Genomic DNA, 57671 nt, shown 5'->3' with positions numbered 1-57671 from the left:
CGCAGGCCGGGTCGGCACCGGGTTCACCGAAAAGGAACTGACGAAACTCAAGGGCATCCTCAAGCCGCTGCAGACCGACGAATCGCCGTTCAATACACGGCTTCCCACTCAGGACGCCAAGAATGTCACGTTCGTCCGCCCCGAATTGGTCGGCGAAGTACGTTACAGCGAACGGACTTCGGATGGCCGGCTGCGTCAGCCGAGTTGGCGCGGCCTGCGCCCGGATAAAGTTCCAGACGAAGTGCGCTGGGAATGATGGAGTAAATCCGGCGTTTATGCAGGTTTTGCTCGGTACCTTTGGAGCAAAGCACCGGCTTTTCTAAAGGGGGCGAGGCACCATGGCGGGCGAGATTGCGTCTGAGCTGGCAGCAGCCGGTTTCGAGGACGCCGTCGAAGTCGGCCGCGGCGGCGGCGGAGTCGTGTACCGCTGTTACCAGAAGTCCCTGGGGCGAATCGTCGCCGTGAAGGTGCTCGCGTCCAATCTCGACGAAGACGGCCGGGAACGTTTCATGCGTGAGGGCTACGCGATGGGGGGCCTTTCCGGCCATCCGAACATCGTGAACCTGTGGCAGGTCGGCGTCACCGAGAGCAGTCGGCCGTACATCGTGATGCCATATCACGCAGCGGGTTCCCTCGCGGCCCGGGTGCACCGCGACGGCAGGATCTCGTGGCCCGAGGCGTTGCGTATCGGCGTGAAATTGTGCGGCGCGTTGGAAACCGCCCATCGGGCAAACACACTGCATCGCGACATCAAGCCGGCCAATATTCTCGTCAACGATTACGGCGAGCCGCAACTGAGCGATTTCGGAACCGCGCGCATCGCCGGTGGATACAAAACGGTGACCGGGTTCTTCACCGGAACGCTCTCCTACACCGCGCCGGAGGTACTCGAGGGCAAGCCGCCGACCGCCGTGGCTGACGTGTACTCACTCGGCGCGACGATCTACGCGCTGATCGCAGGCCACGCCGCGCACGAGCGCAAGACCGACGAGGAACTCGTCGCACACTATCTGCGGATCACCTCGACGCCAGTGCCCGACCTGCGCGGCGAGGGAATCCCGGCCGACGTCTGCGCTGCGATCGAGAAGGCGATGTCGCTCGACCCGACCAAACGCCAGCAGTCGGCGGAGGAATTCGGCCGCGAGTTGCAACTGGCGCAGCGGCACAACGGGTTGGTCGCAGATCCGATGGCACTCAGCGAGCCCGCCGCTCACGTCCCTGAATCCTCGGGCGGCACGCAGTCACTGCCACTCTCGGAGCCGATCTCTGTGGCGCATCCGGCTGAGGCGCCGCCGATCCCACCGGCCGATTCGATAGCGCCCGCGGGGCCGCCGGACCCGAACATGTTCGCGCACACCTCGTCGGTCAGCGCGTCAAGCCTGCCGTGGCAAGCCCTGCGGCCCGGGCCCCCGCCGGACGCCCCACCGCAGCAGCGGAAGGGCAAGAGAATCCTGATCGTCGCAGGCGCCCTTGCGGCCGTGCTGATTTTGGTGATCGGCGGCATCTTCGTCGTCACGTCGCTGCGCAAGCCCGGCGGCGGCCCGCCCGCGCCACCGCCGAGTCAACCGACCGTCGAAGCGCAGGCCGGTTGGCGTCCGATCGCGGACGCGCGCGTCGCGCTCGACGCGGTTACCGCGACCGAGGCCGACGGCACGATCTGGATCTTCGGCGGGATGGCGGCCGACAACCGCGTCACCGGAAGCCACGAAGGCTATGACCCCAGCATCGACAGCTGGAAGGGCGGCGAGGACCTGCCCGTGCCCGTGCAACACGCGATGTCCGCGACGTGGAAGGACACCCCCGTCGTGCTCGGGGGCTGGCGAACCGAAGGCGCCAACCCGAAGGTCGCGACGGATCGGGTGTGGCGGATCGTGAACAGCCAGTGGACGGAGTTGCCTCCGCTGCTGCAACCCCGCGCCGCAGGGGCAGCCGCCGTGGTGGGTGATCGCTTGATCGTCACCGGCGGTGTGGACGCCGCCGGCAAGCTGCTGAACACCACCGAGATATTCGACGGCAATTCATGGAAGCTCGGCGCCCCGATTCCAACTCCGCGGCAGATGCTGGGCGCGGCATCGGACGGCAAGCTGGTCTACGCCATCGGTGGCACCAACGGAACCGTTGACCTCGGGGCGGTCGAAGCCTACGACCCGGCCGCAGACACCTGGACGAGCCTGCCCGAGGTGCCGGGGCGACGCAGTGACTTCGGCACCACGGTCACCGACGGCCGGCTGGTGGTCGTGGGGGGCGTCTCGCAGGGTGAGGTCCTCAGCAGCGTCGTCGCATTCGATCTCGCCACCAAATCGTGGAATGGGTTGCCGGACTTGGGAACTGCGCGCCACGGGTTGGCGGTGGCCAGCGTCAGGAAGAGCGTGTATGCGGTCGGCGGGTCGACTAGCGTAGGCGATGACCAAGTCACATCATCGGCCGAGGCGCTGAAGCTGGCGCCGCGTAAACCTCAGCCTGCGCCGCAATGGCGCGCGCTGCCCGATGCGCCGACCGCGCGGCTGATGACGGCGTGGACCGTGATCGGCGACGAGATCTGGATCGCGGGCGGAATGACCCACGGCGACACCCTGCAAACCGTCGAGAGCTACAACACCCAAACGGGTGAGTGGAAAACGCAGCCGCCCTTGCCCATTCCGCTGAACCATGCGACAGCGGCGACCTATCGCGGGGGGATGGTGGTGATCGGCGGTGCCGAGGACGCCATCGCCGCCGCCTCGAACAAAGTCTTCGCCTTCCGCGACGGTAAGTGGTCAGAGCTTCCGCCGCTGGCCCATGCCCGTGCCGCCGCGGCGGCAGCCGTCGTCAACGACAAGCTCGTGGTCGTCGGCGGACAAAACGAGAAGAAGCTCGTCGCGCAGACTGAGGTGTTCGACGGCAATACCTGGACGCAGGCCGCCGATATGCCCACTCCCCGTGAGCATTTGGCGGCGGTGTCAGACGGCGTCTACGTGTACACCATTGGCGGGCGGTTCTTGAGTGCCGACGAGAACTCGCCGGTGTTCGAGCGATTCGACCCCGTATCCGGGAACTGGGAAAAGCTCGCGAACATGCCGACGCCGCGCGGGAGCTACGGTGCTGCATTCATCGACGGCCGGATCGTCGCCGTCGGCGGCGAAGAGCCGACGCGCGTACTGGCCACCGTCGAGATGTATGACATCGCCAGCGCGAAGTGGCGCTCGGTGGCTCCGATCAACACGCCGGTGCACGGCGAGGCGGTGGCCGCCGTCGGCACGACTGTCTACGTCATCGGAGGCGCCGACCGACCGACACACGAAGGCCCGGTCGCGACCGTCGAGGCCCTCGACTTCATTTAGGGGTGTCGCGCAGCTGGGCGATGGTGACAGCGCCGCGCCGCAGCGCTTCGTTGGCCAGCCGGACTCGCCGGTCTCCCTCAGAGGGGATCGCGAACTTGTCGTACATGTTCTGCAGGTGCTGTTTGACGGCGGCCTCGGTCACGAACAGCTCGGTGGCCATCCGCTTCACCGACGCCGGCTCGGGGAAGGGGTCATCGGAGACCAGGGGGCGGCACAAGACCACGAGCACGTCAAGTTCGCGCCTGGTGAGCTGTGGCGGCTGCTCGACGGGTTTGGCCATCACGGTTTCCTCGTCGAGTTTTCCTGCCCCCGAGTCGCGCACCTCCCAGAAGATCAGCCGTGTCTTGCCGACACGCACCTCGTCTTTGGACCGCAGGACGCGTTCGGCGGTGATCCGTTCGCCGTTGAGATACGTGCCGTTGCGGCTGCCCATGTCCCGGATCGACCACGCAAACCCGAGGTTCTCCAACACGGCGTGCAACCGGGAGACGGTTTCGTCGTGCTCGAGGGGCACCTCGTTGCTCGAGGCCTTACCGATGGTCACTCGCTGACCGGTCAACGGGATCAATTCCCGGCCGGACGGCTTCGACACTTCCAAGTGGCACGACATGGTGGCAATTCTGGCCCAAGCGCCGCGGGTCGTCGGACAATTCCTCGACGACCCGCGGCGGGGTGCGGCCAGGTCATGCGGTCTGGGGCGGACCGATGACCTTCCGGGCGGCCGCGGTGGCACGCTTGACCAGGGCGGTTTCCAGGATCGGGGGCCACGGCCACTCGCTACGCTCCCGTCCGCGCGGCGCCTTCAGGAAGGCGAGCCCGAGGACGAAACCGAAGATCAAGTGCCCGACCAGGGTGATGATGACGGTGGCGGGATTCAGCGGGAACATCATCTCCTCGCCGCGCGGAAGCAGCGCGACGGTTGCCATCAAGCCCGCCCAGGTGGGGAAGACAGCGAAGGCGACCGAGGCCAGCACCGCGTAGACGCTCTTCCACCGATCGATGCCCAGCGCGAACGCGACAACGAAGAAGGCAACACCCAGTCCGCCCGCGTCGCCGATGTAGCGCCAGATGTAGCCGACCGCCGCACTGCCCGTGGTGTCCGGCTCGCCGGTGACAAAGGAGCCCATCACCGGGATGAAGTCGCCCATCAGCCCGAGGACGTGCACGGCGAACAGCCGGGCCCCGTCGTAGACGATGCAGGCCACCATGCCTGCCATCAGGCCACGGCCGACGATCATGTCGGTCCGGTGGGGTGCGAACACGACAAGCGTTCCCAGCAGCGCGGTCAGCACGATCACGACTATCGATGTCGTGCCCTGCGACACCAGGCCGGAAACGTCGACCGAGATCCCGAGGATCGGAATCGACGCCAGCAGGATGACCAGTGCCATGCGAGCGATCTCCCACTTGCTGGGCGGCCGCTTGGCGGTGCCCAGGTCGACGTAGCGCTGTCGCACGGTGTTGGCGACTTTGGCCACGACCGGCAGGTCGAGCGCGCGCATCCGCACTGTCTTGCCGTCCATGCCGCTGACCGCCTTCGGCAGTGCCTTGGTCGGCAACTCGGCAAGGCGCACCCGCGTCGTCTTGGCGTCGATGATGCGCATCCGCACCGTCTTCTCCGTCGTCGTCATGGCATTCATCGTCGCCAGCGCCAAGCGGTTGCGTAATCGCTGAAAAGTTAGATTTCCCCGTTCGAGGGGAAGGTTTCCCTATCCGCCGGGTAAGGCGTCAGCGCTGCCCGCGGGGCTCGAGCGCCGACTTGACATCGACGATCGGTGTCCCGTCGATCGCCTCCAGACCCTGCACGCGAACCAGCAGATCGTCGACAGCCAGGACGGTGACCTGGTGAATGCCGAGCGGATTCGGTCGATGCTGTGACCTGGTCGCGAACACTCCGCGCATCGGCCTGCTGGTGTCCCCGCGGGGGTGCACCTGCAGCACGGTCCGGTCGGCGAGGTGCAGCCACGTGACGACGACGACGTCGTCGCCTGCGGTCAACCCGTCGAGCGCGTCTTGCACACCGGGCTCGAACACCAGCCAGCAGGCGGGGGCGCCTTCGTCTGGCTGGCGCGCGGCCGCCGACGGATCGGTCACCGGTGACTGGACGTGACCGATCGGTCGCAGCGTGAAGTCGTCGGACATCTCAGGTGATCGTGACGCCGCCGTCGACCACGATGGTTTGGCCGGTGACGAATCCGCCTGCATCGGAGGCCAGCCAGACCAGCGTCGCCGCCAACTCGTGCGGATCGCCCATGCGCCCCAACAACACTCGCGGCTTGAGGCTTTCGATGTAGCCGGGCGCGTAGGCGTCGGTCATCTCGGATTCGAAGAAGCCCGGCGCGATCGCGTTGACGCGGATGCCCTTGCGAGAACCCCACTGCTGGGCCAAGTCCCGGGTCAGGCCCGACACGCCGGCCTTGCTCGCGCTGTAGGCGGCCTGCGGCAACCCCGCGGTGGTGATGCCGAGCACGCTGGAGATGTTGACGATGGAACTGCCCGGCTGCATGACCTTCGCGCAAGCCTGTGCGGCCCAATAGGACCCGTTGAGGTTGATGTCGATCACCGCGCGGAACTCGTCGGGTGTCTCCCGGGTTGCGGGCACCGCTGTGCCCACACCTGCGTTGTTGACCAACACGTCGACATGGCCGAACTCGGTCATCGCGGCGTCCACCATCGCCTGGCACTGCGCGGGGTCGGCGACATCCGTCGCAACCGTGACGGCGCGCCGCCCGGCGTCTTCGACGAGACGTGCTGTGGCGTAGAGCTTGTCGACGCGTCTGGCCGCCAGGACCACGTCGGCACCCGCCTCCGCGCATGCCTGAGCGAATGACACACCTAAACCGGAGGACGCACCGGTGACGATGACGACCTTGTCGTCGAGTCGGAACTTGTCTAGTACGGACACCCGGTCAGGCTAATCGACGCCGTCGTACGCCAAGAATCCCGTCAGAGAACCGGTGTATGGTGCGAATACCGGGGGTTGAGCCCCAGCCCCGTTGCTTGTTCCCCCCCATGCGGGAGGTGATCACAATCGACACATTCGCATCGAAAGTCGAACAGCCGGCCCGTTGGCAGGTCAGACTCACCGACGCCGGTGAAGCCGAGCGCTTCCTCGAGGAGGCGTACGGCGTGAGGTTGAGGCTGCGCTGGAACGCTGAACGGCGCCGCGACGACGCACTGCTGACCCATGTTCGCAGGGCGGCGGGGACATTCGCCGTCGACGAGGTGCGGGTGGCCGGCGACGTCGAGGCCGCCCCAGATCCGATGAACAAGGTCATCGGCATATGGACGGCCAGGGGCAGCGTCACCAGCGAGTGCGCAGGGTTGTCCGTCGCAGCCGCCGCGGATCAGGTCGCGCTGCTGAGCCAGCCGGATCTTCCGCACCGTTCCCGTGTCAACGATCTGCGCGCGACAGCGGTCCTGCTCGATCCCGCAGTGGTGGCCAGCGTTGCCGCGGGCGTTCCGACCGGGCAGGCGCCGGCGCCGATACGGTTCACGAGCCTGCAACCGGTGGACGAGGCGGCCGGACGGTTGTGGAAGAACACCGTCGCCTACGTGGTACGGACCGTGTTGTCGGGCGACGTCCCCCTCACGCCGCTGATTGCAGGCCATGCAAGCCGGCTGCTGGCCGCGGTGATGCTCTCGACGTTCCCGAACACCGCCGGGCCGCAGACGACGACAGCTGACCTCACCGACGGCAGGCCGGTGTTATTGCGCCGCGCCATCGAATACATGGACGCCAACGCAACCAACGACATCTCGCTGGCCGACATCGCCGAGACCATTCATGTCACGCCCCGAACGGTGCAGTACATGTTCCGGCGTCATCTGGACTCGACGCCACTGCAGTATCTGCGGCGGATCCGGCTTCACTATGCGCACCTGGAGCTCTCGGCCGCTGACCGCAGACACGACACGGTCACCGAGATCGCCGCGCGCTGGGGATTTGCCCATACCGGACGGTTCGCGGTGCTCTACCGTCAGACGTACGGGCAAAGCCCTCACCAGACCTTGCGGGGGTGAACAACACGGCAATCGGGGACCAGTCGGCGCAATCGCGAGCAGATTGCGCCAGGGGGCGCGCAGACGAATTGCGTACGCGTCTCGACGAGTTGGCTCACGGCTTGCCGGTGACTACTGCGGCGGTGCAACAGGCGAAGGTGCGTGCGGGCGAAGCCCTCGAACGGGCCCGCCTGGCACATCACGCCGCGGCCAACCGGCATGTCGACGCGGAAGAGGCCCATCTGCGAGCGGCCGCGGTCCACGAGCAGGTCGCCATGCAGGCCAGTGATCGCAACGTCGGTGCTCATCAAGACGCCGCCGAGCGTCACCGCGAAGCCGCCGCGTTCCACCGACTGGCCGCGGGCGAGCAACGGATCGCCGAGGAGAACGACGCGCGACAGCAGCTCTAGGCCTGCGCCTCCATCAACAGCACGGCACCGTTGATGGAATTCGCGGAGTCGCGAAAAGCCGTGCAGGACACGCGGATCCGTAGCGACCGCCCACGCCGGTTGATCGCGTCGACGGTCGCCTCGCCGAACGAGTCGAGGTCGACGAACGCCTTACCGATCAGCTGCTTGACCTCGTCCATAGGCAGCCCGAAGTCCAGATCGGGCAGCATCGCCCCGACCGTCTCCTCGGTCCGCAGGCCCCACAACTCTTCGCAGCCGCGATTCCAGATCAGTACCCGCATCTCCTTGTCGACGACCGTCATGCCCAGGTAGATCGAGTCGACCAGCGAGTCGACGAATGTTCGGGCGGTCTCGAGTTCGACGCTGCGGGACCGCAATTCGTCGTTGATCGTGTGCAGCTCGTCGTTGGTCGACTGCAGCTCCTCGTTCATCGTCTCGAGCTCTTCGTTGGTGGATTGTAGTTCTTCGTTGGTGGTTTCGAGTTCCTCGATAGTCGACTGCAATTCTTCGTTGGTGGTCTCGAGCTCTTCGTTGGTGGATTGCAGTTCCTCGTAAGCGGTTTCGAGTTGCTTGTTCGCGTCGACGACCTTGTCGACCAATACCTTGTTGGTGGTCACGTCGAAATAGGCGATGGATATGCCGAGCACACCGTTGTCGGAATCCGTCAGCGGATTGATGTGAACCTCATACCAGCTGGTTTCCCCACTTGCCCGTTGCCACTGCACATCCGGCACCAAGGCGGCCCGCCGATTGTGCTTGACCTGATCGAGGTACGTTCGGAGCTCCAACGGCCGGTAAGACACTTCGAGGTCGCGCAGTAGCCGACCGACATCGCGGGCCGACAGGCCGAAGATCTGCTCTGCACGCTCGTTGACCATCGCCACCGTGTCATCGCCGGTCACCACGATCTGGGGCACCGGGTTGGAACGAAAGGCCAGTTCCCGCACCGCGTTGAGACCAGCCAACTCGCCGTGGCGTAGCAGCGCGGCTGAGGAGTCGTACTTTTCGACAGCCACATGTGAACCCGTCGCCTTCCGGAACACCCTGGCTTCGAGGTTGATCGGGGTGAACCGGTCGGAATGGCTCAGCAGCATCTCAGCGTGGCCAAGGAACAGGATGCCGTGTGGGCCAAGCGCGTAATGCAGGCGGTTCAACACGCCGCGCTGTGTCTCGCCGTTCATGTACATCAGGGTGTTGCGGCACGACAACAGGTCGACCCGCGAGATCGGCGCGTCTCTGACCAGATCGTTGCGGCCGAATATGACGGCGCGGCGCAGGTCCTTGCGGATGTTGAACCGGTCGGCGGTGCGATCGAAGTACTTGTCCAACAACTCTTTTGGAACAGACTCGACCGCTTTGGCTTCGTAACTCGCCGCCCGCGCCTGCGCAAGGGCGTGCTCGTCGATGTCGGTGGCGTAGATCTTGACCCGCCGGCTGAACGCGTCGACGCCGAGCGCCTCGGCAAGCACCATCGCCAGGCTGTACGGCTCCTCGCCGGAAGCACAACCGGCAGTCCACACGCGGACGGGATCGTTCGGTCCGATCCCGGCGAGCAGGCTGGGTATGACGTCGGTCTTGAGAAACTCCCACGCGGACGGATCGCGGAAGAATGTCGTCACATTGATCAAGATCGTGTTGAAGAGCTCGTTGAACTCGTCGGCGCTGGCCTGCAGCGTGTCGAGGTACCGCTCGAAAGAGTCAGCGCCGATTCTCTCCATCCGGTGACGCACCCGACGCATCAGCGACGAGCGCTTGTAACCCGTGAAATCGAAACCCCGGGAATCGCGCATATAGCGCAATAAAGCCTCGAAAGCCTCGTCGCCTACTTGCTCGTCCATCACGTCCCGTCCGCCGAGTGGCCTTCCGTGAACTTACTCGGTTCTGCTACAAGCGGTTCTCAGGACCGAGCACGGCCCAGACGGTTTTTCCGGACGAAGTCGGGGCATTGCCCCAAACCCGTGACAGTGCGGCCACGAAGCGCAGACCCGATGGCATCTGCGTCCCGTCGGACGCTTCGGCCAGTTCGGCCAGATGGTGGCTTTCGTCTTCGACGGCCACCGTGACCGTGACGCCGTCGGTCTCCAGCCGGATGATCGGCGCGCTCGCGGTGTGCTGCAGAACATTTTCGACGAGGCTGGTGGCCACGATCTTGGTCACCGGAATCAGTTCGTCCAGCTTCCACGCCGACAGCCAACCCTCAACCAGCTGACGTGAATGTGCCAAGCTGCTGATATCGGCAGGCAAGGCGCCTCGTGCTCGCCGTCGTCCCTGAATGCCGTGATGAGCAGTGCCGAGGGCCGCGTCTTCTGCGGTGGGGTAGACGGGGACGTACCGGGTCACCCCGTTGCGCCTCAGGGCATCACGCACGGCGGGGCTGGCGGACACCAGCACGATGGGTATCTCGGGCCATGTTCCGACATGCCAGCGTGCGCTCGTGAACACCGCCCACGCCGACGTGGCGGGCACGACCAGATCAGTGACGTCGATGATCACGGCGGCGGGTTCTGCAAGGGCGGCCTTGATGACGGTGTCGCGCAACGTCAGATAGCTGGTGCTGTCGAGGAGGCCGCCGGCCATCAACAGCGTCATGTCGCCGATTCTGTCCGCGGTGACCAGCAGTGGTGCCCCGGCGCCGGAAGACATCAGCCCTTCAACTGTCCCGGCGAGTCCCACAGCCGTTCTCCGAGGACGGTCATCGCCCGTTCGGCCTCGTCGGCCACTTTGTTGTATCGATCGAAGAGTGCCCCCGGGCCGACTCTCTGCGCCAGGCGGCGGGACAGGTTCGCCTTCTCCTTCAGGCTGCGAAGGGCCACCCACACCGCTCCCTCGACTTCGTCGTCCCTGGCCTTGAGCAACGCGTCGGCGGTCCAGGCGTGCCCGACGCGGCAGCGATAGCTGGTGTCGCTCAGCGTCATCAGCGACCCGTTGCAATCGGGGCAGGTGTATCCCGACGGCGGGCCCAATGTGTCGCCCTCGATCGATACCTCGAACCGCTTTCCCATGGCGATGCGGTTCTCCAGTTCCATGTTCATGTCGGGGTCCATCGGGCGCTCCTTGATCTCTCGATCGGCCAGGCGCTTCAGGACCGCGCCGACATCGGCCGCCGCGGCCTGCAGATCGGCCACACCCGCGTGGATCGCGTTCTTAGGCATGGTGGGATACAGCGCGTCGTCGGGTTGTTGCACGATCGTCGTTCCTCCTCGGGCTTGGATGGCGCCAAGCCCGGCGACCCCGTCGTCCAGCACACCGGACATCAGGACACCTATCGTCCGGGGACCGAATTCCAGCGCAGCAGAACGGAACAACGCGTTGATTGCCGGTCGGTAGCCGTTCTCAGTCGGCCCCTCCGACAACATCAATCGGCGATCGTGGACCAGCAGGTGGTGGTCGGGGATCGCCACATAGATGCGCCCCGCCGTCAACGGGGCGCCATTCTTCGCGGATTCGGCGGGCAGCGGGCCGCTGCGGTCGACGATTCGCGCCAAGACACTTGGTGCGCTCGCCGGCACGTGCAACACCATCAGCACCGAGAACGCCAGATCTGCGGGCAGCCCAGCGGCCATTCGCGTCAGGGCCTCGACACCACCCGCAGATGCGCCGACCGCGACTACACCCTGTGGTTGAACGTCCGACGGCGATGAGCTCGCCATGCCGAGGGACTACCCACATCAGGCGGTAGTCAGACCTTGGAGATGACCTTTTCTGCGAACTTTTCGACGTGGCGGATCTTTTTGTCCAGCGGCTCGGTGTCCAGACCCATGATGTAGGGGTACCGGAAGCCGACGATGACATCGGTGACGCCTTTGTCTTCGAGGCGTTTGATGCCGTCGAGGGTGTACGCGTCGCCCGAGATGACGTGGATCTCGAAAGGGCCGGTGCGGCCTTCCTCATCGCGAATCTGATTGAGCCGCTTGATCAATCCGTCGAGTTCCTCGGGCGCACCGCCGCCGTGCATCCACCCGTCACATCGGGCCGCCCGCCGCAGCGCCGCCTCTGCGTGACCGCCGACGAGGATCGGGATCGGCTTTGTTGGCGCGGGCGTCATTTTCGTTTTGGGGATGTCGTAGAACTCGCCGTGGAACTCGAAGTATTCGCCGGAGGTGAGCCCCCTGATGATCTCGATGCACTCGTCCATTCGCTTGCCGCGCTTCGCGAATGGGACGCCCATCAGTTCGTAGTCCTCCGGCCATGGGCTGGTGCCGACGCCGAGCCCGAGCCGGTTGTCGAACAGTGCCGCCACGGACCCGGCTTGCTTGGCGACCAGCGCAGGCGGGCGGATCGGCAGCTTGAGCACGAAGAAGTTGAACTTCAGCGTCGTGGTGACCGCGCACAGCGCGCCCGCCATCACGAAGGCCTCGATGAACGACTTGCCGTCGAGGAATTCGCGGCTGCCGTCGGGGGTGTACGGGTATTTCGAGTCCGACTCCAGCGGGTAGGCGACGCTGTCCGGGATCGTCATCGCGTGATACCCCGCGGCCTCGGCCGCCTTGGCCAGCGGGATGTAGTAGGTGGGATCCGTCATCGCCTCGGCGAAAGTAAAGCGCACATCGCCATACTAGAACGTGTTCTAGTTTAACGTTTAGGGATCGTGTCCACGGGAACGTGGATGTCCATGAGCGCGGCCAAAGCACTGTACAAGCCCCTGTCCATCGTCAGTAGCGTCGCAGGAGGGCTGCTGGCGGGCAAGATCTTCACCGAGATCTGGCAGCGGGTCAGCCCGTCCGACGAGGAACCGCCAGAGCCCCAGGACCTGTCACGCTCTACAAAGGAGGCCTTCATCGCCGCGGCTGTGCAGGGGTTGATCGTCGGCGTCGTGCGCGCAGCGCTGGCCCGCGGCCAAGCGAAGGGGTTTCAGGCGCTGACCAACGAGGATCCGCAGTAACGCCAGGCATCATTGCGTAGGTGCGCGCCTGGCTGACCCGCAATGTGCGGGTACTTTCCGCTGTCTCGTTTCTTCAGGACGCGGCGAGCGAACTGCTGTATCCGCTGCTGCCCATTTACCTGACAGCTGTTCTCGGTGCGCCGCCCTCGGTCGTCGGCGCCGTCGAGGGCGCGGCCGAAGGCGCGGCGTCACTGACCAAGCTGGCGGCCGGACCGTTGGGTGACCGGTTTTCGAAGCGGCCGTTGATCGCAACGGGATACGGCATGGCTGCGCTGGGCAAGGTGATGGTGGCCGCGGCCGCAGGATGGCCGGGCGTGCTGGCGGGCCGCGTTGTCGACCGGCTCGGCAAGGGAATTCGCGGCGCGCCACGTGATGCGCTGCTGGTGGTCGACATCGACGACTCCGCGCGGGGACGGGTGTTCGGGTTTCACCGCGCCATGGACACGCTGGGCGCCGTGGTGGGCCCGCTGCTCGGCCTCGCCGGCTACGAGTTGCTCGACCATCAGATTCCACCGCTGCTGTGGGTTGCCGTCGTGCCCGCGGTGTTGAGCGTCGCGCTGGTGTTTCTGGTGCGCGAGACCCGGCAGGTGCTGCCGCGTGCGCAGCGGCGCGCGATGTTCGCCAGGGTGCGGGACCTGCCTCGTCACTATTGGCGGGTGACGGCCGCGCTGGTCGTGTTCGGTCTGGTGAACTTCCCCGACGCGTTGCTTCTGTTGCGGCTCAACGAAATCGGCTTCTCAGTGGTCGAGGTGATCCTGGCCTACGTCACCTACAACGCGGTGTATGCCATCTGCAGTTATCCCGCAGGCCTGCTGGCTGACCGCGTACCACGGCCTGCCGTATTCGGCATCGGGCTGCTGTTCTTCGCGATCGGCTACACCGGGCTGGGGCTGACCACCGACACGGTGGCTGCCTGGCTGTTGATCGGGGTGTACGGACTGTTCACCGGCTGCACGGATGGCGTTGGCAAGGCGTGGATTTCGTCGCTCGTCGGATCGGATCTGCAAGCCAGCGCACAAGGGGTGTTTCAAGGTGCGAGTGGTTTTGCGGTGCTGGGCGCCGGGCTGTGGGCAGGCTTGCTGTGGGGCACCGACGGCCATGTGCCGCTGCTGGTTTCGGGCATTGTCGGTGGCGTGTTCGCGATGGGCTTGCTGGTCGTCGGCCTGCGCGGCTATCGCACGGCTGTCACTTCGAGCGCGAAGGGAGGCGCCCCCACTCCGACGACCGAGTAACCGCCCTGCGGCGTGCGTTCAGTGATGCGGGCAGCAGCGGATCGGTTGCCGATGGTGACGACGGCCGGCTTGGGTAGTTTGTCGGTGCCGTCCAATGGCTCGAGAATCGTTCCTTGCCAATGGTATTGACCATCGATGGGATCGAAGTGCCCGGTCAGCCGGACACGGGCATCACGACCGTCGTCACCGATGTGCACGGTGGCGCGGCCGTCGTACAGCTCGTCTGCGGTGATGCGCGAGCTGAGATCGAATGCGCGCCGGATGTGTTTGGCGACCCGCCGCCATTGGATCCGCCCCGGCCGTTTCTCGGCGAAGTGGCGCTGAGTGCTGTAGCGCACCTCGATGCGGGTGGCTTCGGTGGCGGCCATCACCTGCAAACACTTTGCGATGTAACTCTTTTGCGCGGCGACATCGGAGCCGGTGATGAGAAAGTAGTTCGGCAAGCCGTGCACCGCCACACCGAGATAAAGGTCCAGACCGAGTGAATCGCGGTCGGCGCCGTCCGGCACCGCGCCATCGGTTGCGATCAGCACCCGTGCGCGCGTTCGCTCGCCCTGCAGCGTCCAGGTATGAGTGCTCTCGTCAAAGACCGGACGCAGGCGTGCGATCCGCTCGGCGTTGACGAACGCGACGTCGTCGATCTCACTCACAGAAATTTACTGCGCTTCCACATCCGCCTGGCAATCGGACCCATCAGCCCGACCTCCTCCAGAAATGCTGCCAGCGGGGCGAACCCGAGTATCTGGGTTTGTTGACGGTGTGCGCTCTCACGGGCCATCCGGCGGGCCTCGCGGGCGTCGAGTCCGACGCGGCGGTACTGCACCTTGTTGGTGAACAGGAAGCGGAAGAACAGGCCGCCGACTCCGTTGATGTTGGCGACGAAGAACTTCGGCAGAGCACGCATGTGCGGGACCCGCTTACGCAGGCCGTCGCGGGCGAACTGAATGTGCCGAGCCTCCTCGGTGACGTGAATGCGCATGAGGCGCTGGATCATTGGCTGTAGGTCATCGTCGTCCATCATCTGGCGCTGCAGCGAGTCGAAGATCTCCTCGCCGATCAGCGCGGCCACCCACAGCATCGGGCCCTGGAACGCGAACGGCAACGCGTTGATGATGACGCGCTGGTAGTACCTGGGCCGCACCGGCTTTGCGCCGACCCGGTCGATGGCCTTGCCGAACATCACCATGTGCCGCGTCTCGTCGCCGAGTTCGGTCAGTTCGTAGTGCGTGGCTTTCGCGGTCGGATCCTGGTGCATCATCTTGCGAAGCAGCGCCTGGTTGAGGATGTTTTCGAACCAGATGCCCGCTGACAGCGTGTTGACGAGTTCCTGCCGCGACAACTCGATCTGCTGTGCGCGGGTCATGTTGTCCCACAACGGGGTTCCGTACAGCGAAACGGTCTTCGGCGGCAGGAAGAACTTGTCGGGATCCAGCGGGGCGTCCCAGTCGATGTCGACGATCGGCGCGTAGGACTTCTTGACCGAACCCTTGAGCAGGCGCTCGGAGAACTCCTCGCGACCGGCGGCGGCGTTCGCGCGTACCGAAGCTGTCATCGCTGACATCCCTTCGTTGCTGTCACCTAGAAGTTAGGTACCCGATGCCGAAGATGTCAATACCCCCGGTACCGCATACCTGGGGTAATCGCTGGTCAATGGCATACTCGCTTGCGTGACGCGGCGGATCCATGTGATCGGCATCGGCGCGGGCGATCCGGACTATGTGACGGCGCAGGCGGTCGATGCGCTGAACGACACCCAGGTGTTCTTCGCAATGGACAAGGGATCGGCCAAGGACGACCTGGTCGCGCTGCGACGGCTGATCTGCGAGCGGTTCATCCGCGAACCCGGATACCGGTTCGTCGAGCTGCCCGATCCGCAGCGGGCCAAGTCCGGTGACTACCGGCAGGCCGTCGCGGATTGGCATGCAGCGCGCGCGCAGGTGTGGGCCGATGCGATCTCCTCAGAACTGAAGCCCGGCGACGTCGGCGCGTTTCTGGCGTGGGGCGACCCGTCGCTGTACGACAGCACGCTGCGGATCCTGGACCTCGTCGCCACCCGCGTCGACATCGAGTACGACGTGATACCGGGCGTCACCGCGATCCAGGCGCTGACGGCGCGACACCGCATCCCGCTCAACGACGTCGGGGAGCCGGTGCTCATCACTACCGGTAGGCAGCTGCGAGAGGCCGGCTTGTCCGGCGCCGCGGTAGTGATGCTCGACGGCGATTGCTCGTTTCAGGCCTGCCCGCCGCAGACCCGCATCTGGTGGGGCGCCTACCTGGGCACGCCGGATGAATTGCTGGTGTCCGGGGCCGTCGGCGACGTCGGCGACAAGATCGTGGAGATGCGGGCCGATGCGCGCGCCCGCCACGGCTGGATCATGGACACCTACCTGCTGCGCCCGGCAGACTAGCGGCCATGGGGAGTTTCCTGCTGCGCGCGGCGCTCACCGGGGTCGCGCTGTGGGTGGTCACCCTCATCGTCCCGGGCATCCGCTTCATCGGCGGGGACACCACCCTGACGAGGGTCGGCATCATCTTCGTCGTCGCGGTGATCTTCGGCCTGGTCAACGCGATCATCAAACCGGTCGTCCAACTCATTTCGATCCCGCTGTACATACTCACGCTGGGTCTGATCCACGTTGTCATCAACGCGCTGATGTTGTGGATCACGTCGTGGATCACCGACAACACCACCCACTGGGGGCTGTACATCGACGATTTCTGGTGGACGGCGATCTGGGCGGCGATCGTGCTGTCGATCGTGAGCTGGCTGCTGTCGCTGCTCACTCGCGACGCGGGACGCCGCGCGCGGGATTGATTGGCACACTGGTCCTATGCCGGAACTACCCGAGATCGAGGCGCTGGCCGATCATCTGCGCCGGCACGCCGTCGGGCTGACCGTCGGGCGCGTCGATGTGTCCGCGCTCTCGGTGCTCAAAACGTTCGATCCGCCCATCAACGTGTTGCACGGCCAAACCGTCACCGGGGCCAACCGGTGGGGGAAGTACCTTGGCCTCGAGGTGGGCGAGTTGCATCTGATCACCCACCTGTCGCGGGCGGGTTGGCTGCGCTGGTCGGACAAGCTTGCCGCTGCGCCGCTGAAGCCGGGCAAGGGGCCGATCGCATTGCGTGTTCATCTCGGAACTCCCGGGGAAGCACCGGGATTCGACCTCACCGAGGCGGGCACGCAGAAGCGGTTGGCGGTGTGGCTGGTTGACGATCCGATGAAGGTGCCGCAGATCGCCGGACTCGGGCCCGACGCGCTGTCGCTGGATCCCGAGGGTCTGGCTGGTGTGCTTTCGGGGCAGAGCGGGCGGATCAAGACCGTGATCACCGACCAGAAGGTGATCGCCGGGATCGGCAACGCGTACAGCGACGAGATCCTGCATGTGGCCAAGCTGTCGCCGTTCGCAACGGCGGGCAAGCTGACCGACGCGCAACTCTCTGCCTTGCACGACGCGATGATCAGCGTGTTGACCGATGCGGTTACGCGGTCGGTCGGGCAGCAGGCGGCCACGTTGAAGGGGGAGAAGCGATCGGGCCTGCGGGTGCATGCGCGGACGGGCCTGCCGTGTCCGGTGTGCGGCGACACGGTGCGTGAAGTCTCGTTCGCGGACAAGTCATTTCAGTACTGCCCGACGTGTCAGACCGGCGGCAAGGTGTTGGCCGATCGACGGCTCTCGCGGCTACTCAAATAACCTCGGCGACCATCCGGCGCGCTTCGGCCAGGCGTCCGCGCGCGTCGAGGCGCTCGACCACCGCCAGGTATTGCGGGGCGAGGTCGGCATATCCGGCGGCGTCGCCTTCCGACTTGGAAACCATGAGCCGGCACTTCAGCCGACACAGGTCGATGGCGGCCACGGGAGCGGGTAGCCGCATGTCTGCGACCGCGGTGGCCACGCTGCGCGCCTCAGCGACGTCCGCTGGTGAGCCGCGCTCCAGAAGTAGTTCGATGAGCGTCTCTGCGGTGCGACCGATCATCGGTGGGCTTCCTGCCCCCAGCGGGCTGCGGTAGGCGCGACGTGCAGTGTCGATGGCGTCGTCTTGCGCACCCTTGCGTGCGTAATCCACAGCGAGGTCGGCGGCGACCGAACACCACAGGAATGTCTGAATCCCGTGCCTCTCTATGCCGGCACGGGCTTCCTCGAGCAGGCCGATGGCTTCTGCGCGTGCGGCGGGGTCCGCGCGCAACAGCACCGTGCCGTGCGCCCACAGTGCCGAAACGATGCCGAAGTTGTCGCCGAACGCGCGTGTCTGCAGCAGCGCTTCCCGAGTCTGGGGCATCAGCTCGTCGGCTTCGTCGAGACCCATTGCGACGAACCAGGACCGGCCGGTCAATACCTGTGCGTAGGTCACCGGATGCAGGATTCGCGCCTGCTCGATCGCTTGCCGAAAGTGTCGACGGCCGTTCTCGTAATCACCGGCATAGATCTCGATGGCACCGCGAACGGACAGCGTCTGCGCTTTCGAGATTGCTGCTGACTCACCGGCCAATCCCTTCTGCCGGTCGATTGCGCTGAGGGCAGATGGGAAGTCGCAGGCGAGGAAATGCGCCCATGTGACGCTGTGCAGGATTTCCAGCTTGGTCGGTTCGGGGCAGTCGAGGTGATCGACCATTGCGCCCAGTTCCGACGCCAGCTGCGCTGCATCCGAGAGGCGGTTGTGGTTGGTTGACAGCGATATGATCTGGCCTGCGGTGCCAAGCGCCAGTGAGAGCAAATCCCCTGCCTGGGTGGTCAATTCGCGAAGCTCGCGATAACGGCCGTCGGTGTCCTCCTCGCCGCCGACGAGATGAGCGGTCGATGCCAGCATCGTGCGCGGGGCAATTCGCATGGATGCAACCGACTCTGCGTCGCCGGGAAGTTGATCGGCGAGTTCGCGGGCCTTCATCCAGCTTGCTCGTGCGGCAGGCAAGTCACGGAATCGCAGCCACTCCGCAGCGCGCATATGCCACACGTAGGCGGCGGCAGCTTCGCCTGCCTGCTCGAGGTGAGCGGCGATCAGCGCCGCGTTCTCCGCTGCGCCTGCCGGATTGCGGGCCTCGATCGCCGCAGCAAGGCGTTTGTGTGCCTCGGCCCGCGTTGCGGTCAGCTGGGACTCATACGCGACTGTGCGCACCAGCGGATGGCGGAAGCAATACTGTTGTCGCGGGACGAATTCCGTCTGGTCGACGAGTTCGGCTGATACGAGTTCGGCGAGGTGACGTGGCTCCGCGTCGGTCAGCAGTGCCCGCACACTATCGAGGTCGAACCGGGTACCGATGACCGCCGCGGCGTTCAGAATCGACTTTGCGCTTGGCGGTAACCGATCGATGCGCGCTGCGAGCACGGACTGAACCGTCGCGGGAACAGCGATCTCATCTAGGTCACCGTTCAGCTTGTAATCACCTCGGCTGCCGGTGAGTACGTCACGGCCGGCCAGATCGCGAACGATCTCCTCGGCGAAGAACGGGTTCCCCGCGGCTCGGTCGGCAATGCGTTGTGCAAGCCCAGCGACGCTCGGATGCTGGCCGACCAAACCGGTTATCAGTTCGACCGTGGTCTCATCTGTCAGTGGCTGCAGTGCAACTGTCGTGTCGAAGATCGCTTCCAGCGCGCCGCTGTATTCGGGTCGGTAGGTGACGACGAGAACCGCGGGAGTGGCACGCAATGTGGCGGCGAACTCGGCGAACGTCGCATCGCTGGTGGCGTCGATCCAATGGGCGTCCTCCAGCACGACCAAAGTCCTTGTGCCACGGGCCAGAACGGCGCTGACCATCATGTCGACCAAGCGACGGCGCTGGGCATCGACGCTGACCTCGCCCGCTGCCGTGGCTGGGTCGCCGATACCGAGCAGATCGAACAGGATTCGAGTGTCGTCAGGGTCCGGTGCAACGCGGCCGAGCTGGTCGAGGACATGTCGGCGTGCCGCGTCGCCGCTGAGCTGGTCGATCCTGAACATCGCGCGCAATGTCCGCGACAGTGCGCGGAACGGGACATCGGCGGTGTGCGCCTCGCAGCGCGCCAAAACGACGTCGACATCTCTTGCCGTGGCCCAGCCGCCGAACTCCCGGATCAGCCGGCTCTTGCCAAGACCGGGTGCACCGACGACGCCGACGACAGCTCCATGCTCGACGGCAAAGGTGTGCGCAAGTGCGGTCATGGCCGGCCCGCGGCCCAGCATGGGGCCGTAATCACGCACCGCGACGGTTCGACCGGATTCGACCGCATGCAGCTCTCGCGCGGGCACAGGCTGCGATTCATTTTTGACCTCGACCGTCATGACGGGTCCCAGCCGGGCCGCCTGCTCGACGAGCTGCGCGGTCGACATCGAGCACAGCACCCCGCCCGGTGGTGCGGCGGCCTCCATCCGTTGCGCCATGCCGACGGGATGGCCCACCGCGGTGTACGGGTTTGGGCCAAGCCCGATTTCACCGGTTATCACCTCACCGGAGTTCAGCCCGACACGGAGTTGCATGTCGACGCCGTCGCGCCGATGTAGTTCGGCGGAAAGGCCTTTCGCGACTGACTGGATCTCCAGTGCGGCGAAGCAGGCGCGCAGCGCGTGGTCCTCCAACGCAACGGGGGCGCCGAACAACGCCATCAGACCGTCGCCGGTGAACTTGTCGACCGTGCCGTGGTAACGCTGCACGACGGCTCCCGCGCGGTTCAACAACTCGTGCATCAGTTCCTGAAGCCGTTCGGGATCGAGTGTGGCCGCAAGTTTCATCGAGCCGACCACGTCGGCGAACAACACCGTGACTTGTTTGCGTTCGCCCGCGGCCCGCTCCGCTGAGACCGGGGATCCGCACGAATCACAGAACCGCGCGTTGACGCGGAGTTCGTTCCCGCACGCCGCGCAGCTCACGGTGGCTCCGCCGACCGGAATGTTCATCCGTTGGCCCCCGGGTTCGTCGCGTTACCCGTGATTATGCCGTCCTACCAGCAATGAGCCGCCAACTTCCGTTGGTTACGCTGACCGCGTGACTCGGCAGAAGATCCTCATCACCGGTGCGTCGTCGGGGCTGGGCGCCGGCATGGCCCGCAAGTTCGCCGCGAAGGGACGCGACTTGGCCCTGTGCGCCCGTCGCACCGACCGGCTCGATGCGTTGCGTGCCGAACTGTTGGAGCGCCATCCCGGCATCACGGTCGCGGTCGCCGCGCTGGACGTCAACGACCACGAACAGGTGCCGAAGGTGTTCGCGGAGTTGTCCGATGAACTCGGCGGCATCGACCGCATCATCGTCAATGCCGGAATCGGCAAGGGTGCGCGGCTGGGGTCGGGCAAGCGGTGGGCGAACAAGGCCACCATCGAGACGAATCTCGTTGCGGCGCTTGTCCAGATCGAGACGGCGATCGAGATGTTCACCGCGGCGGGCGGTGGACATCTGGTGCTGATTTCGTCGGTGCTGGCCAACAAGGGCGTGCCGGGCGTGCGCGCGGCGTATGCCGCCAGCAAGGCAGGTGTTTCGTCATTGGGCGAATCGCTGCGCGCTGAATATGCCAAGGGGCCTATCAAAGTCACGGTCATCGAGCCGGGCTACATCGAATCGGAGATGACCGCCAAGGCCGATACGACGTCGATGATGGTCGACAACGAGACCGGTACGAAGGCCATGGTTGACGCGATCGAACGCGAACCGGGCCGCGCCGCCGTCCCGAGCTGGCCGTGGGCGCCGCTGGTGGCCGTGCTGCGTCTGCTGCCCCCACAGATCGCGGCGAAGTTCGCCTAGTCAGGCCCCCGAACTACCGCGAGCGTGACGGAAATGCACGCAAGTTACGGCGTGTTGGCGGGCAGACACGCACGCTCGCGGTTTGTGTGGTTAGGCGCGCTAGGGGTTTAGTAAGTCGGCGGTCGTGGTAGCCGAACCTCATGATCGTGAAACTGACGAAGATGACCCCCATTTTGTTCGCGGGCGTGGCGGCAGCTTCGATCGCCGCAGCGCCGATCGCCATGGCCGAGCCTGCGCCTCCGCCGCCGTGCGTGAACGCCGACGGCACGCCATGTTCGGACGTCGGCAATGTCGGTCCGGGTGGCGCGGAAGTGAACATCCCTTACGGCCCGTCCGGCGAGGCTGACCGCGGCGGCGCCTCCGGTGCGATTCCGTACGGCCCAGGTGGGTCGGCGGACGGCGGTGGCGCTTCGGGTTCGCTGTCGCCCTATGGTCCTGGCGGCTCCGCAGGCCCCGGCGGTGCCAACGGATGCATCCCGAACGTCGGCTGCATCAACATTCCTGCCGGCTAACCAGCTCGCCCGCGCTCGGTGCGGTAGCGGCGCACAAGTGCGTCGGTCGAGGAGTCCGACTGCTCGGCCGGCGACGCGTCGCTGGTGATCACCGGTAGCAGCGCCTTGGCCTGCGTTTTGCCGAGTTCGACGCCCCACTGGTCGAACGAGTCGATGCCCCAGATGACGCCCTCGGTGAAGACCTGATGCTCGTATAACGCGATCAACTGGCCGACCACCGAGGGCGTCAGCTTGGTGCCGAGGATCGATGTCGTGGGCCGGTTGCCCGGCATCACCTTGTGCGGCACCACTTCTGGCGGCGTGCCCTCGGCCGCGATCTCGTCGGCGGTCTTGCCGAACGCCAGCACCTGCGTCTGGGCGAAGAAGTTACTCATAAGCAGGTCGTGCATGCTGCCGGTGCCGTCCGCGGTCGCCAGGTCGTCGGTGGGCTGAGAGAAACCGATGAAGTCGGCAGGGATCAGTCGCGTGCCCTGGTGGATCAGCTGATAGAACGCGTGCTGGCCGTTGGTTCCCGGTTCGCCCCAGAAGATTTCGCCGGTGCTGGTCGACACCGGTGTGCCATCGGCGCGCACCGACTTGCCGTTGGATTCCATCGTCAACTGCTGCAGATAGGCCGCAAATCGCGACAGGTCGTTGGAATACGGCAGCACCGCGCGCGTCTGCGCGTCGAAGAAGTTGTTGTACCACAAGCCGATAAGGCCGAGCAGTGCTGGCGCGTTGGCCTCCAGCGGTGCGGTGCGGAAGTGTTCGTCGACGATGTGGAAGCCGGCCAGGAAGTCGGCGAAGCGCTCACGGCCGATAGCGGCCATCACGCTCAAACCGATTGCGCTGTCGACAGAATACCGGCCGCCGACCCAGTCCCAGAAGCCGAACATGTTGTCCGTGTTGATGCCGAAGTCGTCGACCAGCTTCTTGTTCGTCGACACCGCGACGAAATGCTTTGCCACCGCGGCATCGCCCAACGCTTCGGTCAGCCAGCGCCGCGCTGCCGTCGCGTTGGTCAACGTCTCCAGCGTCGAGAACGTCTTCGACGCGACGATGAAAAGCGTTGTGGCAGGGTCGAGTCCGTCGAGCTTGGCCACCAGGTCTGCGGGGTCGACGTTCGAGACGAACCGCGCCGAGATGCCCGCGTCGGCATAGTGGCGCAACGCGTTGTACACCATCACCGGCCCCAGATCCGAGCCGCCGATGCCGATGTTGACGACGGTCTTGATGCGCTCGCCGGTGGCGCCGGTCCACTCGCCGCTGCGCAACCGGTCGGTGAAGTCGCCCATCTTGTCCAGCACCGCGTGCACGTCATCGACGACGTTCTGCCCGTCGACCACCAATTCGACGCCGACCGGATCGCGCAGCGCCGTGTGCAGCACCGCGCGGTCTTCGGAGGTGTTGATGTGCACGCCGGAGAACATCGCGTCGCGACGCTGTTCGAGCCCGGCGGTGCGGGCCAGGTCGATCAGCATTTTCAGGGTGTCGCGGGTGACGCGGTGCTTGCTGTAGTCGATGTACAGGTCACCGACCGTCAACGTCAGCGCAGTACCGCGCTCGGGGTCGTCGGCAAAGAACTCGCGCAGCGTCTTGGCACCGATTTCGTCGTGGTGACGCTGAAGGGCTTGCCAGGCGGGAGTGGCTGCAATATCTGGGATCTGCTGCGTCTGGGCCGTCATGTTTTCGACCCTAGTGCGGGCGGTTGAACAAAGGTGTAAATGATGGAGGTATGGACACCACCGCTCTGCTGAAGTCAGTACCCACCGGTCTGTGGATCGGCGGTGAGGAACGCGAAGGGAAGTCGACATTCAACGTTCTCGACCCGTCCGATGACGAGGTCCTGATCGCGGTCGCCGACGGCACGCCTGACGACGCGATCGCCGCACTCGACGCCGCCTGCGCCGTGCAGGAGGACTGGGCGGCCACCGCGCCCCGCGAGCGCGGCGAGATCCTGCGTGCGGTCTTCGAGAAGATCACCGAGAAGGCCGAAGATCTCGCCACCCTGATGACGCTGGAAATGGGCAAGGTGTTGCCCGAGAGCATGGGCGAGGTCAAGTACGGCTCGGAGTTCTTCCGCTGGTTCGCCGAAGAGGCCGTCCGCATCGGCGGCCGCTACACCCCGAAGCCGGCGGGCGACGGCCGCATCATCGTCACCAAGGACCCGGTCGGGCCGTGCTACGCGATCACCCCGTGGAACTTCCCGCTGGCGATGGGCACCCGCAAGATCGGGCCGGCCGTCGCGGCCGGTTGCACGATGATCGTCAAGCCGGCTCAGGAGACCCCGCTGACCATGCTGCTGCTGGCCAAGCTGATGGAAGAGGCCGGCCTGCCCAAGGGCGTGCTGTCGGTGATCCCGACCAGCAAGCCGGGCGATGTGACCACCGCGCTGATCGACGACGGGCGGCTGCGCAAGCTGACGTTCACCGGCTCCACCGGCGTCGGCAAGGCGCTGGCCAAACAGGGCAGCGACAAGCTGCTGCGGCTGTCGATGGAACTCGGCGGCAACGCCCCGTTCGTGGTGTTCGACGACGCCGACGTGGACGCCGCCGTCGACGGCGCGATCCTGGCCAAGATGCGCAACGGCGGCGAGGCCTGCACCGCGGCCAACCGCTTCCACGTCGCCAACGCGGTGCGCGAGGAGTTCACCGAGAAGCTGGTCAAGCGGATGAGCGAGTTCACCCTCGGCAAGGGCACCGATGAGTCTGCGACGCTGGGTCCGCTGATCAACGCCAAGCAGGTCGCCACCGTCGAAGACCTGGTGTCCGATGCCGTCTCGCGCGGCGCGACCGTCGCGGTCGGTGGCGTCGCCCCGGGCGGCCCCGGCAATTTCTACCCGGCCACAGTGCTGGCCGACGTCCCGGCCGACGCCCGCATTCTCAAGGAGGAGGTGTTCGGGCCCGTCGCGCCGATCACCGGCTTCGACTCCGAGGAGGAGGGCATCGCGGCGGCCAACGACACCGAATACGGGTTGGCGGCCTACATCTACACGCAGTCGCTGGATCGTGCGCTGCGGGTGGCCGAGAGCATCGACGCAGGCATGGTCGGCGTGAACCGCGGCGTGATCTCCGACCCGGCGGCCCCGTTCGGCGGCGTCAAGCAGTCCGGCTTCGGCCGCGAGGGCGGCACCGAGGGCATCGAGGAATACCTCGAGACCAAGTACATCGCGCTGACGAACTAGCCAAACTCCCGCGAGCAGTCGTAAAAGTCCCCTGCACCTCGGCGTGTCGGGGACTTTTGCGTCTGCTCGCGCGGGAAAGATTCCGGCAGTGACAGCGGATCGCGGCCACTCGATTCCCGCACTGGACGGCATCCGTGCGGTCGCTGTCGCGCTCGTCCTCGCCGAGCACGGCGGGCTGCCCGGCGTCTCCGGCGGATTCCTCGGGGTCGACGTTTTCTTCGTGCTCAGCGGATTCCTGATCACCTCGCTGCTGCTCGACGAGTTCCGCACCAAGGGCCGAATCCGGCTGCGCGACTTCTGGATTCGTCGCGCACGACGACTATTGCCTGCGTTGCTCGCGATGGTGCTCGCGGTGGTGGCCGTGCGGAAGCTGTTCCCGACCGAGGCCACGGCCTCGCTGCGCGATGATGCCGTCGCCTCCTTCTTCTGGATGTCGAACTGGGCGTTCGTCGCGCAGAAGACCGACTACTTCTCCCAAGGTGCCCCGCCGTCGCCGCTGCAACACACGTGGTCGCTCGGCGTCGAGGAGCAGTACTACCTGATCTGGCCGCTGCTGGTGCTCGGCGTCGCGGCGCTGTGCTGGCGGCGACTCCGACTGGCCGTCTTCGTGCTGGCAGTCGCGGGCGTCGTCGCGTCGGCGACCGCAGCCATCTTGATGGCGCCCGAGGTCAACCGGGTGTACTTCGGCACCGACACCCGCATACAGGCGCTGTTGATCGGTGCCGCGGCGGCTGCCCTGCTGGTACGCGACTGGACGGTGCTGACGTCGGGCGGGACGCTGATCCGCACCCAATACCGGCGCTGGGCCGCGACGGCGTTGTCGGTTGTCGGGCTGGCAGGTCTGGCCGTGCTCGCGCACTACGCGACGGGCAGTGCCCGCGACTTCCGCTACGGACTGCTGATTGCGGTGGCCCTGTCCGCCGTGCTCGTCGTCGCGCCCGTGGCGATGGACCAGACCTCACCCGTCGCGCGGGCGCTGGCATGGCGGCCGCTGGTGTGGCTCGGCGCGATCTCCTACGGCGTCTACCTCTGGCACTGGCCGATCTTCCTGGCGCTCAACGGCGAACGCACCGGGTGGTCGGGTTGGCCGCTGTTCGCGCTGCGGTGCGCGGCGACGGTTGCGGTGGCCACGGCGTCGTGGTGGTTGCTCGAACAGCCGATCCGACGGTGGCGGCCGGTGATCGTCCCGATGCTGCCGTTGGCGGGCGCGACGGCGGCGACGGCGGCCGTCATCACCATGACGGTGGTGCCCATCGAACCGAAACCGGCCGACCCGGCAGCCAGCAGCATCGACTCGGCTGCGCTGGTCTCACCGGAGCGGCCAGTGGAGGTGAAGTCGCCGTCGGGCCAGCTAGCGCCGGGAACCAAGAGGGTCGCGGTGTTCGGCGACTCGGTCGCGTGGACGCTGATGCGGTATCTGCCGCCGACGCCGGGGCTGAGCTTCACCAACTACACGACGATCGGCTGTGGGGTGGCCCGCGGCGGGCCATACCGGTATGCGGGCGAGACGCTGAATCAGAAGCCGGAATGCGACGACTGGCCGGCACGGTGGTCGCAGCGGATCAACCACGACCGACCGGACGTCGTGCTGCTGATCATCGGCCGCTGGGAAGTGGTGGATCGGGTGAACGAGGGGCACTGGACGCACATCGGCGACGACGCGTACGACGCGTATCTGCACGGGGAGCTGACGCGGGCCCTCGACATTCTGACCTCGACGGGTGCGCACGTGGTGGTGACGACCGAGCCGTACAACCGCCGCGGTGAGCGGGCCGACGGCAGCCTGTATCCCGAGGATCAGCCCACCCGGGCCGACCGCTGGAACACCTTGTTGCGCAACGTGATCGGTAAGCGACCGAACGTCACCGTGCTCGACCTCAACAAGAAGTTGGGCCCGGACGGCTACTACACCAACAAGGTCGACGGCATCAAGATGCGCATCGACGGCGTGCATCCGACGCCGGAGGCGGTCAAGTGGTTGACGCCGTGGTTGGCCGACGCACTGAAACGCTGAAGCGCTAGTGGCCGAGCCGGCCGCGGCCCATGCGCAGCAGCAGCATCGCCAGGTCCTTGCCGTCGGGGCCGAGCTCGCTGTAGCGCTCGATGACCTTCATCTCGCGGCTGTGCACCAGCCGGGTGCCGCCTGAGGCCATCCGGGCCTTGCCGATCAGCTTGGACACCTCGGTGCGCCGCTTGACGGCCGCCAGGATCGCCGAGTCGAGCTCGTCGATCTCGCGGCGCAGGTCATCAATCTCAGCCACGGGTTCCATTTCGATAGTCATTTCGGGCTCCTCGTTGTGTAAGGGTTCTTGGTCTCATCCGGTTTCGGGCCTCACACAAGAGACGAGCCCCGGATCCGGAAGCGGACCGCGGGGCTCTTGGAAGCAGCTAGACCACGGGCACCGCTGGCCGGTACCCGTAAAAAAATCGTCCTTGCTGCATGAGCACGTATTGAGTGTGCCATTTGAGGCCGTGGCAGCGCAAAGAGTGTCGTCTGGCAGCGGTAAGTTGGGGCAGACATGAGTTTGCACGTGACCGACCTGAATTCCGACTCCGAAGCCCTGCTGGACGGCCTCAACCCGCAACAGCGCGAAGCCGTGCTGCACGAAGGCACGCCGCTGCTGATCGTCGCAGGCGCCGGCTCCGGCAAGACCGCGGTGCTGACCCGGCGGATCGCCTACCTGCTGGCGGCCCGTGAGGTCGGCGTCGGTCAGGTGCTGGCCATCACGTTCACCAACAAGGCCGCCGCCGAGATGCGCGAACGGGTGGTCCAACTGGTCGGGCCACGGGCGCGGGCCATGTGGGTGTCGACGTTCCACTCGACCTGTGTGCGGATCCTGCGTAACCAGGCCTCCCTGATCAAGGGGCTGAACTCCAACTTCTCGATCTACGACGCCGACGACTCGCGACGGCTGCTGCTGATGATCGGCAAGGACATGGGGCTGGACACCAAGCGGTACTCGCCGCGGCTGCTGGCCAACGGGATCTCCAACCTGAAGAACGAGCTGATCGGCCCCGAGCAGGCGGCCTACGACGCGTCGAATGCGATGGAGGATCTGCCGCGGATCATCGCCGAGGTCTTCGCGGAATACCAGCGCCGGCTGCGGGCGGCCAACGCGCTGGACTTCGACGACCTGATCGGCGAGACAGTCGCTGTGCTACAGGCATTTCCACAGATTGCGCAGTACTACCGCAGACGGTTCCGGCACATCCTGGTCGACGAGTATCAGGACACCAACCACGCGCAGTACGTGTTGGTGCGTGAGCTGGTCGGCCGCGAAACCGAGGACGGGGTCGCCCCCGCTGAGCTGTGTGTGGTCGGCGACGCCGACCAGTCGATCTACGCGTTCCGCGGCGCCACCATCCGCAACATCGAGGACTTCGAACGCGACTTCCCCAATGCCACAACGATTCTGCTCGAGCAGAACTACCGCTCGACGCAGAACATCCTGAACGCGGCCAACTCGGTGATCTCGCGCAACGCCGGTCGGCGGGAGAAGCGGCTGTGGACCGACGCGGGGGAAGGCGAGCTCATCGTCGGCTACGTCGCCGACAACGAGCACGACGAGGCGCGCTTCGTCGCCGAGGAGATCGACGCGCTCGCCGACAAGGGTGAGTTCACCTACAACGACGTGGCGGTGTTCTACCGCACCAACAACTCGTCGCGCGCGCTGGAAGAAGTGTTCATCCGCGCCGGCATCCCGTACAAAGTCGTTGGGGGCGTTCGCTTTTACGAGCGCAGGGAAATCCGCGACATCGTCGCGTATCTGCGGGTGCTCGACAATCCCGGTGACTCGGTGAGCATGCGCCGCATTCTGAACACGCCGCGGCGCGGGATCGGCGACCGCGCCGAGGCGTGTGTGGCGGTGTACGCCGAGAACACCGGGTTGAGCTTCAACGACGCGCTGCAGGCGGCCGCCGAGGGCAAGGTGCCGATGCTGAACACCCGCTCCGAGAAGTGCATCGCGAGTTTCGTTGAGCTGCTTGACGATCTGCGCGGCAAGCTGGACGACGAGCTCGGCAACGTCGTCGAAGCCGTCCTCGACCGCACCGGCTACCGGACCGAGCTGGAATCCTCCAGTGATCCCCAGGACCTCGCGCGACTGGACAACCTCAACGAATTAGTCAGCGTCGCACACGAATTCAGCACCGACCTGGCAAACGCGCAGGCGACGGGTGAAGTGGCGCCCGAGGACGAGGACATCCCCGACACCGGCGTGCTCGCCCAGTTCCTGGAGCGGGTGTCGTTGGTGGCCGACGCCGACGAACTGCCTGAGCACGGCGCAGGCGTGGTGACGATGATGACCCTGCACACCGCGAAGGGGCTGGAGTTCCCGGTGGTGTTCGTGACGGGCTGGGAGGACGGCATGTTCCCGCACATGCGGGCACTCGGTGATCCGACCGAACTGTCCGAGGAGCGGCGGCTGGCCTACGTCGGCATCACCAGGGCGCGGCAGCGGCTGTACCTCAGCCGCGCCAGAGTCCGCTCGTCCTGGGGGCAGCCGATGCTCAACCCGGAATCCAGGTTCCTCAAGGAGATCCCGCAGGAGCTCATCGACTGGCGCCGTGTGGAGCCCCCACCGTCGCTTTCGGCGCCCGTCAGCGGTGCCGGCAGATTCGGGACTCCGCGTCCGGCACCGGCGCGCTCAGCGGTAGGTAAGCGCCCGCTGCTGGTGCTTGCACCGGGCGATCGCGTCACCCACGACAAGTACGGGCTCGGCCGCGTCGAGGAGGTGTCCGGCGTCGGTGAGTCGGCGATGTCGCTGATCGACTTCGGCAGCGCCGGGCGGGTCAAGCTGATGCACAACCACGCGCCGGTCGCCAAGCTTTAAGGCCCGGTTTCGTCTGCTCGCAGCGACACTGAACTAACCTCTCGGTTCGCGAGATCGCAGTCGTTGTGCGTTCCACTCGAACTTTCCCACGGTAACTGCGATTTCGTGGAGTCGAAGCCCTGGCGTCGCTAGGGCCTAACCCGACCCGCCGCTGCGGGCCCAGCGACGCGTAGCGGGCAGCAGCGCCAGCAGGATGCTGGCCAGGGGCAGCAGCGGGATGCCGTAGACCACCGGCGAGAGCTTGGCCCCCGCGACGAACAAGCCCGCGAAGATCAGCAGCGCCACGACGGCACCGACCACTATCAGCAGCCTGCTCAGCTGGCGCCGCAGCAGTAGCGCGATCAGCCCGGTGATGAGCGCCGCCGCCGACACCGCGGTGAGGAAGCCGATCGCCACACAGAACAGCCGGTCCGACCGCCACCAGCCGGTGATCAGGTCGACGGCGATCACAGCGGTGGCCCAGCCGGTCAGGATGGCAGCGATCACCGTCGCGATGGCTGTGTTCGGCTTGGCCTGCTTGTGCCGTGGCGTGCCGATCGCCGCAGGCCTGGCGCGCGGCACATAGGTCGTCGGCGGGTCGCCTAACGCGGGGAATTCGCCGGTCGGATGACGCTGGATGATGCTGGTCTGCGGCTCAGACTCGGCGGGTATCGGTGACGACGGCGTGCCACCGTTGCGTCGGATGCGTGGCTTATCGAGTGGGGAAGATTCGGACGGGCCGTCGCTCACATCTAGCCAACGTAGTTGCCGGGGCTAAGACCCCGCTGCGCAAGCCACGGCACCGGGTCGATTCGGTTGGTGCCGTTGACCAAAACCTCGAAGTGGCAGTGCGGACCGGTGGAGTTACCGCGGTTGCCCATCGTCGCGATCTGATCGCCTGCCATCACCCGATCGCCCTTGCTGACGAGCCAGGTGTTCACGTGCCCGTACAGCGTCACGGTGCCGTCGGCATGCCGGATCTTGACCCAGGCGCCGTAGCCGGCCGTCGGGCCCGCGTCGATGACGACGCCATCGGCGACGGCGTAGATCGGCGTGCCGATCGAGTTGGCGATGTCGATGCCGGCATGCAGCACACCCCAGCGGTAGCCGAAGCCCGAGGTGAAGACGCCCTTCGTGTACATCACGAACAGCGGCCGGTTCAGCCGGGCCTCGCGCTCGGCCCGCTCCTGGGCGAACGCGGCGGCCTTGGTGACCTCCTCGGCGTGCACCGACTCATTGGCGGCCGGGGCCACCGAGACGATCTGCATGCCGTCGGTTGACCCGGTGACGAGCCCGCCGCCCATGGTCGACGAATCTGCGGCGAGGACGGCCTCCGTCGGCTTCTTGTGGTCGGAGGCGTTCGACATCGTGTACGCGCCTGCCGCGGTAGCGCCGACCGCCATCGCGGCGACCATCAGCCTGCCCTTGACGGGCACGTCCTGCTTGCGATGCAGACCGCGCCGGCCGGAGATGTCGATGATGTCGGTCTCGTCCACGCCGTCGCTGGTGTCGGTGTGGCTGTCCCGGTAGGCGTGCGACGCGCGACGCTCGACGCGCGGGTCCGGCCGGAACTGTGACGGCACCGCCAGTCGCAGCGGGATCAGATTGTCTGTGTCATGCAGGTCATCGAGCTCGGGGGCATGGATGACTTGCGACTCGCGGTCGAACGCACAGTTCTCGCGGAACTCCAGATCAGCGAGGTCGCCGAATTCGTTGAACGGAATGATGTCGGTGATCGCGGCGTCGTAATTGACTGCTGCGTAAGGATTTCCGTCGGTGGGGTCGTTCGTCGAGACTCCGTCAGGAGCGGGAGACAAACGATGCCTTGCCAACCTGCAATGTCCTTCTAGCCGTGACCGAAACGTGATCTGGACCAGAGGCACGTTAACCAAATCCCAATGTTGGCCGCAACCCGAGGATGTATTCCACCGGGGGATTGTGACTTGTATCACGTGTTGGCCGGCGGTGAGATCTACCACATGAGCGGTAGGCGGTGCAGAACCCGCTAGTTCGTGTGGATAAAGTTCCCCCTGGCCCGTCGGGCACAAACCTTCGACGTCAACGCACAAAGACAGTGAGTCAATGGATCTCTTCGAATACCAAGCGAAAGAGCTGTTCGCGAAGCACAACGTGCCCACCACGCCGGGTCGGGTGACCGACACCGCCGAGGGCGCCAAGGCCATCGCCGAGGAAATCGGCCGGCCGGTCATGGTCAAGGCCCAGGTGAAGGCAGGCGGCCGCGGTAAGGCCGGCGGCGTGAAGTACGCCGCCACTCCCGACGACGCGTTCACTCACGCGCAGAACATCCTCGGCCTGGACATCAAGGGCCACATCGTGAAGAAGCTGCTGGTCGCGGAGGCGAGCGATATCGCAGAGGAGTACTACATCTCCTTCCTGCTCGACCGCGCCAACCGCACCTACCTGGCGATGTGCTCGGTCGAGGGCGGCATGGAGATCGAAGAGGTTGCAGCGACGAAGCCCGAGCGGCTGGCCAAGGTGCCCGTCAACGCCGTCAAGGGAGTCGACCTGGCGTTCGCCCGCTCGATCGCCGAGCAGGGCCACCTGCCCGCCGAGGTGCTCGACGCGGCGGCCGTGACGATCCAGAAGCTGTGGGAGGTGTTCGTCGCCGAGGACGCCACGCTGGTCGAGGTGAACCCGTTGGTGCGCACGCCCGACGACCAGATCCTGGCGCTGGACGGCAAGGTCACCCTCGACGCCAACGCCGACTTCCGGCAGCCCGAGCACGCGCTGTTCGAGGACCGCGACGCCACCGATCCGCTGGAGCTCAAGGCCAAGGAGAACGACCTCAACTACGTCAAGCTCGACGGTGAGGTCGGCATCATCGGCAACGGCGCGGGCCTGGTGATGTCCACCCTCGACGTCGTCGCCTACGCAGGCGAGAAGCATGGCGGCGTGAAGCCGGCCAACTTCCTCGACATCGGCGGCGGCGCCTCGGCCGAGGTGATGGCCGCAGGACTCGACGTCATTCTCAACGACGCTCAGGTCAAGAGCGTGTTCGTCAACGTGTTCGGCGGCATCACGGCATGCGACGCCGTCGCCAACGGCATCGTCAAGGCGCTGCAGATCCTCGGCGACGAAGCGAACAAGCCACTCGTGGTCCGGCTCGACGGCAACAACGTCGAAGAAGGCCGTCGCATCCTGGCCGAGGCCAACCACCCGCTGGTGACCGAGGTCGGCACGATGGACGAAGCCGCCGACGTAGCGGCCGCCAAGGCCGCCGAAGCCGCGAACGCCTAGAACCTAAAAGGAGAAATGACCCATGGCTATTTTTCTGACCTCCGAAAGCAAGGTCATCGTCCAGGGCATCACCGGCGGCGAGGCCACCACGCACACCGCCCGCATGCTCAAGGCAGGCACGCAGATCCTCGGCGGCGTCAACGCGCGCAAGGCCGGAACGACGGTGTCGCACGTCGACAAGGAAGGCAAGAACGTCGACCTTCCCGTGTTCGGCACCGTCAAAGAGGCCATGGAGAAGACCGGCGCCGACGTGTCGATCATCTTCGTGCCGCCGAAGTTCGCCAAGGACGCGATCATCGAGGCCATCGACGCCGAGATCCCGCTGCTCGTCGTGATCACCGAGGGAATTCCGGTGCAGGACAGCGCATATGCGTGGGCCTATAACGTCGAGAAGGGCAACAAGACCCGCATCATCGGGCCCAACTGCCCCGGCATCATCACCCCGGGCCAGTCGCTGGTCGGCATCACTCCTGCCAACATCAGCGGCCCCGGCCCGATCGGGCTGGTGTCCAAGTCAGGCACGTTGACCTACCAGATGATGTTCGAATTGCGCGATTTCGGCTTCACGACATCGATCGGCATCGGCGGTGACCCGGTCATCGGCACCACGCACATCGATGCCATCGAGGCCTTCGAGAAGGACCCCGAAACCAAGGTCATCGTGATGATCGGCGAGATCGGCGGCGACGCCGAGGAGCGTGCGGCCGACTACATCAAGGCCAACGTGTCCAAGCCGGTCGTCGGCTACGTCGCGGGATTCACCGCGCCCGAGGGCAAGACGATGGGCCACGCGGGCGCGATCGTGTCCGGTTCGTCGGGCACCGCGCAGGCGAAGAAGGAGGCCCTCGAGGCCGCGGGCGTCAAGGTGGGCAAGACCCCTTCTGAGACCGCGCGCCTGGCCAGGGAGATCCTGCAGAGCCTGTAATCCCCAGCTGCACGTGGGCCCACTCGGTGTGAACTAGGCCGCAGGATTAGGAACGCGTTCTAGTTATCGATTAGCCTGACGAATTAACACGCGTCAGGAGGTCTGTAATGGTCGATCCGCGGACTCCGGTGGTCGTCGGCGTCGGCCAGTTCACCGAACGCATCGACGACGCCGACTATCGCGGCATGTCCGCGGTCGAGTTGGCGACCGAAGCTGTGCGGGCGGCGCTGGCCGATACGGGCGCTGCGGGCGTCGCGAAAGCGGTCGACACGGTCTTCGGGCTGCGACAGTTCGAGATCTCCGGGCCGATGCCCGCCGCGCTCGGTAAATCGAACAACTACCCGCGGTCGGTGATGCAACGCGTGGGTGGCGATCCCGCCCGCGTGGTGCTGGAACCCGTTGGGGGACAGAGCCCGCAGAAGCTCGTCACCGAGGCGGGCAACGCGATCGCGGCGGGCGAAGCCGACGTCGTGATGATCATGGGTTCTGAGCCGGGGTCGACGGCGCGCTACTTCGCCAACCGGGAAGACAAGCCGGATTTCACCGAGCATGTCGAGGGGCAACTCGAGGACCGCGGCCACCAGATCTTCAGCTATATCGACGACTACACCATCCAGCATGGTCTGACCGGCGCGCCCGTTCAGTATGGGCTTCTCGAGAACGCCCGCCGCGCAAGGCTGGGGCTCAGCGTCGTCGACTATCGCCGAAAAATGGCCGAACTGTTCGCGCCGCTCTCGAAAGTCGCTGCGAAGAACCCGTTTTCGTCCTCACCGGTGGAACGCTCGGTCGAGGAGATCATCACGGTCTCGGGCGACAACCGGATGATCTGCGACCCGTATCCGCGTCTGCTCGTCGCACGCGATCAGGTCAACCAAGGCGCGGCCGCGGTGATGATGTCGGTCGAGGCGGCCAAACGACTCGGTGTGCCCGAGGAGAAGTGGGTCTACGTTCACGGCCATTCCGACATGGTCGAGCAGGCGACGCTGGACCGCGAAGACCTCGGCGCCAGCCCCGCATCGGTGCTGGCCGTGCGAGAAGCGTTGCGGGTGGCCGGGATCGGCGTCGACGACATCGCCACCTTCGACCTCTACAGCTGCTTCCCGTTCCCGGTCTTCGTCATCTGCGAGGCCCTCGGTATCGACGGTGACGATCCGCGTGGTCTGACGCTGACCGGCGGACTGCCGTACTTCGGCGGGCCCGGCAACAGCTACTCATTGCACGCCATCGCCGAGACGGTGAGTGAAATGCGCCAGGCGCCAGGGCGATTCGGCTTCGTCGGAGCCAACGGCGGCATCATGAGCAAGTACTCCGTCGGCATCTACTCCACCGAACCCGTCGAATGGCGCACCGACCGCAGCGAGGCGCTCAAACAGGAGATCGCCGAGCTACCCAAGGTGCCAGTGACACGCAATCCGGACGGCGCGGCAACCATCGAGACCTACTCGGTGCGCTATGACTGGCCGATCCGGACCGGGATCATCGTCGGCCGCCTTGACTCCGACAACAGCCGGTTCATGGCCACCACCGAGGACGACGATCTGGTCGCGCTGATGTCCGATGACGATCCCCTTGGTGCGCAGATCAGCGTGTGGTCCACCGAACACGGCAATCGCGCTAGCCTCGCTTAGTCCGCGACGTGCGTCCTCGGGATTCGAACCGGTTTCGCTTGGGCTGGTTTCCATTTCTGCGGCGATGTTCGGCATGAGGATCGTCGAACACCCGGGCAATGAGTGGGCTGATGGATGGCATGTCATGTCCTCTCGATCGGTGACGCGTGCTCACCCATGACTGTTGCCGTGCGCTCGGCATCCTTTGCACGTAGACCCGTACGCGCTTTTTTGCGCCGGTACTACCTAGCGAGCAGAAGTCAAACGAGCGCGGCCAGCTTGCCGGCCAACCGCTCGACGTAACCGGCGACGTCATCCGGTGACTTGTCGGGCAGGCCGAACAGCACCTCCGTCACGCCGAGTTCGGCCCACCGCGCCAACTTGTCCGGATCCGGCTTGAAGTCCAGCGCGACGATCTGTGGGGCGCCGTCGCGGCCGGCCGAGGCCCAGGTGTCCTGCAACAACTTGACCGGCTCGTCGATGTCGAAGTCGCGCGGCGTGGTGATCCAGCCGTCCGCGGACCGGGCGATCCACTTGAAGTTCTTCTCGGTGCCCGCCGCGCCGACGAGCACCGGAATGTGGGACTGAATCGGCTTGGGCCAGGCCCACGAAGGACCGAAGTTGACGAATTCGCCTTCGTAGGAAGCTTCTTCCTGCGTCCACAACGCCCGCATGGCTTCCAGATACTCGCGCAGCATGGTGCGCCGCCGTCCTGGCGGCACGTTGTGGTCGGCGAGTTCGTCTGTGTTCCAACCGAATCCGACGCCCAGGCTGACCCGGCCGCCCGACAAGTGGTCCAACGTCGCGATCGACTTGGCCAGCGTGATCGGGTCATGCTCGACCGGCAATGCGACCGCCGTCGACAACCTCACACGAGAGGTCACGGCACACGCCGCCCCCAGGCTGACCCATGGATCCAGCGTGCGCATGTACCGGTCGTCGGGCAGCGACTCGTCGCCGGTGGTGGGGTGGGCGGCCTGCCGTTTGATCGGGATGTGAGTGTGTTCGGGCACGTAGAACGTGGTGAAGCCGTGATCATCGGCGAGCTTGGCTGCCGCCGCAGGGGTGATGCCGCGGTCGCTGGTGAAAAGTACGAGCCCGTAGTCCATTCAAGAATTAGAACGTGTTCTAGTCCGAAGGGCAAGGCCGGGTCCCCTCTGCTGGTCAATGTGCCCACAGGTACCGCTGCCGAATAAACGCGTAGCCGCGTACGTGTGCCAGCCGATCGTCGACACGGGAAAGTTCAGGATGTGATTACCGGGGGGAATACACGAACGAAGGTGCGCGAGTGGGTGCATCGCTACCTGCCGTGCGAAATCGCCGGAACCGTAGGGGAGTTGGGCGGCGCGGCGATTGCATACCTGGCGACGGGCTCACTGGCCGCGGCGGCGATCACCGCGACGATCGGAGCGTCGGCCGGCTACTACGCAACCGCGTACGTCAGCGCTGTGCGCTGGAGCTGTCGCGCCCACGGAGCGTTGATGTCCAGCCTGCTTGCGCTGCGGAGCGTGGCCGTCGAGTTCGGGCCTGCCGAACTGGTCGACAGCGTCGCCGTGCGGCCGGTCGCGTTCTACGTCGGCCCGCTGATCTTTGACAACACGATCATCGGCTGGATCTTCGGCAAGCTCGTCGCGGACCTCGCCTTCTACTTCTGCGCCATCTTCGCTTACGAACGGTTCAAGGGTCTGCTCGCACGACCGCGAGCGCAGGAGGTGAGTGATGAATCCGTCTCGGAGATCGCAGCTGCGTGAGGACATGTCCGCAGATGCCGGACGACTCGCGACACTGGCCGCACGCCACGGCACACCGCTGTTGGTGCTGCAGCCCCATTTGGTGGCGCGCCGCTACCGCGAGCTGACCGAGAAGCTGCCGGGCTTCCGCATGCACTACGCGGTGAAGGCATCGCCGCATCCGCTTGTGCTGTCGACGATCGCGATCTGTGGCGGCTGGTTCGACGTCGCCACCAGCGCCGAAGTCGATCTGCTGCAGGGGCTCGCGCTGCCGATGGACCGTTGCATCCACACCAACCCGATCAAGAAGCCCTCCGACATCGACCACGCGTATGCCGCGGGCATTCGGACGTTCGTCGTCGAAAATCCTTGTGAAGTACAGAAATTCGCGGGCCGACCGAGCGACATCGAGCTGCTGGTGCGGCTGGCGTTCCGCAACCCGAACGCAAAGTCCGACCTCTCGTCGAAATTCGGCACCCTCCCCGCGGATGCGGAGTTGCTCGTCAAGCACGTCGTCGCAGCGGGCGTCCAGTTCGCCGGTTTCAGTTTTCACGTCGGCAGCCAGAGCGCGTCGGCCGAGCCGTACGGCGTGGCATTGCGCGCCACCCTGGAGCTCATCGCGCACATCGCCGAGAGCCTGGACGTGCGCACCCGCGTCATCGACATCGGCGGCGGTTTCCCAGTCGCCTATCGCGAGTCCGTGCCAACCATCGATGCCGTGGCCGACGTCATCGACGACGTGCTCGGCGCACAGCGAGACGACTTCACATTCCTTGCTGAGCCGGGCCGGTATCTGGCAGCGGACAGCATGACACTGCTCACCAGCGTCGTCGGAACCGCGGAGCGCGGCGGTCAGGTCTGGCACTACCTCGACGACGGGCTTTACGGCAGCTACTCGAACGTGATGACGGAGGACGTACACCCGCCGATCCTCGCGCTGAGCGAACTCGCCGACGGCGACGTCTCGTGCGAGCCGGTGACGCTGGCGGGCCCGACGTGCGACAGCGTCGACGTGATCGCTCGTGACTACCCGATGCCTGCGCTCGAGGTCGGCGACATCCTGGTGAGCCCGATGATGGGCGCCTACACCAGCGTCACGGCGTCACGGTTCAACGGGATTCCGGCGACGCCGATCGTGATGTCTTAGGTTCAGCGCGACGTGTGCTAGTCGGAGCTGTCGCCGCCCTTCTTCTTACCGCCCGTGGTTGATCCGGCCGCGTTGTCAGCCTTCTTGGTCGTCTTCTTGGTGGTGGTTCCGGTTGCGCTTTGGTTGTTTGTCGCCGACGCACCGCCGACTTTGAAGGTGTTGATCGCGACGCCGGGATTCGTCTTCGTCACGGTGAGAGCATTTCTCAGAATCGTCCCGGCAAGCGCGAGCGGCCCGGGGCCGGCTGAAACCGTGTTGTTTCTGCCGAGGAAGTTGAAGCCGGCGTTCAAGTTGCCTGGCCCGCCTGCGGTGATCGTATTGCCACCACCCCCGGTATTCACGGCGACGTCGAGGCTGCCCGGACCGCCTGCCGTCAGTTTGTTGCCGCTGCTGAAGAAGTTGAGGGCAGTGGTGAAATTGCTGCCTGGGCCACCAGCTATCAATGTGTTGTCGCTGCCGCCGATGTTCCTCGCGGAGTTGAAGAATCCGCCTTCCGTCCTGACGACGTTGCCGCTGCCGCCCAGGAGATTAATGGCGGCGGTCCGATATCCGCCAACGGTCGTGACGCTGTTTCCGTCGCCGAACAGGTTGCGCGCGAAGTTGCCCGTGCCACCGAATACCTGCGCGGATCCGTTGTTGCCGAGAAGGTTTACTGCCGCGTTCGAATTGCCGCCAACGATCTTGACGCTGTTTGTGTTGCCGAGAATGTTGCGAGCGAAGTTGAAATACCCGCCCTGAGTCGTGACCTCGTTGTGGCTGCCAAGCAGGTTGGTGGCCTGGTTCACGAAACTGCCTTGTGTCGACACGACGTTGCTGTTGCCGCCGATGTTGAATGCCCAGTTGAGCAAGCCACCCAGCGCCGAGGCGGAATTGTTGCTGCCGAACAGTGAGGCGGCCAAGTTCAAAACAGACCCCGCACTTGTCACCGCAGTGGCGCCGGTACCGATCGCGAACGCGGCGCCCAACAATCCATCGGCATGAGCGGTCGCCCCGTTGCCGACTGCGAACGCGAAACTGAACGGTGCGCTGGTGCAGTCGGAGCTGTTGCCGATCCCGAAAATCGACACGCAGCTCGCACTCGCCGGTGGTGCTGATCCCAACCCGGCACTGACGAATAGTCCGGTCGCGACGGTGCCGGCGACAAGTGCGCCGGTGACCTTGCGCGGAGAATCGATGATTCTGGAGGTAGACACGTCGTTGTCCAATCCTGAGCGAATGAAGTGGCTGCGCCCGACAAGCCTATGGTCGCGAGGGCCAAGATCACGGCAAATTTTACGGATCAGTTAACACAGTGGCGATAGTCGCAGTCGTCAGTCCTCAGCTATTGACTGATGCGTCGCCCCTCCCGGCACCGCTGAAGCCGCCCGCATCTGAAGTTGTTGCGGCTCACCCGGACCGATGCAATGAACGTGTACTCGAGACTTAGCTTCACCGCGATCCATACCGCTGACCGCGGGCGGCAGGTGCGCTGATATGGCACACCATGACGACCGAACACATCGCAGACCACGTCAAGTTCGCGTACTGGGTGCCCAACGTCAGCGGCGGCCTGGTCACCAGCGACATCGAGCAGCGCACCGACTGGAACTACGAATACAACGCCAAGCTCGCGCAGACCGCCGAGAACAACGGCTTCGAGTACGCGCTGAGCCAGGTCCGCTACGAGGCCAGCTACGGCGCCGAGTATCAGCACGAGTCGACCAGCTTCAGCCTGGCGCTGCTGCTGGCCACCCAGAAGCTCAAGGTCATCGCCGCCGTGCACCCGGGGTTGTGGCAGCCCGGCGTGCTGGCCAAGCTCGGCGCGACGGCCGATCACCTTTCGGGCGGCCGGTTCGCTGTCAACGTGGTGTCCGGTTGGTTCAAGGACGAGTTCACCCATCTCGGCGAGCCGTGGCTCGAACACGACGAGCGCTACCGGCGCAGCGCGGAGTTCCTGCAGGTGCTGCGCAAGATCTGGACCGAGGACGACGTTGATTTCCGCGGCGACTTCTACCGCATCCACGACTTCACGCTGAAGCCCAAGCCCCTCAACACGCCTGAGCGGCCCAACCCCGAGATCTTCCAAGGCGGCAACTCCACCGCCGCGCGCCGCAACGGTGGCTATTACGCCGACTGGTACTTCTCCAACGGCAAGGATTTCGACGGCGTCACCGAACAAGTCGTCGAGGTGCGCGACCACGCCCGCGATGCCGGACGGGAGGTCCGCTTCGGGCTCAACGGGTTCATCATCGCCCGCGACACCGAGAAGGAAGCGAAGGACGTCCTGCGGGAAATCGTCGACAAGGCCAACCGTCCCGCAGTCGAGGGATTCCGTTCGGCTGTGCAGCAGGCCGGCAACTCGACGTCGGACAAGCGCGGTATGTGGGCCGATTCCACGTTCGAGGATTTGGTGCAGTACAACGATGGATTCCGCACGCAACTGATCGGCACGCCCGAGCAGATCGCGGAACGCGTTGCGGCGTACCGCAAACGCGGTGTCGACCTGATCCTCGGAGGCTTCCTGCACTTCCAGGAGGAGATCGAGTACTTCGGTTCGCGGGTGCTGCCGCTGGTGCGGGAAATCGAAGATTCTGAACAAGATTCGATTGATTCGCCGGTGCTGGTGTCCGCCTGAGTGCAGACGGGCGCGGCCTTCACATGTGGGTGCGCTAGCGTGGTTGTCTGAATCGCTTCGGCCAGCACAGGAGAGGTCATGACCTACCCGCCCGGTAGCCCCGGATATCCACCCGCGCAGCAACCGACCACTCAGTACGCAGCGCCCACTCAGCAGTTCGGCAAGTTGGGTGAACCCGCTTCTGCGTCTCCTGCCGCCGAGGGCCCGAGCAAGTTGCCGGTGTATCTGACCGCCGCGGTGGCCGCGCTCGGTCTCGCGGTGTACCTGTCGAGCTACGCCCCGCAGTTCGCCGCAAGTGCCGACTTCTTCACACCCACGCTGCTCGACCTCGGCGTGGTGGCGTCGCTTCTCGGTGGTCTGATCGCCGGGGTCGGCCTGGTCCCCAGGCAGCGGATCGTGCCCGCCCTGGTGGCTGTGCTTTCCGTGCTGGGCTTCCTGCTCGTGATCGCCATCGTGCTCACGGCGCCGCAAGGCGTCGAGATCAAGTACGGCCTCTACCTCATCATCGCGTTCAGCGTGGTGCAGGCCATCCTCGCTGTCGCGGTGCTGCTGTTCGACGCCGGTGTCCTCACGCCGCCTGCGCCCAAGCCCCGCTTCGAGCCGCAGCCGTACGGCCAGTACGGCGGCCCGGGACCGTACTACGGACAGCCGCATCAGCCGGGTCCGCCGCCTCAGCAGCAACACCGTCCCGGTTACCCATCGCAATACGGCGGCGGCTACCAGGGCGGTCCGTCGTCGGGCGGTTACTCCGGCGGCCAACAGGGCGGCCAGCAGAGCGGCCCGCCGACGCCACCGACCGGTTTCCCCACCTATGGGCAGCCGCCGTCGTCCGGCAACGCAGGCGACTCGAGCAGTGCGCCGACGACACAGGTGCCCATGCAGCAGTCGCCTTCCACACAGTCCGCCCCGCCGCCGTCGTAGTCTGGGCCGCGCGTGCGTCAACTTCGCGCGCGTGAGCTAGCGCGAGGAGCGGCCCCACCCGTGGACCAACGACCAGTCGGCACACGCCAGGCGCGTGAGCTGCTTCGGGTCGCATTCGGGCCGTCGGTGGTTGCGCTGGTCGTCATTGCGGCGGTGGTGTTGCTGCAGTTGCTGATCGCCAACAGCGATATGACCAGCGCCCTCGGTGCGACCGCCAGCATTTGGCTTGGGGTGCACCAGGTGCCGGTGTCGATCGGCGGTCGCGAGCTCGGGGTGATGCCGCTGCTGCCGGTGCTGGCGATGGTGTGGGGGACCGCGCGCACGACGGCGTCGGTGACCGCACCGCAGGCGTCCCGGTTCGTCACCCGGTGGGTGGTCGGTGCGGCGCTGGGCGGGCCGCTGCTGATCGCGGCGATCTCACTGGCAGTCATCCACGATGCGGCGTCGGTGCTGACCGAACTGCAGACACCGAGTGCGCTGCGGGCCTTCGGCGGTGTGCTGGCCGTACATGCGATCGGCGCAGTGATCGGAGTCGGCTCGCGCATCGGCCGTCGGACGCTGCTGGCCTCGCCGCTGCCGCAGTGGCTGCCCGACGCGTTCCGCGCGGCGGCCGCCGGGGTGCTTGCGTTGGTCGGCCTTTCCGGTGTCGTGATGGTCGGCTCGCTGGTCGTGCACTGGTCGACGATGCATGACCTGTACGCGATCACCGACTCGGTGTTCGGGCAGTTCAGCCTGACCGTGCTGTCGGCGCTGTACGCGCCGAACGTGATGATCGGGACGGCCGCCGTCGCGGTCGGGTCGAGTGCGCACGTCGGGCTGGCCACCTTCAGTTCGTTCACGGTCTTCGGCGGCGACATCCCGGCGCTGCCGGTACTGGCGGCGGTGCCGTCACCGCCGCTGGGCCCGGTGTGGGTGGCACTGCTGATTGTGGCGGCGGCATCCGCGGTGGCCGTCGGCCAGCAATGCGCGCGCCGGCCCCTTCCACTGCTGCCTGCGCTGGGCAAGCTCATCGTCGCGGCCGTCACAGCGGCAGCCACGATGGCGCTGCTCGGCTTCGCCGGTGGCGGTCGGCTTGGCAACTTCGGTGACGTCGGCGTCGACCAGGTCACTTTTGCGCCCGCGGTGTTCGTGTGGTTCGTGGGTATCGGGGCGCTGACGGTGGCGATGTCGGGTGGCATTGCGCGACGGCCCAAGCGCGTCAAGCCCGAGCCCGAGCCCGAGCCCGAGCCTGAACCAGAACCCGAGCCCGAACCAGAAGCAGAACCAGAAGCCGAGCCCCGACCCGAGCCCGAGGTGAGCGAGGACGAGATGCTCGATGACGTGCCCGACGACGAGTATCCGGAGGACCCCGAGGATCACTTCGTTGCTGACGACGACGCCGCGCGCGACGGTAAGGGTGAAACCGCCGAGTAGGCACCCACTATTGTCTGAGGCGTGCAGCAACCGCTTCGTGTGCCTCCCAGTGCACCGGCGCGGCTCGTAGTTCTGGCTTCGGGAACCGGTTCGCTGCTGGAATCGTTGCTCGAGGCCGCCGTCGACGAGTACCCCGGCCGCATCGTCGCGGTCGGCGCCGACCGGGACTGCCGGGCTCTTGAAATCGCTGCGGCGGCGTCGCTGCCCACGTACACCGCGCGGCTGGGCGACTACGCTAGCCGGGACGCCTGGGACGCCGCGATGACAGAGGCCACCGCCGCGCACGAGCCGGATCTCATTGTGTCCGCGGGCTTTATGAAAATCCTTGGCTGGCAGTTTCTTTCGCGATTCATGGGCCGGATCGTCAACACGCACCCCGCGCTGCTGCCCGCATTTCCCGGCGCGCACGCGGTGTCCGAGGCGCTGGCCTACGGCGTCAAGGTGACCGGTTGCAGCGTGCATCTCGTCGACGCCGGAACAGACACCGGGCCGATTCTCGCGCAGCAGCCCGTGCCCGTCCTCGACGACGACGACGAAGCGACGCTGCACGAGCGCATCAAGGTGGTCGAACGACGGCTGCTGGTAGACGTTTTGGAAGCTCTGGCCACCCGCGGCGTGACCTGGGCCGGACGAAAGGCGACGATAGGATGACAGAAGTAGGACGCAGGCCGATTCGTCGCGCACTGATCAGCGTCTACGACAAGACCGGGCTCGCCGAGTTGGCCCGGGGTCTGCATGACGCGGGCGTGGACATCGTCTCCACCGGATCGACCGCCAAAACCATTGCAGCCGACGGTGTTCCGGTGACGCCGGTCGAGGAGGTGACCGGCTTCCCCGAGGTGCTCGACGGCCGGGTGAAGACTCTGCATCCGCACGTGCATGCGGGTCTGCTCGCCGATCAGCGCAAGCCCGAACATGTTTCGGCGCTGGCCGACCTCGGTATCGCGGCGTTCGAACTGGTGGTGGTCAACCTGTATCCGTTCACCGAGACCGTCGACTCAGGCGCGAGCGTCGACGAGTGCGTCGAGCAGATCGACATCGGGGGCCCGTCGATGGTGCGCGCCGCCGCGAAGAACCATCCCAGCGTCGCGGTGGTCGTCGACCCGCTCGGATACGACGGCGTGCTGGCGGCGGTGCGTGCGGGCGGCTTCACACTCGATGAGCGAAAGAAGCTGGCGTCATTGGCCTTTCGGCACACTGCCGAGTACGACGTCGCGGTGGCTTCGTGGATGGGATCGGTGCTCGCACCGGAAGAGCCTTCGGTGCCCCTTCCCTCGTGGCTCGGTGCGACGTGGAAGCGCGCCGAGGTGCTGCGCTACGGCGAGAACCCGCATCAGCAGGCTGCGCTGTACCGCAACGACGCCGCGTGGCCCGGCTTGGCGCAGGCCGAGCAGCTGCACGGAAAAGAGATGTCCTACAACAACTACACCGACGCCGATGCCGCCTGGCGGGCCGCGTTCGACCATGAAGAGATCTGCGTGGCGATCATCAAGCACGCCAACCCATGCGGAATCGCGGTCTCGTCGGTCTCGGTGGCCGACGCGCACCGCAAGGCTCACGAATGCGACCCGTTGTCGGCGTTCGGCGGGGTGATCGCGGCGAACACCACGGTCTCCGTGGAGATGGCCGAAACCGTCGCCGAGATCTTCACCGAGGTCATCATCGCGCCGGCGTATGAGCCAGGGGCCGTGGAAGTGCTTGCGCGCAAGAAGAATGTCCGCGTGCTCGTCGCTTCCGAGCCGCAACCGGGGGGCGCCGAGTTCCGGCAGATCAGCGGCGGCCTGCTGCTGCAACAGCGCGATGCGATCGACGCGGCGGGCGACGACCCGAACAATTGGACGCTTGCCACCGGTTCGCCCGCCGACCCGGAGACGTTGGCGGACCTGAAGTTCGCGTGGCGGACGTGTCGTGCGGTGAAGTCCAACGCGATCGTCGTGGCCAAGAACGGCGCAACGGTCGGCGTCGGCATGGGCCAGGTGAACCGCGTCGACGCGGCCCGGTTAGCCGTCGAGCGCGGTGGGGATCGCGTCGATGGCGCGGTCGCGGCATCGGATGCGTTCTTCCCGTTCCCCGACGGGCTGGAGACGCTGACCGACGCGGGTGTGAAAGCCGTCGTGCATCCCGGCGGATCGATGCGCGACGACGTGGTCACCGAAGCGGCGGCCAAAGCGGGAATCACGCTGTACCTGACGGGCGCTCGGCACTTCGCCCACTGAGTTCCCGCGCGAAACGGGCGCGACCCGTTATTTTTCACAAGATGATCTGCGCGTCGAGGGCTGCCACCGTCGTTCTGATGGTGGCCACGGGGCTGATCGCGTCATGCACGCGATACGTCGATGACGCACGCGCCGTCGCCGGCGACGATCAGTCGACCACGGCTTCCCAATGCGAAACGGTCGACGCCCCGTTGACGACGATCCCGCCTCTCAAGCACGGCGAGCCGGTGATGAAGATTCCACAACCGCAGGAGTGGACGCGCTCGACGAAGCTGGATTCGGAGCTGATCCGATTCGCGATGGTCAGCCGCATCCCCGGCACCCACGGTTCTGCAGCGAGCGCGGTGGTGACGCTGGAGAAGCCGCCGGGCATCGAGGAAGCCGACGTGATCTTCGAGATGCAGCGCCATGCGCTCGAAACGATGGCGGGCGCCACCGACCTGCACGTCAGCGAGCACACCCTGTGCGGCCTGCCCGCCGAGACGGTGCAGTATCGGACACCCGAGACGGGGCGAATCGATCCGCACCCCGCGACCGTGGTGATCGTAGTGATCCACGTCGAAGACAGCACATACGCGGCGACTCTCACGGTGGGCAGCGACGCCACCGACAACCCCACCTTCCAGCGCGACGCCGACATGATTCTCAAGGGATTCCAGCTGTTGCCGCCTCCCGGCTGATGGAGCCCCTGAGCGGTAACTCGACAGCAGTCGTAACGTGAAGTGGTGACCCAACCCCATGATCTGCCCCGGACCGTCGGCGAGCTGAAGGCCTCCGGTCATCGCGAGCGGGGCGTCAAAGGCGAAATCCGGGAAAACCTGCTGGCCGCCCTGGCGCAGGGCCGCGACGCCTGGCCCGGCATCCTCGGCTTCGAAGACACCGTGATCCCGCAGCTGGAACGCGCCCTGATCGCGGGGCATGACGTAGTCCTGCTCGGCGAGCGAGGCCAGGGCAAGACCCGGCTGCTTCGTGCGCTGACCGGGCTGCTCGACGAGTGGACACCGGTGATCGACGGCTCCGAACTGGGCGAGCATCCCTACACCCCGATCACGCCGGAGTCGATCCGTCGCGCCGCGACGTTGCAGGACGACCTGCCCGTGGCGTGGCGGCACCGCAGCGAGCGGTATACCGAAAAGCTCGCCACCCCGGACACCAGCGTGGCCGACCTGGTCGGTGACATCGACCCGATCAAGGTGGCCGAGGGCCGCAGCCTCGGCGATCCAGAGACCATCGCCTACGGCCTGATTCCGCGGGCGCACCGCGGGATCGTTGCCATCAACGAGCTGCCCGACCTTGCGGAGCGTATTCAGGTTTCGATGCTGAACGTGATGGAGGAGCGCGACATTCAGGTGCGCGGCTATACGCTGCGGCTGCCGCTCGACGTGCTGGTCGTCGCCAGCGCGAATCCCGAGGACTACACCAACCGCGGCCGGATCATCACGCCGCTCAAGGACCGGTTCGGTGCCGAGATCCGCACCCACTACCCGCTCCAACTCGAGGCGGAAGTCGGTGTGATCAAACAGGAGTCGCATCTGGCCGCCGAGGTGCCCGAGTACCTGCTGCAGGTGCTGGCGCGGTTCGCCCGCCACTTGCGTGAGTCGCATTCGATCGATCAGCGATCGGGCGTCTCGGCGCGGTTCGCGATCGCCGCGGCGGAAACCGTCGCCGCTGCCGCCCGGCATCGTTCTGCGGTGCTGGGCGAGTCGGATCCGGTGGCGCGGGTGTGTGACCTCGGCACCGTCGTCGACGTGCTGCGCGGCAAGTTGGAGTTCGAATCCGGCGAGGAGGGCCGCGAACAGACGGTGCTCGAACATCTGCTGCGGCGCGCGACCGCGGACACCGCCCAGCGACTGCTCGGCGGCATCGACGTCGGGCCGCTGGTTACCGCCATCGAGGGCGGTTCGGCGGTCACCACCGGTGAAAGAGTCTCGGCGAGAGCAGTTTTGGATGCGGTGCCGGAGGTGCCCGCGATCGCCCAGGTTCAGCAGCGCCTCGGCGCGAAGTCCGACGGCGAGCGCGCGGCCGCAGTCGAACTGGCCCTGGAAGCACTGTATCTGGCCAAGCGCATCGACAAGGTCTCTGGCGAAGGCGAAACCGTCTATGGCTAGGCACGGCCGGTCATCGCGGTATTCGGCCTACACCGGTGGGCCGGATCCGTTGGCCCCGCCTGTCGACCTGCGCGAGGCATTGGACCAGATCGGTCAAGACGTGATGGAGGGCAGCTCGCCGCGGCGGGCGCTCTCCGAGCTGATGCGACGCGGCACCCAGAACATGCGCGGTGCCGACCGGTTGGCGGCCGAGGCAAACCGGCGGCGACGGGAGTTGTTGCAACGCAACAATCTTGACGGCACGTTGCAGGAGATCAAGAAACTGCTCGACGAGGCCGTGCTGGCGGAGCGCAAGGAACTGGCCCGCGCACTCGACGACGATGCCCGGTTCAACGAGATGCGGATCGAGTCGTTGCCGCCGTCACCGGCCAAGGCCGTGCAGGAGCTCTCCGACTACGACTGGCGCAGCGGCGAGGCGCGCGAAAAGTACGAGCAGATCAAGGATCTACTCGGCCGCGAGATGCTGGATCAGCGGTTCGCCGGCATGAAGCAGGCGTTGGAGAACGCCACCGACGAGGACCGTCAGCGCGTCAATGAGATGCTCGACGATCTGAACGAGCTGCTGGACAAGCACTCTCGCGGTGAGGACTCGCAGCAAGATTTTGATGACTTCATGGCCAAGCACGGCGAGTTCTTCCCCGAGAACCCGCAGAATGTGGAGGAGCTGCTCGATTCGCTGGCCCAGCGGGCCGCGGCTGCGCAGCGGTTCCGCAACAGCCTGTCGCCAGACCAACGTGCCGAACTGGATGCGCTGGCGCAGCAGGCTTTTGGATCGCCGTCGTTGATGAACGCGCTCAACCGGCTCGACTCCCACTTGCAGGCGGCGCGGCCGGGGGAGGACTGGACTGGCTCGTCTCGATTCTCGGGCGACAACCCGATGGGCATGGGCGAGGGCACTCAGGCTCTCGCGGACATCGCCGAACTCGAGCAACTCGCCGAGGCGCTCTCGCAGAGTTACGCGGGCGCGACGATGGACGACGTCGACTTGGACATGCTGGCCCGCCAATTGGGCGAGGATGCGGCCATCGATGCCAAGACACTCACCGAACTCGAGAGGGCACTGGTCAACCAGGGCTTCCTTGACCGCGGCTCCGACGGGCAGTGGCGGCTGTCTCCGAAGGCCATGCGTCAGCTCGGCCAGACCGCGTTGCGCGATGTGGCGCAACAGCTTTCGGGCCGTCACGGCGAACGCGACACCCGCCGTGCGGGCGCCGCGGGCGAATTGACCGGTGCGACGCGGCCGTGGGCGTTCGGCGACACCGAGCCGTGGAACGTCACCCGAACGCTCACCAACACGGTGCTGCGCCAGGCTGGTGCAGGGGTAGTCGAGCGGCCGCTGAAGCTCGCTGTCGAGGACGTCGAGATCTCCGAGACAGAAACCCGCACGCAGGCAGCGGTGGCGCTGCTGGTCGACACGTCGTTCTCGATGGTGATGGAGAACCGGTGGTTGCCGATGAAGCGCACGGCCTTGGCGTTGCACCATCTCGTCAGCACCCGGTTCCGCTCGGATGCGTTGGAGATCATCGCGTTTGGCCGCTATGCCCGCACCGTCAGCGCCGCCGAGCTGACGGCCCTCGAGGGCGTTTACGAGCAGGGCACCAACCTGCACCATGCGCTGGCGCTCGCGGGCAGGCATCTGCGCCGTCACCCCAATGCGCAGCCGGTGGTGCTGGTCGTCACCGACGGTGAACCCACCGCACATCTCGAGGACTTCGACGGCGAGGGGGCATCTGTGTTCTTCGACTACCCCCCTCATCCACGCACCGTCGCCCGCACCGTCAAGGGATTCGAAGACGTCGCCCGGCTCGGAGCCCAGGTGACCATCTTCCGTCTCGGCAGCGACCCTCTCCTGGTGCGGTTCATCGACAAGGTGGCGCGCATCGTCGAGGGCAGAGTGGTGGTGCCCGATCTGGACGGGCTCGGCGCCGCGGTCGTCAGCGACTATCTTCGTTCACGCCGCCGGCGGTAATCACGCCCGCGTGCAATTCCGGCAAATCGGAGTTCGTGCGATTTCCCGCGCTTAACCCATTAACGGCTGGCCCAAGTTAATAAGCCAAGAGAATGGTCGGGTTCTGGTTGCAGCGGAGAGTTTTCAGCGCGTTTACAGAAAAGGACTGACGACCGCGTTAATTAAGGCGTAGGTTGCGATTGTCTGTGTCGGCCTATCCCGTGGGGGGCGTCAAATGACAATTCGGCCTTATGCCTCAGCTGGAATTGCTCTCGTGAGCACCGGGGTTCTCGTTGCTGCACTACCGGCAATCACACCCGCTCCGACACCGCCTGACGTGACTATCTCCGCGCAAGTCCCAAAGGACGTATACGCGGATGTCGCGCTCCGACTTTCTGCGCACGACCTCATCGACGCATTCTTCGCCACCGGCGTCCCTGGCGTGACCCAACAACTGCTGCTGGCGATAGCGGGCGGCTACCAGCCTGGCGTCGACACGATCAACGCATTCTTCGACGGCGGGCTTCCGGCCGTGCTGCAGACGATCCTCATCGCCAACGGCGATCCAATGTCGTTTGAGGCCGCGTTGATCAATGGGTTTTTCGACGGCAACCCGAACAGTAGCTTCGAATACCCCGGGATTCCCGACCCGATACGGCAGATCCTGATCGCCAACGGAAACCCCGACTCCTTCGAAGCGGACTTGATCAATGGGTTCTTCTTGGACGGCGGCCTTCCGGACGTGGTGCGGCAGATCCTGATCGCCAACGGGAACCCCGATTCGTTCGAAGCCGACTTGATCAACGGCTTCTTCAATGGCAACCCGGACAGCGGTTTTGAATACCCGGGGATTCCGGAGCCGACGAGGCTGTTGATCAATGCCGCTCTCCCTGACAACTCAGCCGCAGAAGGCTTGGTCAACGCGTTCTTTCTGAACGGTGGGTTGCCCGCCGTCGTGCAAGCGCTGTTGCCGAGTAACGCGCTGACCCAGGCATTCTTCGCGGGCGGCGCGCCAGCGGTGGTCGGGGCGGTGCTGCTTGGCATCACCAATGCAGTCTTCGGCGAGGGTTCGGTCCCGTCGGGCGCCGTGAATTCGTTCTTCGTGGGCTATCCGCCCGTCGGCAACCCCGGTAGTCCTAGCGGCGTCGTAGGCCTGACCCACTTCATCATCGATGCGCTCATGGGTGACATCACGGAGCCGACGCCTCCTCCTGCTCCTGTCGCCCCCTCGGCCAAGACGTTCCTGGCGGCGGCCAGCGGCCCCTCGGCTACCGCTGCCGATCTACCGAAGGCAAGCGATCCGGTCGTCACGGACGCACCCACGCTGACACTGCACACTGCCGCGACGGTGACCAACGATACGCCGGATTCGAAACCCGTTGCAGCCGTGACGGATTCGGCACCCGCCGCCCCGTCGGGCACAGCGGATCCCGCGCCCGCGGCTCCTGCGGCCGCGACGTCCGATCCCGCACCCGCGGCGACTCCCGCAGTCGACCCGCCCGCCGCCAAGGGAGGAGACGGCAAGGCCGACGACGTGACAGAAGCAGTCAAGTCCGGCAACAAGGCTGAGGTCGATCCGCTGCTGCTCGAAAACGGCGGGGGCGGCGGCAGCTTGGCCAAGACCATCAAGGGTTTCCGCGACTTCATTCACAAACTGCGCGGTGGGACGGATTCGGCCAAGGCCGAGAGCACGAAGGAAGGAACCGGGGAGGGCTAGACCGGTTTGCGCTTCTTGCGCTTTACCGCGACGCTGCCCCACAGCGAAAAACCGCGAATTCGCACGCATGGCGCGCCCGGTGAACCCTCGCCGGTGACGCTCTGTTCGAACGTGCCCATCACGCCTGCGCCGCGAATGTCGACGTTCACCTCTGGCGGCACCAGGATTGTCTGCCCGCCCATGATCGAGTACGAGTGGATCTCCACCTCGGGTGAGGTGAAGTCGGCGTACCGCAAATCCACGACGCCGCCGCCCCACAGCGCGAACGTCGTCATGCGCTTCGGCACGTTCCAGCGGCCGCGACGTTCGAAGCCGCTCATGATCGCCAACAGCAGCGTTGAGGGCGCAGGACGGCAGGGGCCGCCGCCGCGCGCCCTGGTCACGGCGCCGGGCAGATCGCCGCTGATCCGGTCGAGTTCGTCGTACGTCTGTGCGGCATACGCCCTGGTCAGGCGGTCCTCGTACTCGCTCAGCTGAAGCCGGCCCTGGGCAGCGGCATCGGTGAGCAACTGCGCCACCTGAATACGATCGGTGTCGGCAGCACGCATCGAGCCGTTCCGCGACGCTGGAGTGCTCATCAATGACGAGCCTACGACGAACGCTGACGCATGCAAGGGCGTTGGCCAAACTGTGCTCTGCGCTACGCCGGCGAATCAGCTAGATGGGCGAACTTTTATTCGGTTCGGGACAGGTAGTCGGCGAAGCCGACGGTGCCGATCGGGTTATCGGGCGCCAAATTCGCCCCCGAGCGGTAACCGGCGGCGATGCGGCCGGGAACCGGAATTTCCACGACCGGTCGACGCCCGCCGCGGGCTGCCAGGTACAGGCGCGCGAGCGCGGCATGGGTGTGCACCTCGGGGCCGCCGACGTCGGCGACGCGTCCTGCCGGTTCGCAGTCGATGAGCTCGACGAGTCGCGTGGCGACATCGCCCGTGTCGATCGGCTGGAAGCGCACGCCCTTCAGCGTGCTCAGCAAAGGGGCGAACCGCTGGATCGTGAAACTCGTGTTGACCAGATCGTGGAACTGTGTGGCACGCATCACGCTGTGCCCCACGCCCGATGCCTCGAGTGTCTGCTCGACCCGCAGCTTGGTTTTGTAGTAGGGCAGCGGAATTCGGTCGATGCCGACGATCGACACATAGATGATGTGAGTTACGCCCGCCGTGCGCGCCGCTGTGATGAGGTTCTCGGTCGACGTGACGTCCTTGTCGCCGGTGCCCTGAGTCGCGCAATGCACCACAACGTCCACTCCGTCGACCGCGGCATCGACGCCGGTGTTGGTCAACAGGTCGCCCTGTGACCAATGCACGCCGGTATACCCGACGTGGCTGCGACGGCTCATCGCGCGCACCTGATGGCCCGCAGCGGTGGCTGCGCCGACCAACTTCCGGCCCAGCGTGCCGGTAGCGCCTGTGACGAGTACCTGTCGGCTCATGGGTCAAGGCTAGGTTGATAGCGCGGCACCGGCATCAGTCTGCCCAGTTGGGTGTCCGCTTCTGCAGAAACGCCATCATGCCTTCGCGTGCCTCTTCCGAGACGAACAGCCGTGCCGACTGTTTGGTCAGTTCGTCGGCATCACGGTCGAACGCTTGCAGGATCGCCGATGTCGTCAGAGCTTTCGAGGCGGCGAGCCCCTGCGGCGACCCCTTGCCGATGTTCGCAGTCAGCGACGCCACGGTTGCGGTGACGTCGTCGGCGGCGATCGTGATCAGGCCCATCTCGGCGGCTTCGGCCGCGCCGAACTTCTCGCCGGTGAGGAAGTAGCGGCCCGCGGCCCTGGCGGTCATCTTCGGCAACAGCGTCAGCGAAATGATCGATGGGGCAACGCCGATGCGCGCCTCGGTCAACGCGAACGTGCTCGCCTGGCCCGCCACCGCGATGTCACACGCGCCGACGAGGCCGAGCCCGCCCGCGCGCACATGCCCTTCGACAGCCGCGATCACCGGTAGCGGCAGCTTGAGAATTCGCCGTAGCAGCTGCGTCAGTTCGCGGGCCCGGTCGACGGCGACGTCGCCGGGATCACGCCCCGCGGCCTCAGCGAGATCTGCTCCTGCGCAGAAGGTTCCGCCGGTGTGGCCGAGCACCACGGCCCGAACGCCGGACTCCTCGGTGGCGTCGGTGAAGGCCTGATGCAGCTGGTTGACCAGCTTCGTGGACAACGCGTTGCGGTTGTCGGGTGAGTCGAGGGTGATCCGGGCGACCGGACCCTCGACGCCGTAGTGGACGAGTGTTGCCATTGTGGCTGAGCCCCTAGTAAGACCGGGGCAGGCCGAGCGACGTCTGCGCCACGAAGTTGAGAACCATCTCACGGCTGACCGGAGCGATGCGCGCGAGTTTCGACGCGGTCACCGCCGCCGCGATGCCGTATTCCTTGGTCAGCCCGTTGCCGCCCAGCGACTGAACGGCTTGGTCGACTGCGCGCACCGACGCCTCACCCGCGGCGTACTTGGCCATGTTCGCCGCCTCGGCCGCGCCCGCGTCGTCGCCTGCGTCGTACAGCGACGCTGCCTTCTGCATCATCAGCTTGGCGAGTTCGATCTCAATGTGGTTCTGCGCCAACGGGTGCGACAGACCCTGGTGCGCACCGATCGGCGTCTTCCACACCTGGCGGGTTTTCACGTAGTCGACGGCCTTGTTGATCGCGAACCGGCCCATGCCGACAGCGCTGGCCGCGCCCATGATTCGCTCCGGGTTCAGCCCTGCGAACAGTTGCGCTATCGCGGCGTCCTCGGAACCGACCAACGCGTCAGACGGCAGTCGGACCTCATCGAGGAACACCTGGAACTGGCTTTCCGGGGTGACCAACTCCATGTCGATCTTGGTCCAGGACAGCCCCTTGGTGTCGGTGGGCACGATGAACAGCGCAGGCTTGAGGTTGCCCGTCTTGTGGTCCTCGGTGCGCCCGACGATCAGCACGGCTTGGGCTTGGTCGATGCCGGAGATGAACACCTTCTGGCCCGACAGGATCCAGTCGCTGCCGTCGCGGCGGGCGGTGGTGGTGATGCGGTGGCTGTTGCTGCCCGCGTCGGGTTCGGTGATGGCGAACGCCATCGTGGTCGTGCCGTCGGCAATCCCCGGCAGCCACCGCTTTTTCTGGTCCTCGGTGCCGAACTTGGCGATGATGGTGCCGTTGATGGCGGGGGAGACCACCATCATCAGCAGCGGACAACCCGCGCCCGACATCTCCTCCATCACCAGCGCGAGCTCGTACATGCCGGCGCCACCGCCGCCGTACTCCTCGGGCAGGTTGACCCCGATGAAGCCGAGTTTGCCTGCCTCGGACCACAATTCGTCGGTATGCAGCCCGGCGCGCGACTTCTCCAGGTAGTAGTCCTGGCCATAGTTGGCGGCCATCGCGGTGACGGCCTTGCGCAGCGCCTGCTGCTCTTCGGTTTCGATGAAGCCGGTCATGGTGCGTCTCCTTGGGGGTTGTCCACTCGGGCGAGTACGGCGCCGACTTCGACCTGCTGGCCGGTCTCGACATTGAGTTCGGCGAGCACGCCATCGTTTGGGGCGGTCACCGTGTGCTCCATCTTCATCGCCTCGAGCCAGATCAGCGGTTGGCCGGCCGTGACGGCGTCGCCCACCGCTGCACCGATGCGCAGCACCGAACCCGGCATGGGCGCGAGCAATGACCCCTGCGCAACGGCGGCGTCGGGATCCGGGAAGCGGGGCAGCGCAACGAGTTGCACTGGGCCGAGAGGTGAGTCGACGAAGACGTCGGCGCCGTAGCGGGCCACGTCGAACGCGCGGTCCACCCCGTCGACGCAGAGCACCACCCGGCCGGGCTGCGCGGTGACCAGGCCCACGTTGTCATGGCAGGGCAACTCCACACCGGTGCGGGTGAATCTGTACCGCACCTCGTGCGTGTTTCCGGCATTGTCGCTGTAGGACTTGTTCTGGTAGCCCGACGCGAGATTGCGCCAACCACTGGGTGCTGCGGTGAATACCTTTGCGCCTTGGCGGTTTTGCGCGGCATCGGCGAGCGCAGCGGCCAGCGCGGAGAGTTCGACAGCCCGGGCGTCGGCCAGCGACGCGGCCAATTCGGCAAGGCCGTGGGTGTCGAAGAACGCGGTGTCCGTGGCGCCGTCGAGGAAAGCCGGGTGCCGCAGCACATTCACCAGCAGATCGCGGTTGGTGCGGACCCCGTGGATGCGGGTGCGGGCCAGCGCGTCGGCCAGCACGCCCGCCGCCTGGCGGCGGTTCGGGGCGCATGAGATGACCTTGGCGATCATCGGGTCATAGAACACCGAAACGACGGACCCGTCGACGATGCCGGTGTCCAGACGCACGTTCGCGGGCACCGCGAAGTGGTGTACCGGACCCGCCTGCGGCTGCCAATTCTTGGCCGGGTCCTCGGCGTAGAGCCGGGCCTCGATCGAATACCCTTGTGACGCTGGTGGTTCCGGTTCGAGCCGACCGCCGTCGGCGACCTGCAGCTGCAACTCGACGAGGTCGAGCCCGGTGGTCTCCTCGGTGACGGGGTGCTCGACCTGCAGCCTGGTGTTCATCTCGAGGAAGAAGAAGTCTCCACGGTCGTCGGCCATGAACTCGACGGTTCCCGCACCGGTGTAGCCGATCGCGGAGGCCGCCAGCCTGGCCGCGTCGAAGAGCTTGGCGCGCATTGCGGGTGTGCGTTCGACCAGAGGCGAGGGCGCCTCTTCGATGATCTTCTGGTGGCGGCGTTGAATCGAGCATTCGCGTTCGCCGACCGCCCACACCGTGCCGTGTTGATCGGCGAGCACCTGGACCTCGACGTGGTGGCCGGTGGCCAGGTAGCGCTCGCAGAACACGGTCGGATCGCCGAACGCGGACTGCGCCTCGCGGCGCGCAGCCTCCACTTGTCCCGCCAACTCCGATAGTTCGCGCACCACCCTCATGCCACGGCCGCCACCGCCTGCCGACGCCTTGATGAGCACAGGCAGCTGGTCGGCGGTGACGGTCTCGGGGTCGAGTTCGTCGAGCACCGGCACGCCTGCCGCGGCCATCATTTTCTTGGCCTCGATCTTGGAGCCCATCGCGGCGACCGCGGCCACCGGTGGGCCGATCCACGTCAGGTCCGCTTCAATCACGGCGGCAGCGAATTCGGCGTTCTCCGAGAGGAATCCGTATCCCGGATGGATGGCGTCGGCCCCTGCGGCGCGTGCCGCGGCGATCAGCTGCCCGGCATCCAGGTAGCCGTTGCGGCCCTCGAGTCGCACCGCGGCGTCAGCCTCCGCGACGTGTGGCGACGCCGCGTCGGGATCGGTGTAGACCGCAACGGTGCCGATGCCGAGCCGTCGGCAGGTGTCGAACACCCGCCTGGCGATCTCGCCGCGGTTGGCGACCAGTACTCGTGTGATCATCGGCTTCCCTCGGTGATTTGTGTGCGTTCAGGAGCGCTCACCGCTCCCAAACGCACACAAGTCGCGTGATTCATGGGGCTCACATCCGGAAGACGCCGAAGTTCGACGTCCCCTTGATCGGGCCATTGGCGATGGCAGACAAGCACATTCCCAACACGGTGCGGGTATCGCGAGGATCGATGATGCCGTCGTCGTACAGCATCCCGGACAGCACCATGGGCAGCGATTCGGCCTCGATCTGTCCTTCGACCGCCGCGCGCATCGCCGCGTCGGCGTTCTCGTCGACTTGCTGGCCGCGGGCCTCGGCGGCGGCGCGGCTGACGATCGACAGCACCCCGGCGAGCTGAGCGCCGCCCATCACGGCGGACTTCGCGCTCGGCCAGGCGAACAGGAAACGTGGATCGTAGGCGCGACCGCACATGCCGTAGTGGCCGGCGCCGTAGGAGGCGCCGATCAGCAGCGAAATGTGCGGGACGGTCGAATTCGACACGGCGTTGATCATCATCGAGCCGTGCTTGATCATCCCGCCTTCCTCGTACTGCTTGCCGACCATGTAGCCGGTGGTGTTGTGCAGGAACAACAGTGGTGTGTCGGAGCGGTTGGCCAATTCGATGAACTGGGTGGCCTTTTGGGACTCCTCACTGAACAGCACGCCGCGGTGGTTGGCGAGGATGCCGAT

The 57671-nt window shown here is 65.9% G+C and carries 50 protein-coding genes and 2 pseudogenes (2 of these 52 cut by a window edge); 29 read left to right on the top strand and 23 right to left on the bottom strand.

The features are described from left to right. Together GGC64_RS34480 and GGC64_RS34475 are read left to right on the top strand one after the other, a co-directional pair. Positions 1–256: the final stretch of an ATP-dependent DNA ligase gene (locus tag GGC64_RS34480; RefSeq protein ID WP_192727124.1), read on the top strand. It extends 2036 nt beyond the left edge of the window; 256 of the gene's 2292 nt are visible here — the last part of the coding sequence; the start codon falls outside the window, past its left edge; the stop codon is at positions 254–256. Between the two features lie 82 nt (positions 257–338). Then, a complete protein-coding gene (locus tag GGC64_RS34475) occupies positions 339–3320 on the top strand; it encodes a serine/threonine-protein kinase (RefSeq protein ID WP_192727123.1) in 2982 nt (993 codons plus the stop codon). Here GGC64_RS34475 and GGC64_RS34470 read toward each other — a convergent pair. From GGC64_RS34470 to GGC64_RS34455, 4 genes are all read right to left on the bottom strand, one after another. Beyond that, positions 3313–3930, bottom strand: coding sequence for an FHA domain-containing protein (locus GGC64_RS34470; protein ID WP_192727122.1), 618 nt, complete (start codon positions 3928–3930; stop codon positions 3313–3315). The two genes, GGC64_RS34475 and GGC64_RS34470, sit on opposite strands and share 8 nt — an antisense overlap. Before the next feature lie 73 nt (positions 3931–4003). Beyond that, entirely contained in the window at positions 4004–4951 is a 948-nt protein-coding gene (locus GGC64_RS34465) for a hypothetical protein (protein ID WP_192727121.1), read from the bottom strand. Between the two features lie 97 nt (positions 4952–5048). Further along, entirely contained in the window at positions 5049–5462 is a 414-nt protein-coding gene (gene tsaA, locus GGC64_RS34460; RefSeq protein ID WP_192727120.1) for a tRNA (N6-threonylcarbamoyladenosine(37)-N6)-methyltransferase TrmO, read from the bottom strand. A gap of 1 nt (position 5463) precedes the next feature. Further along, positions 5464–6225 carry an SDR family oxidoreductase gene (locus tag GGC64_RS34455; protein WP_192727119.1) on the bottom strand — a complete coding sequence of 254 codons (762 nt, stop codon included), beginning with the start codon at positions 6223–6225 and terminating at the stop codon, positions 5464–5466. Between the two features lie 107 nt (positions 6226–6332). Here GGC64_RS34455 and GGC64_RS34450 point away from each other — a divergent pair, with 107 nt between their 5' ends. Both GGC64_RS34450 and GGC64_RS34445 read left to right on the top strand, forming a co-directional pair. Then, a complete protein-coding gene (locus GGC64_RS34450) occupies positions 6333–7343 on the top strand; it encodes an AraC family transcriptional regulator (protein WP_225952890.1) in 1011 nt (336 codons plus the stop codon). Then, positions 7340–7732, top strand: coding sequence for a hypothetical protein (locus GGC64_RS34445; RefSeq protein ID WP_192727117.1), 393 nt, complete (start codon positions 7340–7342; stop codon positions 7730–7732). Before GGC64_RS34450 ends, GGC64_RS34445 begins: the two co-directional genes overlap by 4 nt. On the opposite strand, the gene GGC64_RS34440 is transcribed toward GGC64_RS34445, so the two are convergent. Genes GGC64_RS34440 through GGC64_RS34425 form a run of 4 tightly spaced genes read right to left on the bottom strand, consistent with a single transcriptional unit; the run spans position 7729 to position 12278 of the window. After that, the gene (locus tag GGC64_RS34440; RefSeq protein ID WP_192727116.1) at positions 7729–9570 is read right to left on the bottom strand and encodes a CheR family methyltransferase; all 1842 of its coding nucleotides are present in this window, start codon (positions 9568–9570) and stop codon (positions 7729–7731) included. The genes GGC64_RS34445 and GGC64_RS34440 overlap by 4 nt on opposite strands. 46 nt (positions 9571–9616) lie before the next feature. Next, on the bottom strand, positions 9617–10375 hold the full coding sequence (locus GGC64_RS34435) for an STAS domain-containing protein (RefSeq protein ID WP_192727115.1): 759 nt from the start codon (positions 10373–10375) through the stop codon (positions 9617–9619). Continuing rightward, positions 10375–11382 (bottom strand): chemotaxis protein CheB, encoded by a 1008-nt coding sequence (locus GGC64_RS34430; protein WP_192727114.1) that lies wholly within the window; start codon positions 11380–11382, stop codon positions 10375–10377. Before GGC64_RS34430 ends, GGC64_RS34435 begins: the two co-directional genes overlap by 1 nt. Before the next feature lie 29 nt (positions 11383–11411). Beyond that, positions 11412–12278, bottom strand: a complete 867-nt coding sequence (locus GGC64_RS34425) for a TIGR03619 family F420-dependent LLM class oxidoreductase (RefSeq protein ID WP_192727113.1) — start codon at positions 12276–12278, stop codon at positions 11412–11414. 66 nt (positions 12279–12344) lie between these two features. On the opposite strand from GGC64_RS34425, the gene GGC64_RS34420 reads away from it, so the two are divergent. Together GGC64_RS34420 and GGC64_RS34415 are read left to right on the top strand one after the other, a co-directional pair. Beyond that, positions 12345–12614, top strand: a complete 270-nt coding sequence (locus tag GGC64_RS34420; protein ID WP_192727112.1) for a DUF4235 domain-containing protein — start codon at positions 12345–12347, stop codon at positions 12612–12614. Between the two features lie 20 nt (positions 12615–12634). Continuing rightward, the gene (locus GGC64_RS34415; protein WP_192727111.1) at positions 12635–13846 is read left to right on the top strand and encodes an MFS transporter; all 1212 of its coding nucleotides are present in this window, start codon (positions 12635–12637) and stop codon (positions 13844–13846) included. Here the strand turns inward: GGC64_RS34415 and GGC64_RS35435 are convergent. Both GGC64_RS35435 and GGC64_RS34405 read right to left on the bottom strand, forming a co-directional pair. Next, entirely contained in the window at positions 13786–14496 is a 711-nt protein-coding gene (locus tag GGC64_RS35435) for a DUF4873 domain-containing protein (protein ID WP_192727110.1), read from the bottom strand. The two genes, GGC64_RS34415 and GGC64_RS35435, sit on opposite strands and share 61 nt — an antisense overlap. Further along, complete coding sequence (locus tag GGC64_RS34405) at positions 14493–15398, bottom strand: diiron oxygenase (protein WP_192727109.1); 906 nt, start codon at positions 15396–15398, stop codon at positions 14493–14495. Before GGC64_RS34405 ends, GGC64_RS35435 begins: the two co-directional genes overlap by 4 nt. A 115-nt stretch (positions 15399–15513) precedes the next feature. On the opposite strand from GGC64_RS34405, the gene cobF reads away from it, so the two are divergent. The 4 genes and pseudogenes from cobF to GGC64_RS34970 all read left to right on the top strand — a co-directional run bounded on the left by cobF (position 15514) and on the right by GGC64_RS34970 (position 17544). Beyond that, on the top strand, positions 15514–16257 hold the full coding sequence (gene cobF, locus GGC64_RS34400) for a precorrin-6A synthase (deacetylating) (protein ID WP_192727108.1): 744 nt from the start codon (positions 15514–15516) through the stop codon (positions 16255–16257). Between the two features lie 5 nt (positions 16258–16262). After that, entirely contained in the window at positions 16263–16664 is a 402-nt protein-coding gene (locus tag GGC64_RS34395; protein ID WP_192727107.1) for a phage holin family protein, read from the top strand. Positions 16665–16680: 16 nt separating this feature from the next. After that, positions 16681–16923: pseudogene (locus tag GGC64_RS34975) on the top strand (DNA-formamidopyrimidine glycosylase family protein); the annotation flags it as partial. A 147-nt stretch (positions 16924–17070) separates the two neighbouring features. Further along, positions 17071–17544: a zinc finger domain-containing protein gene (locus GGC64_RS34970; protein ID WP_225952912.1), complete on the top strand. Its 474-nt coding sequence runs from the start codon at positions 17071–17073 to the stop codon at positions 17542–17544. Here GGC64_RS34970 and GGC64_RS34385 read toward each other — a convergent pair. Next, positions 17537–20719 carry an adenylate/guanylate cyclase domain-containing protein gene (locus tag GGC64_RS34385; protein WP_192727105.1) on the bottom strand — a complete coding sequence of 1061 codons (3183 nt, stop codon included), beginning with the start codon at positions 20717–20719 and terminating at the stop codon, positions 17537–17539. The genes GGC64_RS34970 and GGC64_RS34385 overlap by 8 nt on opposite strands. Before the next feature lie 88 nt (positions 20720–20807). Here GGC64_RS34385 and GGC64_RS34380 point away from each other — a divergent pair, with 88 nt between their 5' ends. Both GGC64_RS34380 and GGC64_RS34375 read left to right on the top strand, forming a co-directional pair. After that, positions 20808–21557, top strand: a complete 750-nt coding sequence (locus tag GGC64_RS34380; protein ID WP_192727104.1) for an SDR family oxidoreductase — start codon at positions 20808–20810, stop codon at positions 21555–21557. 140 nt (positions 21558–21697) lie between these two features. Beyond that, positions 21698–22069, top strand: coding sequence for a hypothetical protein (locus tag GGC64_RS34375; RefSeq protein ID WP_192727103.1), 372 nt, complete (start codon positions 21698–21700; stop codon positions 22067–22069). Here the strand turns inward: GGC64_RS34375 and pgi are convergent. Further along, entirely contained in the window at positions 22066–23733 is a 1668-nt protein-coding gene (pgi, locus tag GGC64_RS34370) for a glucose-6-phosphate isomerase (RefSeq protein WP_192727102.1), read from the bottom strand. The two genes, GGC64_RS34375 and pgi, sit on opposite strands and share 4 nt — an antisense overlap. A gap of 50 nt (positions 23734–23783) precedes the next feature. Here pgi and GGC64_RS34365 point away from each other — a divergent pair, with 50 nt between their 5' ends. Next, entirely contained in the window at positions 23784–25232 is a 1449-nt protein-coding gene (locus GGC64_RS34365) for an NAD-dependent succinate-semialdehyde dehydrogenase (protein WP_192727101.1), read from the top strand. Positions 25233–25320: 88 nt separating this feature from the next. After that, entirely contained in the window at positions 25321–27246 is a 1926-nt protein-coding gene (locus GGC64_RS34360) for an acyltransferase family protein (RefSeq protein WP_192727100.1), read from the top strand. A 4-nt stretch (positions 27247–27250) separates the two neighbouring features. On the opposite strand, the pseudogene GGC64_RS34355 reads toward GGC64_RS34360, so the two are convergent. Next, positions 27251–27541, bottom strand: a pseudogene (locus GGC64_RS34355) (chorismate mutase); the annotation flags it as partial. 210 nt (positions 27542–27751) lie between these two features. Here GGC64_RS34355 and pcrA point away from each other — a divergent pair. Further along, positions 27752–30064 carry a DNA helicase PcrA gene (pcrA, locus tag GGC64_RS34350; protein WP_192727098.1) on the top strand — a complete coding sequence of 771 codons (2313 nt, stop codon included), beginning with the start codon at positions 27752–27754 and terminating at the stop codon, positions 30062–30064. Positions 30065–30199: 135 nt separating this feature from the next. On the opposite strand, the gene GGC64_RS34345 is transcribed toward pcrA, so the two are convergent. Next, positions 30200–30793: a hypothetical protein gene (locus tag GGC64_RS34345; RefSeq protein ID WP_370582492.1), complete on the bottom strand. Its 594-nt coding sequence runs from the start codon at positions 30791–30793 to the stop codon at positions 30200–30202. Positions 30794–30795: 2 nt separating this feature from the next. After that, entirely contained in the window at positions 30796–31875 is a 1080-nt protein-coding gene (locus tag GGC64_RS34340; protein ID WP_192727097.1) for a M23 family metallopeptidase, read from the bottom strand. A gap of 250 nt (positions 31876–32125) precedes the next feature. On the opposite strand from GGC64_RS34340, the gene sucC reads away from it, so the two are divergent. The 3 genes from sucC to GGC64_RS34325 all read left to right on the top strand — a co-directional run bounded on the left by sucC (position 32126) and on the right by GGC64_RS34325 (position 35854). After that, a complete protein-coding gene (sucC, locus tag GGC64_RS34335; protein ID WP_192727096.1) occupies positions 32126–33301 on the top strand; it encodes an ADP-forming succinate--CoA ligase subunit beta in 1176 nt (391 codons plus the stop codon). A gap of 22 nt (positions 33302–33323) precedes the next feature. Further along, positions 33324–34226, top strand: coding sequence for a succinate--CoA ligase subunit alpha (gene sucD / locus GGC64_RS34330; protein ID WP_192727095.1), 903 nt, complete (start codon positions 33324–33326; stop codon positions 34224–34226). Between the two features lie 107 nt (positions 34227–34333). Then, on the top strand, positions 34334–35854 hold the full coding sequence (locus tag GGC64_RS34325; protein WP_192727094.1) for an acetyl-CoA acetyltransferase: 1521 nt from the start codon (positions 34334–34336) through the stop codon (positions 35852–35854). A 239-nt stretch (positions 35855–36093) separates the two neighbouring features. Here the strand turns inward: GGC64_RS34325 and GGC64_RS34320 are convergent, their stop codons facing one another. Next, positions 36094–36942 (bottom strand): LLM class F420-dependent oxidoreductase, encoded by an 849-nt coding sequence (locus GGC64_RS34320; protein WP_192727093.1) that lies wholly within the window; start codon positions 36940–36942, stop codon positions 36094–36096. A 171-nt stretch (positions 36943–37113) separates the two neighbouring features. Here GGC64_RS34320 and GGC64_RS34315 point away from each other — a divergent pair, with 171 nt between their 5' ends. Then, on the top strand, positions 37114–37584 hold the full coding sequence (locus GGC64_RS34315; protein ID WP_370582491.1) for a hypothetical protein: 471 nt from the start codon (positions 37114–37116) through the stop codon (positions 37582–37584). A 4-nt stretch (positions 37585–37588) separates the two neighbouring features. Then, complete coding sequence (locus GGC64_RS34310; protein WP_225952889.1) at positions 37589–38710, top strand: type III PLP-dependent enzyme; 1122 nt, start codon at positions 37589–37591, stop codon at positions 38708–38710. Positions 38711–38727: 17 nt separating this feature from the next. Here GGC64_RS34310 and GGC64_RS34305 read toward each other — a convergent pair whose 3' ends face one another. After that, positions 38728–39903: a hypothetical protein gene (locus GGC64_RS34305; RefSeq protein WP_192727090.1), complete on the bottom strand. Its 1176-nt coding sequence runs from the start codon at positions 39901–39903 to the stop codon at positions 38728–38730. Between the two features lie 290 nt (positions 39904–40193). Here GGC64_RS34305 and sfnG point away from each other — a divergent pair, with 290 nt between their 5' ends. The 9 genes from sfnG (at position 40194) to GGC64_RS34260 (ending at position 51647) form a co-directional block, all read left to right on the top strand. Beyond that, positions 40194–41324, top strand: a complete 1131-nt coding sequence (gene sfnG / locus GGC64_RS34300) for a dimethylsulfone monooxygenase SfnG (protein ID WP_192727089.1) — start codon at positions 40194–40196, stop codon at positions 41322–41324. Positions 41325–41402: 78 nt separating this feature from the next. Next, positions 41403–42245, top strand: a complete 843-nt coding sequence (locus GGC64_RS34295; protein ID WP_192727088.1) for a DUF5336 domain-containing protein — start codon at positions 41403–41405, stop codon at positions 42243–42245. A gap of 60 nt (positions 42246–42305) precedes the next feature. Continuing rightward, positions 42306–43658 carry a DUF6350 family protein gene (locus tag GGC64_RS34290; RefSeq protein ID WP_192727087.1) on the top strand — a complete coding sequence of 451 codons (1353 nt, stop codon included), beginning with the start codon at positions 42306–42308 and terminating at the stop codon, positions 43656–43658. A gap of 21 nt (positions 43659–43679) precedes the next feature. Further along, positions 43680–44309, top strand: coding sequence for a phosphoribosylglycinamide formyltransferase (gene purN, locus GGC64_RS34285; RefSeq protein ID WP_192727086.1), 630 nt, complete (start codon positions 43680–43682; stop codon positions 44307–44309). Beyond that, positions 44306–45874: a bifunctional phosphoribosylaminoimidazolecarboxamide formyltransferase/IMP cyclohydrolase gene (gene purH / locus GGC64_RS34280; protein ID WP_192727085.1), complete on the top strand. Its 1569-nt coding sequence runs from the start codon at positions 44306–44308 to the stop codon at positions 45872–45874. Before purN ends, purH begins: the two co-directional genes overlap by 4 nt. 41 nt (positions 45875–45915) lie before the next feature. Continuing rightward, the gene (locus GGC64_RS34275; RefSeq protein ID WP_192727084.1) at positions 45916–46554 is read left to right on the top strand and encodes an LpqN/LpqT family lipoprotein; all 639 of its coding nucleotides are present in this window, start codon (positions 45916–45918) and stop codon (positions 46552–46554) included. Between the two features lie 45 nt (positions 46555–46599). Further along, positions 46600–47982, top strand: a complete 1383-nt coding sequence (locus GGC64_RS34270; RefSeq protein WP_192727083.1) for an ATP-binding protein — start codon at positions 46600–46602, stop codon at positions 47980–47982. Beyond that, positions 47975–49951 (top strand): VWA domain-containing protein, encoded by a 1977-nt coding sequence (locus GGC64_RS34265; RefSeq protein ID WP_192727082.1) that lies wholly within the window; start codon positions 47975–47977, stop codon positions 49949–49951. The genes GGC64_RS34270 and GGC64_RS34265 overlap by 8 nt, the downstream gene beginning before the upstream one ends. A gap of 316 nt (positions 49952–50267) precedes the next feature. Further along, entirely contained in the window at positions 50268–51647 is a 1380-nt protein-coding gene (locus GGC64_RS34260) for a hypothetical protein (protein ID WP_192727081.1), read from the top strand. Here the strand turns inward: GGC64_RS34260 and GGC64_RS34255 are convergent. From GGC64_RS34255 to GGC64_RS34230, 6 genes are all read right to left on the bottom strand, one after another. Continuing rightward, positions 51644–52225: a DUF1707 domain-containing protein gene (locus GGC64_RS34255; protein WP_192727080.1), complete on the bottom strand. Its 582-nt coding sequence runs from the start codon at positions 52223–52225 to the stop codon at positions 51644–51646. The two genes, GGC64_RS34260 and GGC64_RS34255, sit on opposite strands and share 4 nt — an antisense overlap. Before the next feature lie 95 nt (positions 52226–52320). After that, entirely contained in the window at positions 52321–53082 is a 762-nt protein-coding gene (locus GGC64_RS34250) for an SDR family oxidoreductase (RefSeq protein ID WP_192727079.1), read from the bottom strand. Positions 53083–53116: 34 nt separating this feature from the next. Then, positions 53117–53884, bottom strand: coding sequence for an enoyl-CoA hydratase family protein (locus GGC64_RS34245; protein WP_192727078.1), 768 nt, complete (start codon positions 53882–53884; stop codon positions 53117–53119). 13 nt (positions 53885–53897) lie between these two features. Then, positions 53898–55058, bottom strand: coding sequence for an acyl-CoA dehydrogenase family protein (locus tag GGC64_RS34240; protein ID WP_192727077.1), 1161 nt, complete (start codon positions 55056–55058; stop codon positions 53898–53900). Continuing rightward, positions 55055–56992, bottom strand: coding sequence for a biotin carboxylase N-terminal domain-containing protein (locus tag GGC64_RS34235; RefSeq protein WP_192727076.1), 1938 nt, complete (start codon positions 56990–56992; stop codon positions 55055–55057). The genes GGC64_RS34240 and GGC64_RS34235 overlap by 4 nt, the downstream gene beginning before the upstream one ends. 79 nt (positions 56993–57071) lie before the next feature. Next, positions 57072–57671: the final stretch of an acyl-CoA carboxylase subunit beta gene (locus GGC64_RS34230; RefSeq protein WP_192727075.1), read on the bottom strand. Its footprint extends 996 nt past the window's final position; the window shows 600 of its 1596 coding nt (coding positions 997–1596); the start codon falls outside the window, past its right edge; the stop codon is at positions 57072–57074.

The sequence above is a fragment of the Mycobacterium sp. OAS707 genome (assembly GCF_014873705.1).
In the GTDB taxonomy this organism is placed as follows: domain Bacteria; phylum Actinomycetota; class Actinomycetes; order Mycobacteriales; family Mycobacteriaceae; genus Mycobacterium.
The sequence above is the reverse complement of the archived record's forward strand: the minus strand, read 5'-3'. Positions and strand labels throughout refer to the sequence as shown.

Bases quoted from the DNA above. Each gene is read 5' to 3' on its own strand.
- GGC64_RS34475 (WP_192727123.1), top strand. From the start codon at position 339: ATGGCGGGCGAGATTGCGTCTGAGCTGGCAGCAGCCGGTTTCGAGGAC.
- GGC64_RS34470 (WP_192727122.1), bottom strand. From the start codon at position 3,930: ATGTCGTGCCACTTGGAAGTGTCGAAGCCGTCCGGCCGGGAATTGATC.
- GGC64_RS34465 (WP_192727121.1), bottom strand. From the start codon at position 4,951: ATGACGACGACGGAGAAGACGGTGCGGATGCGCATCATCGACGCCAAG.
- tsaA (WP_192727120.1), bottom strand. From the start codon at position 5,462: ATGTCCGACGACTTCACGCTGCGACCGATCGGTCACGTCCAGTCACCG.
- GGC64_RS34450 (WP_225952890.1), top strand. From the start codon at position 6,333: ATGCGGGAGGTGATCACAATCGACACATTCGCATCGAAAGTCGAACAG.
- GGC64_RS34440 (WP_192727116.1), bottom strand. From the start codon at position 9,570: ATGGACGAGCAAGTAGGCGACGAGGCTTTCGAGGCTTTATTGCGCTAT.
- GGC64_RS34435 (WP_192727115.1), bottom strand. From the start codon at position 10,375: ATGTCTTCCGGCGCCGGGGCACCACTGCTGGTCACCGCGGACAGAATC.
- GGC64_RS34430 (WP_192727114.1), bottom strand. From the start codon at position 11,382: ATGGCGAGCTCATCGCCGTCGGACGTTCAACCACAGGGTGTAGTCGCG.
- GGC64_RS34420 (WP_192727112.1), top strand. From the start codon at position 12,345: ATGAGCGCGGCCAAAGCACTGTACAAGCCCCTGTCCATCGTCAGTAGC.
- GGC64_RS34405 (WP_192727109.1), bottom strand. From the start codon at position 15,398: ATGACAGCTTCGGTACGCGCGAACGCCGCCGCCGGTCGCGAGGAGTTC.
- GGC64_RS34395 (WP_192727107.1), top strand. From the start codon at position 16,263: ATGGGGAGTTTCCTGCTGCGCGCGGCGCTCACCGGGGTCGCGCTGTGG.
- GGC64_RS34970 (WP_225952912.1), top strand. From the start codon at position 17,071: ATGAAGGTGCCGCAGATCGCCGGACTCGGGCCCGACGCGCTGTCGCTG.
- GGC64_RS34385 (WP_192727105.1), bottom strand. From the start codon at position 20,719: ATGAACATTCCGGTCGGCGGAGCCACCGTGAGCTGCGCGGCGTGCGGG.
- GGC64_RS34375 (WP_192727103.1), top strand. From the start codon at position 21,698: ATGATCGTGAAACTGACGAAGATGACCCCCATTTTGTTCGCGGGCGTG.
- pgi (WP_192727102.1), bottom strand. From the start codon at position 23,733: ATGACGGCCCAGACGCAGCAGATCCCAGATATTGCAGCCACTCCCGCC.
- GGC64_RS34365 (WP_192727101.1), top strand. From the start codon at position 23,784: ATGGACACCACCGCTCTGCTGAAGTCAGTACCCACCGGTCTGTGGATC.
- pcrA (WP_192727098.1), top strand. From the start codon at position 27,752: ATGAGTTTGCACGTGACCGACCTGAATTCCGACTCCGAAGCCCTGCTG.
- sucC (WP_192727096.1), top strand. From the start codon at position 32,126: ATGGATCTCTTCGAATACCAAGCGAAAGAGCTGTTCGCGAAGCACAAC.
- sucD (WP_192727095.1), top strand. From the start codon at position 33,324: ATGGCTATTTTTCTGACCTCCGAAAGCAAGGTCATCGTCCAGGGCATC.
- GGC64_RS34325 (WP_192727094.1), top strand. From the start codon at position 34,334: ATGGTCGATCCGCGGACTCCGGTGGTCGTCGGCGTCGGCCAGTTCACC.
- GGC64_RS34320 (WP_192727093.1), bottom strand. From the start codon at position 36,942: ATGGACTACGGGCTCGTACTTTTCACCAGCGACCGCGGCATCACCCCT.
- GGC64_RS34310 (WP_225952889.1), top strand. From the start codon at position 37,589: ATGTCCGCAGATGCCGGACGACTCGCGACACTGGCCGCACGCCACGGC.
- sfnG (WP_192727089.1), top strand. From the start codon at position 40,194: ATGACGACCGAACACATCGCAGACCACGTCAAGTTCGCGTACTGGGTG.
- GGC64_RS34295 (WP_192727088.1), top strand. From the start codon at position 41,403: ATGACCTACCCGCCCGGTAGCCCCGGATATCCACCCGCGCAGCAACCG.
- purH (WP_192727085.1), top strand. From the start codon at position 44,306: ATGACAGAAGTAGGACGCAGGCCGATTCGTCGCGCACTGATCAGCGTC.
- GGC64_RS34275 (WP_192727084.1), top strand. From the start codon at position 45,916: ATGATCTGCGCGTCGAGGGCTGCCACCGTCGTTCTGATGGTGGCCACG.
- GGC64_RS34265 (WP_192727082.1), top strand. From the start codon at position 47,975: ATGGCTAGGCACGGCCGGTCATCGCGGTATTCGGCCTACACCGGTGGG.
- GGC64_RS34255 (WP_192727080.1), bottom strand. From the start codon at position 52,225: ATGAGCACTCCAGCGTCGCGGAACGGCTCGATGCGTGCTGCCGACACC.
- GGC64_RS34250 (WP_192727079.1), bottom strand. From the start codon at position 53,082: ATGAGCCGACAGGTACTCGTCACAGGCGCTACCGGCACGCTGGGCCGG.
- GGC64_RS34245 (WP_192727078.1), bottom strand. From the start codon at position 53,884: ATGGCAACACTCGTCCACTACGGCGTCGAGGGTCCGGTCGCCCGGATC.
- GGC64_RS34240 (WP_192727077.1), bottom strand. From the start codon at position 55,058: ATGACCGGCTTCATCGAAACCGAAGAGCAGCAGGCGCTGCGCAAGGCC.
- GGC64_RS34235 (WP_192727076.1), bottom strand. From the start codon at position 56,992: ATGATCACACGAGTACTGGTCGCCAACCGCGGCGAGATCGCCAGGCGG.